This window comes from Methylomicrobium lacus LW14 (assembly GCF_000527095.1).
GTDB lineage: Bacteria > Pseudomonadota > Gammaproteobacteria > Methylococcales > Methylomonadaceae > Methylomicrobium > Methylomicrobium lacus.
Genome location: NZ_AZUN01000001.1, coordinates 172,398 through 230,068, shown reverse-complemented (window position 1 = coordinate 230,068; position 57,671 = coordinate 172,398). Strand labels below are relative to the sequence as shown.

The 57,671-nt window shown below is 52.5% G+C and carries 42 protein-coding genes (2 of these 42 cut by a window edge); 15 read left to right on the top strand and 27 right to left on the bottom strand.

What is annotated here, in order from left to right; genetic code table 11:
* The 26 genes from wecB to METLA_RS0100890 form a co-directional block, all read right to left on the bottom strand.
* Nucleotides 1-898: the 5' portion of a non-hydrolyzing UDP-N-acetylglucosamine 2-epimerase gene (wecB, locus tag METLA_RS0101020; RefSeq protein WP_029646302.1), read on the bottom strand. 218 nt of this gene lie to the left of the window's left edge; only the first 898 of its 1,116 coding nucleotides appear in the window; its start codon is at nucleotides 896-898; its stop codon lies off the left edge, out of view.
* Between the two features lie 29 nt (nucleotides 899-927).
* Complete coding sequence (locus tag METLA_RS0101015) at nucleotides 928-1,983, bottom strand: DUF354 domain-containing protein (protein WP_024296775.1); 1,056 nt, start codon at nucleotides 1,981-1,983, stop codon at nucleotides 928-930.
* A 130-nt stretch (nucleotides 1,984-2,113) separates the two neighbouring features.
* Entirely contained in the window at nucleotides 2,114-3,169 is a 1,056-nt protein-coding gene (locus METLA_RS0101010; protein WP_024296774.1) for a glycosyltransferase family 2 protein, read from the bottom strand.
* 40 nt (nucleotides 3,170-3,209) lie between these two features.
* On the bottom strand, nucleotides 3,210-4,481 hold the full coding sequence (locus tag METLA_RS20410) for a Coenzyme F420 hydrogenase/dehydrogenase, beta subunit C-terminal domain (RefSeq protein ID WP_084480031.1): 1,272 nt from the start codon (nucleotides 4,479-4,481) through the stop codon (nucleotides 3,210-3,212).
* A gap of 5 nt (nucleotides 4,482-4,486) precedes the next feature.
* Nucleotides 4,487-5,773 (bottom strand): polysaccharide pyruvyl transferase family protein, encoded by a 1,287-nt coding sequence (locus METLA_RS0101000; RefSeq protein WP_024296772.1) that lies wholly within the window; start codon nucleotides 5,771-5,773, stop codon nucleotides 4,487-4,489.
* Nucleotides 5,774-5,923: 150 nt separating this feature from the next.
* On the bottom strand, nucleotides 5,924-6,679 hold the full coding sequence (locus METLA_RS0100995; RefSeq protein WP_024296771.1) for a CpsD/CapB family tyrosine-protein kinase: 756 nt from the start codon (nucleotides 6,677-6,679) through the stop codon (nucleotides 5,924-5,926).
* Nucleotides 6,680-6,746: 67 nt separating this feature from the next.
* Nucleotides 6,747-8,303 (bottom strand): GumC family protein, encoded by a 1,557-nt coding sequence (locus METLA_RS0100990; RefSeq protein ID WP_245598710.1) that lies wholly within the window; start codon nucleotides 8,301-8,303, stop codon nucleotides 6,747-6,749.
* A 167-nt stretch (nucleotides 8,304-8,470) separates the two neighbouring features.
* A complete protein-coding gene (locus METLA_RS0100985) occupies nucleotides 8,471-9,670 on the bottom strand; it encodes a DegT/DnrJ/EryC1/StrS family aminotransferase (protein ID WP_024296769.1) in 1,200 nt (399 codons plus the stop codon).
* Entirely contained in the window at nucleotides 9,667-10,644 is a 978-nt protein-coding gene (locus METLA_RS0100980) for an NAD-dependent epimerase/dehydratase family protein (protein WP_029646297.1), read from the bottom strand. Before METLA_RS0100980 ends, METLA_RS0100985 begins: the two co-directional genes overlap by 4 nt.
* 224 nt (nucleotides 10,645-10,868) lie before the next feature.
* Nucleotides 10,869-11,507 carry an LbetaH domain-containing protein gene (locus tag METLA_RS0100975; protein ID WP_024296767.1) on the bottom strand — a complete coding sequence of 213 codons (639 nt, stop codon included), beginning with the start codon at nucleotides 11,505-11,507 and terminating at the stop codon, nucleotides 10,869-10,871.
* 18 nt (nucleotides 11,508-11,525) lie between these two features.
* The gene (locus tag METLA_RS0100970) at nucleotides 11,526-12,644 is read right to left on the bottom strand and encodes a DegT/DnrJ/EryC1/StrS family aminotransferase (protein WP_024296766.1); all 1,119 of its coding nucleotides are present in this window, start codon (nucleotides 12,642-12,644) and stop codon (nucleotides 11,526-11,528) included.
* Complete coding sequence (locus METLA_RS0100965; protein ID WP_024296765.1) at nucleotides 12,641-13,684, bottom strand: Gfo/Idh/MocA family protein; 1,044 nt, start codon at nucleotides 13,682-13,684, stop codon at nucleotides 12,641-12,643. Before METLA_RS0100965 ends, METLA_RS0100970 begins: the two co-directional genes overlap by 4 nt.
* Nucleotides 13,685-13,842: 158 nt before the next feature.
* Nucleotides 13,843-14,349 carry an acyltransferase gene (locus METLA_RS0100960; protein ID WP_024296764.1) on the bottom strand — a complete coding sequence of 169 codons (507 nt, stop codon included), beginning with the start codon at nucleotides 14,347-14,349 and terminating at the stop codon, nucleotides 13,843-13,845.
* Nucleotides 14,350-14,442: 93 nt separating this feature from the next.
* Nucleotides 14,443-24,351, bottom strand: a complete 9,909-nt coding sequence (locus tag METLA_RS23395; protein ID WP_036281326.1) for a N,N-dimethylformamidase beta subunit family domain-containing protein — start codon at nucleotides 24,349-24,351, stop codon at nucleotides 14,443-14,445.
* A 342-nt stretch (nucleotides 24,352-24,693) separates the two neighbouring features.
* A complete protein-coding gene (locus METLA_RS0100945; protein ID WP_024296763.1) occupies nucleotides 24,694-25,824 on the bottom strand; it encodes an exopolysaccharide biosynthesis polyprenyl glycosylphosphotransferase in 1,131 nt (376 codons plus the stop codon).
* A 616-nt stretch (nucleotides 25,825-26,440) separates the two neighbouring features.
* On the bottom strand, nucleotides 26,441-27,358 hold the full coding sequence (locus METLA_RS0100940; protein WP_024296762.1) for a glycosyltransferase family 2 protein: 918 nt from the start codon (nucleotides 27,356-27,358) through the stop codon (nucleotides 26,441-26,443).
* Nucleotides 27,351-28,553 carry a glycosyltransferase family 4 protein gene (locus tag METLA_RS0100935; RefSeq protein ID WP_024296761.1) on the bottom strand — a complete coding sequence of 401 codons (1,203 nt, stop codon included), beginning with the start codon at nucleotides 28,551-28,553 and terminating at the stop codon, nucleotides 27,351-27,353. Before METLA_RS0100935 ends, METLA_RS0100940 begins: the two co-directional genes overlap by 8 nt.
* Nucleotides 28,554-28,589: 36 nt before the next feature.
* Entirely contained in the window at nucleotides 28,590-29,444 is an 855-nt protein-coding gene (locus tag METLA_RS0100930; protein ID WP_024296760.1) for a glycosyltransferase family 2 protein, read from the bottom strand.
* 2 nt (nucleotides 29,445-29,446) lie between these two features.
* Nucleotides 29,447-30,232 carry a glycosyltransferase family 2 protein gene (locus METLA_RS0100925; RefSeq protein ID WP_024296759.1) on the bottom strand — a complete coding sequence of 262 codons (786 nt, stop codon included), beginning with the start codon at nucleotides 30,230-30,232 and terminating at the stop codon, nucleotides 29,447-29,449.
* A 42-nt stretch (nucleotides 30,233-30,274) separates the two neighbouring features.
* Nucleotides 30,275-31,219: a class I SAM-dependent methyltransferase gene (locus tag METLA_RS0100920; RefSeq protein ID WP_024296758.1), complete on the bottom strand. Its 945-nt coding sequence runs from the start codon at nucleotides 31,217-31,219 to the stop codon at nucleotides 30,275-30,277.
* A 75-nt stretch (nucleotides 31,220-31,294) separates the two neighbouring features.
* The gene (locus tag METLA_RS0100915) at nucleotides 31,295-32,626 is read right to left on the bottom strand and encodes a lipopolysaccharide biosynthesis protein (protein ID WP_029646292.1); all 1,332 of its coding nucleotides are present in this window, start codon (nucleotides 32,624-32,626) and stop codon (nucleotides 31,295-31,297) included.
* Between the two features lie 14 nt (nucleotides 32,627-32,640).
* Nucleotides 32,641-33,891 carry an O-antigen ligase family protein gene (locus METLA_RS0100910; RefSeq protein ID WP_024296756.1) on the bottom strand — a complete coding sequence of 417 codons (1,251 nt, stop codon included), beginning with the start codon at nucleotides 33,889-33,891 and terminating at the stop codon, nucleotides 32,641-32,643.
* A 3-nt stretch (nucleotides 33,892-33,894) separates the two neighbouring features.
* On the bottom strand, nucleotides 33,895-36,273 hold the full coding sequence (locus tag METLA_RS0100905; RefSeq protein ID WP_024296755.1) for a polysaccharide biosynthesis tyrosine autokinase: 2,379 nt from the start codon (nucleotides 36,271-36,273) through the stop codon (nucleotides 33,895-33,897).
* A gap of 47 nt (nucleotides 36,274-36,320) precedes the next feature.
* Nucleotides 36,321-37,424, bottom strand: coding sequence for a polysaccharide biosynthesis/export family protein (locus METLA_RS0100900; protein WP_024296754.1), 1,104 nt, complete (start codon nucleotides 37,422-37,424; stop codon nucleotides 36,321-36,323).
* Between the two features lie 13 nt (nucleotides 37,425-37,437).
* Entirely contained in the window at nucleotides 37,438-38,859 is a 1,422-nt protein-coding gene (locus METLA_RS0100895) for an undecaprenyl-phosphate glucose phosphotransferase (RefSeq protein ID WP_024296753.1), read from the bottom strand.
* A 259-nt stretch (nucleotides 38,860-39,118) separates the two neighbouring features.
* Nucleotides 39,119-42,769, bottom strand: a complete 3,651-nt coding sequence (locus METLA_RS0100890; RefSeq protein WP_024296752.1) for a hypothetical protein — start codon at nucleotides 42,767-42,769, stop codon at nucleotides 39,119-39,121.
* Nucleotides 42,770-43,129: 360 nt separating this feature from the next.
* On the opposite strand from METLA_RS0100890, the gene METLA_RS0100885 reads away from it, so the two are divergent.
* The 8 genes from METLA_RS0100885 (at nucleotide 43,130) to METLA_RS0100850 (ending at nucleotide 50,056) form a co-directional block, all read left to right on the top strand.
* On the top strand, nucleotides 43,130-44,557 hold the full coding sequence (locus METLA_RS0100885; protein ID WP_245598709.1) for a sensor histidine kinase: 1,428 nt from the start codon (nucleotides 43,130-43,132) through the stop codon (nucleotides 44,555-44,557).
* A 22-nt stretch (nucleotides 44,558-44,579) separates the two neighbouring features.
* A complete protein-coding gene (locus METLA_RS0100880; protein WP_029646289.1) occupies nucleotides 44,580-45,167 on the top strand; it encodes a hypothetical protein in 588 nt (195 codons plus the stop codon).
* A gap of 5 nt (nucleotides 45,168-45,172) precedes the next feature.
* Nucleotides 45,173-46,786 (top strand): sensor histidine kinase, encoded by a 1,614-nt coding sequence (locus METLA_RS0100875; protein ID WP_024296749.1) that lies wholly within the window; start codon nucleotides 45,173-45,175, stop codon nucleotides 46,784-46,786.
* A gap of 24 nt (nucleotides 46,787-46,810) precedes the next feature.
* The gene (locus tag METLA_RS0100870) at nucleotides 46,811-47,491 is read left to right on the top strand and encodes a response regulator transcription factor (RefSeq protein ID WP_024296748.1); all 681 of its coding nucleotides are present in this window, start codon (nucleotides 46,811-46,813) and stop codon (nucleotides 47,489-47,491) included.
* An 89-nt stretch (nucleotides 47,492-47,580) separates the two neighbouring features.
* On the top strand, nucleotides 47,581-47,799 hold the full coding sequence (locus METLA_RS0100865) for a hypothetical protein (RefSeq protein ID WP_024296747.1): 219 nt from the start codon (nucleotides 47,581-47,583) through the stop codon (nucleotides 47,797-47,799).
* A gap of 120 nt (nucleotides 47,800-47,919) precedes the next feature.
* Entirely contained in the window at nucleotides 47,920-48,582 is a 663-nt protein-coding gene (locus tag METLA_RS0100860) for an ABC transporter ATP-binding protein (RefSeq protein WP_024296746.1), read from the top strand.
* Nucleotides 48,569-49,360: an ABC transporter permease gene (locus METLA_RS0100855; protein ID WP_024296745.1), complete on the top strand. Its 792-nt coding sequence runs from the start codon at nucleotides 48,569-48,571 to the stop codon at nucleotides 49,358-49,360. The genes METLA_RS0100860 and METLA_RS0100855 overlap by 14 nt, the downstream gene beginning before the upstream one ends.
* A gap of 165 nt (nucleotides 49,361-49,525) precedes the next feature.
* Complete coding sequence (locus METLA_RS0100850; protein WP_024296744.1) at nucleotides 49,526-50,056, top strand: SRPBCC family protein; 531 nt, start codon at nucleotides 49,526-49,528, stop codon at nucleotides 50,054-50,056.
* A gap of 64 nt (nucleotides 50,057-50,120) precedes the next feature.
* Here METLA_RS0100850 and METLA_RS0100845 read toward each other — a convergent pair whose 3' ends face one another.
* Complete coding sequence (locus METLA_RS0100845) at nucleotides 50,121-50,774, bottom strand: response regulator (RefSeq protein ID WP_024296743.1); 654 nt, start codon at nucleotides 50,772-50,774, stop codon at nucleotides 50,121-50,123.
* Nucleotides 50,775-51,080: 306 nt separating this feature from the next.
* Here METLA_RS0100845 and METLA_RS0100840 point away from each other — a divergent pair, with 306 nt between their 5' ends.
* The 7 genes from METLA_RS0100840 to METLA_RS0100810 all read left to right on the top strand — a co-directional run.
* Entirely contained in the window at nucleotides 51,081-52,892 is a 1,812-nt protein-coding gene (locus METLA_RS0100840; RefSeq protein ID WP_024296742.1) for a methanol/ethanol family PQQ-dependent dehydrogenase, read from the top strand.
* A gap of 124 nt (nucleotides 52,893-53,016) precedes the next feature.
* Entirely contained in the window at nucleotides 53,017-53,859 is an 843-nt protein-coding gene (moxJ, locus tag METLA_RS0100835) for a methanol oxidation system protein MoxJ (protein ID WP_024296741.1), read from the top strand.
* 21 nt (nucleotides 53,860-53,880) lie between these two features.
* A complete protein-coding gene (moxG, locus tag METLA_RS0100830; protein WP_024296740.1) occupies nucleotides 53,881-54,357 on the top strand; it encodes a cytochrome c(L), periplasmic in 477 nt (158 codons plus the stop codon).
* Nucleotides 54,358-54,370: 13 nt separating this feature from the next.
* Nucleotides 54,371-54,652, top strand: coding sequence for a methanol dehydrogenase [cytochrome c] subunit (locus tag METLA_RS0100825; RefSeq protein ID WP_024296739.1), 282 nt, complete (start codon nucleotides 54,371-54,373; stop codon nucleotides 54,650-54,652).
* A gap of 275 nt (nucleotides 54,653-54,927) precedes the next feature.
* The gene (locus METLA_RS0100820; protein WP_024296738.1) at nucleotides 54,928-55,947 is read left to right on the top strand and encodes an AAA family ATPase; all 1,020 of its coding nucleotides are present in this window, start codon (nucleotides 54,928-54,930) and stop codon (nucleotides 55,945-55,947) included.
* 129 nt (nucleotides 55,948-56,076) lie between these two features.
* Nucleotides 56,077-56,916 (top strand): DUF58 domain-containing protein, encoded by an 840-nt coding sequence (locus METLA_RS0100815; protein WP_024296737.1) that lies wholly within the window; start codon nucleotides 56,077-56,079, stop codon nucleotides 56,914-56,916.
* On the top strand, nucleotides 56,913-57,671 hold the 5' portion of the coding sequence (locus METLA_RS0100810; protein ID WP_024296736.1) for a hypothetical protein. The gene runs 120 nt beyond the window's last position; 759 of the gene's 879 nt are visible here — the first part of the coding sequence; the start codon lies at nucleotides 56,913-56,915; the stop codon falls past the right edge of the window. The genes METLA_RS0100815 and METLA_RS0100810 overlap by 4 nt, the downstream gene beginning before the upstream one ends.

Here is a 57,671-nt window from a genome sequence, read left to right as displayed (position 1 = left end):
CTTCTTGCAGACCACCTGAATCGGTAAGAATGAACCGCGCCATCTCTGTAAGACATAAGGAATCATGATAGCCAATTGGCTCTAAAATACGTAGTCCTTTGTTATTATCAAGCGAAATACCGTATTGCCCACACATCTTTCGAGTGCGGGGGTGCATTGGAAACACTACGGGTATATCGTCGGCGATACGCTTCAATTCATACATAATGGTTGTTAACCCCACCTTCTCATCTACATTGGATGGACGATGAAGTGTTACATATACAAAGCTCTTCTTTTTCAACTGAAGTTTCTTAAGCACTTGGCTGGCCCGAGCCTTCTCGAGATTTAACGTCAAGGCATCAATCATGACATTGCCAACCAAATCAATTTTCCAATCAGGGATTCCTTCCCGTTTCAAATTCTCATCACCATCAACCGATGGAGTGAGTAAGAGATCCGCCAAAGCGTCAGTCACAATCCGATTTACTTCCTCCGGCATGCTGCGATCAAAACTGCGCAAGCCAGCCTCAACGTGAGCCACCTTAATTCCCAGTTTTGCACAAACTAAGGTACACGCCATAGTCGAGTTTACATCCCCTACCACCACTACCCAATCCGGCTTTTCCTGCAAGCAAATTGGCTCAAATTGCGTCATTACATTGGCAGTCTGTTCCGCATGAGATCCGGAACCGACACCCAGATTGATGTCCGGAGCGGAAATACCAAGTTCGTCAAAAAAGATGTGTGACATTTTTTCATCGTAGTGCTGGCCGGTATGGATCAATCGATACTCCAACTGCGTTCCGTAGTTAGCCACATCTGCAGAATGCCTACGTATTTGCTGAATGATAGGAGCCACTTTCATAAAGTTCGGCCGAGCGCCCGCAATGATTAGAAGTTTAATTTTTTTGTTCATAGCCCATTTTGGTTTTAATATTAGGGATATCAAGCCCTAGCGGAATGCTCTTTCATCAAGATAGTGTCAATATGATCTAAGATTGTGCCGAGGGCTTTTCCAGAAGTTAAACTGTCCTGAATAGTCCCTTTACTGCGGCGCTGAAGCTGAATTTTTTTGTTAACATCCTCAATATTTTCGATCAGTAGAAGCCTTCCTTCATTTTGCAGTTGGCGATCTACCGCACCACTTTTACCACGAAAGATACTGTAAACAGGAACTCCCAACGCAGCTGCCTCGCGATTCATTGTCCCCCCTCCGCTTACCACCAGATCGGAATGCCAAAGCAGATTAAGACCGTTAACTGCCTGCTTAGGTATAATCACATTAGAGCCTTTAAACCACTGAGGCCAGTCCTGTCTTATTTGCGTTTCCTGAAACTTATTTCTTGGCAATAGAACTGCCTTGATGCCCGGTGTAGAGCAAACTCTCTTCATGAACTCAACGAAAAGCATATCGCTCTCTGGATTGTGGTAGTGCGCTTCGTTTGCTGGAGGGCGAATTGTTACAAGGATGTCATCCTCGTTAAGATTTAGTTGAGTAACGATACTTGAATCAGGTTTGAATTCGGCTGCATAAACATCCTCCTTGATTCCCTCGTAGGCAAGAATTTTCTCTTTCGTTTTACACTGTAGTTGCTCATCGGATAAAGCGGCAGGAATTATTTCCCAACGTGGCCGTAATAACCACGGAGTTTGCGAGTGCTCATAGTCCATAATCATCACGGTCGGGATACGGAGCAAATTACACAATAAAATTTGCGATCGTGATCCGTGAGAGAGTCCCAAAACTGGTTTTTCACGAATAACAAATGGCAACAATTGTAAACTACGCCAGCAAAGACCCAACACTTTAAGAAGAGGATTCTTGCCGTAATGTTTACCTACCTTTTTATATGCTAAACCGTAAAGATTCGCTAATTCGCAAACCTGGAAAGCATCCCGAGCGGTCATAACAATAGTATGCCCCCTATTTTCCAACTCCCGTATTATAGGTTTGAAGAAAGGCACATGAGGTGTATTATCGAGATCAATCCAAATTTTCACTTTAATCCCTCCGTACTATGTTATCTATATTGAACATGCACTGCGCCTCAATATTAAAAGCTAAATTTAACCGTCGGTGGGATAAGATGAGTTTGCCGATCAATGTTTTGGTTTCTACAGATTCCAGAAATCACTTCTCATGACCGACGCTCAACTCGGCAACAGTCTGCCCCGGCTGGCTATATTGTTGAACCCACTTTTCCAGTCCAAGTCCCCAACGAAATATGGCAATCCATTTATTGAAGGCCACGCTCCATTTACTTGTTCTGCTCTTAATCAGTGCAACTGGAAAGCAAAGCGCCAACAGCATTAACCGGACAATAGCTGAGCCGCAGAGTGCCAGTCGATAACCGAGACTGTAAAAATTGCCACGGGTTTTCCTCAACAACCGACTAACTGACTCGGAGATCATGATGTCAGAAAAGATGCTTCGTTCAAGCTGCGTACTTCCACCTCCGTGGTGAACAATCTCAACTTCAGGGGCATAATAATTTATGAAGCCAGCTTTGCAGGTCTTGTAGCACAAATCTATGTCTTCCGCATACATGAAATAGTCGGCACTAAAACCATCCACCCGCTCGAAGGTATCGCGCTGAATTATCATGCATGCTCCGGAAACCGCCTCTACGGGTACCGGCGAGGTTACGTCTTCGAACATCGCAGCCGACATCCATAATTTGACTTTCGGGAACCATCGCTGCAAGATCTCAGAATCAAAAATCTGGTTTAAGATCGTAGGAAACGGCATCACACAACTCGTTTGCAACGAACCATCGCTGTTGAGCAAACGGCAACCTAATACTCCGGCATGAGGAAGCTCCAAAAGTCGAGTGCATAAGCGTTCGATGGCACAATCGCTCACCTCGGTATCGGGATTCAGGAACAGCATAACGTTTCCTCGTGCATATTCCGAACCAAGATTATTGGCTCGTGCGAACCCTACGTTTTGCTCACTCTGGATAAAACGAACTTCAGGATAAAAATGCTGCAACATAAGTCCACAACCATCAAAGGACCCTGAATCTACCACGATGATTTCATATTCTATGCCGAATGTATTCTTCAAAATCGACGCGATACACTTTTGAAGATAAATCTTAGAATTCCAGTTGACTATAATTATAGAAATTATAACTGATCTCATTAGATCTCCATTAATGACAATTATAAAAAAATCCATTTTCATGATGAAAAACTAGACGCAATAATAATTCAATATTTAATTATCATTTTACCCTATCAACTGTGCTAGGTCTAAAATACTTGCGCATAATAATTCGCTTCGCTGTTCCAAGGAATGAACGTAACTTTAAGGAACTAGGTAGTCTTAGCCAATTCCGAAATAAATAAAATCCTTGCAACCGTGGTGCAGGGATCCCAAAAGCTTTCATGGTAATAACCCGCCCCCATATTGCTCCTCTCTTTCGAAACAGTTCCTTTTGCGAGAGCTCCAACATTTCAGGCTTAACTTCCTTAAGCTTCACATAGCCAGCCTGTAAGGCCCCCTTTAAAATTTGTCTCCCTCTCTCAGTTCTTATTAACACCAGTGAACTCCCCACCTCACCGTCTTTAACCTTCCTATACCAGGGGTCACCACATGAAATGTCAGCAAACTCACTCGTACTATCGGGGCAAATATGGCACCGTAAAGGTCGATAGGCTTGAAGAAAACCCCAAGCTTCTTCATAAGTGGCCAGTTCACGCCAATTAGAATCGTTTTTCAAACGCACAGAAAAACTACCAGGCCAGCCACGGCCACGATATCTAATATCATTGACGTCTTCATAACTGATTCCATATTTTTCCAGCAAATCTAAGGTTCCTTGAGTACTAGGCGTTCCAGCGCAAAAAATCCCTATAGCAATACCAACATTATTGCTTAACTTAGGGCGGATAGATTGGATTTTCCGCAAACCTTCAATGTCACAAGGCTTTCCAATAAAAACACAAGGTCCTTCTGCATCTTCGATGGTTTGTAAATTATCGCATGGCGAAGCAGGGGAATAACGTGATCCAGTCATGGCGAGCAATTCAGCTTTAGTGCGACTAAAAGTACTTTTATTTTGGTACCGATGTTCGTCATCACTCCCAATGTGAGCTACTCCCTCCATCCCTTCTTTCTCTATACAATATAACGCTAAAGCACTCGCAAGCCCCCCAGATGAACCATCAAACCGAATAGCCTTATCAGTAGCATGACCTTCCCATATTTCCAATACTGGACCCCAACCTTCTGACAGCATGTGTATTAAACCTTCAGTTGTTTTTATCAGAGGATCATGGGACATCCCAACACCAGGGCAAACAGAGACGCAGTCTGAACAGCCGCTGCAGCCTCCTGGCACAACTACCGGCCTTATTCCTTGATCTATAAAATCAACGAGATTTATTTTTTTTTCTGGACATACATATTCACAAGCACCACAGCCAAGACAAAGACGCCACCTTACAACATCCGAAACATCAGTAAATTTAGTATTGGCTAGTTTATATTTCATTAAAGCTACTCGTATTCACTAAATATTGACAGTATTTTTTCTTTTACTTCTGGCATAATTTTTTTTAAATGATTCTTGATTTCATCTCTTGTTGTAAAAGCCTTATTAATTATTTGTAACGTTTCTTCGATTTTTAGTTTCCTAGGATCTGCGATAAGGTATTCAACGCCCATGCTTTCAAATACACCAAAAAATTTCTGACTATAGCTAATTCCAATTGCAGGTATTGATTGTGAAAGGGAACCGATGCAAGCATGCATGCGGGAACCAATAAATAAATCGCAAGTCCCTATGATATATTTGATTTCGTTTTGGTCATAAAATCCACTCAAACAGAAAAGCCTATCAGGATACTTGTCTTTTAGAGTTTCGTATATTGTACAAACAGCATAGCTATCGCTTTCTTCTTGGTTACCAAAAACGTGAGGAACAAGAAGGACATTTGCTTGATTCTCATCAATTAGCAACTTGATTATTCTGTCTATCAATGTTTGATAATCAACCTTTAGGTTAAACATATTTTTTTTGTTGTATCCGCCTAGCAATAGAAGACCGCTTACATTTAACCCAACTAATGGTCTATCTGCGAGGGAAATATCTTTATCATACCCCCCCATATAGTTAATATAAAGAGGTCTGTGAGGCTCAACTACAAAGCCCATGTCATAACAGAAACGAACTTTCGAGTCATTATCTTTAATATTTAGCAATGCTCTTGTTTCAAAGACACCATCTATATCTCGAGAGTAAATAGCATCAGCGCTATGCATAATAATTTTTGCTATTAGCTTTGATAGCCCGCCTTTGAATGGACCTATAGTCTGTGGCAACATAATCAGATGCTTTCCCAAGGTTATTAATAAAATCTGAGGTAAAGCCACATAAAAAAAACGACCTAATCCATAGATATCACTAAAACTGTCGCCCCCAGATGCTGCGACGGCAATATCAGCCTCGCTGATGGTCTTTAACCAGTAGTTTTTTTTAATTAATCTATTACCTAATTTTCGACCTAAACTCTTGCTTAGCAAAGAGATAAAAAGCAAATAAACAATATTATTTGGAAGATAAATTTTCCAAGAAAACCTGAGATTTACTAAAGGCACAGAAATATTCTTTCCTGAGAGAACAATTTTACTCCTAATTGATTCGCGCCCATAATCTAAGAAAAAGATATCAGCATCTGGATATTTTTTTGTCAAAATTGTCAGAGCCCCGATCGCCAATGCCCCAACCCCCATATTATCAGTATTAAATGTTGCACCTAGCAAAAGGATTTTTTTCTCTTTCATCTATAGTCTCGTAATTTTAGATAACCTATTATAATAATTTATCATTATTTATAAGAAATAGATATTATCCGAATTAACTCTGCGCCACCAATTCAAGTTCAGCTTTAAATCTTATTTACCCAGAGGCTAATAAGCATATAATTCTAAGCTTTAACCGGTTTCATATGTATATCCGTATTGATGTGTTAAAAGGGGCCTTCTTGATTTATTCAGCACCAAACCCAGCAAGTTTGTCTCCTCTAAAATGTACATAGACTGTTGAAGCTCATCGGAAGTATTTTTTCCATCCTCTATAACAAGTAGAGCTGCATCGACATATGGCATCAACAACATCGCATTATCGGCCGCAAAAAGAGGAGGAAGATCGAAAATAATGATCCCGGACTTGTAGCGCGATTTGATCTCATTTATCAGATCGAGCATTTTTCGGGACGAAACTAATTCCGAAGGGTTTTTGTTGAAATTTCTACCAGGTAAAACAAGTAAGCGCTCAATGCCCGAGCTGATACATGCATCATATAATGATAGTTCTCTCGTCAAACAATCGATAAGCCCAAAATCATATTGGAGCCCCAAGGTTTGACCCACACTTGGGCGTCTAAGATCAGCATCAACGATAAGAACATTCTGATCTTCCTCCATTGCTATCGCAATTGCGAGATTTACGGATATAAATGTTTTTCCTGCGTCGGGCGTCGCGCTTGTGATGGCAAAGCTGTTCCAGTTATTATGCCGAAGCTGCTTGAGAACATTCGTCCGAAGTACACGAAATATATCCGCCCGTGGATCGTTTTCGAGTCCCATAATAACCCGGTTATTACGCAGCACATTCGGATCAATAATGCCCGTTTGAGTTTTGATGTATTTAATCGAGCCAAAGCGCTGTTTCTGAGTGCTATTAATCATTGATCACTCTCCAGGAGGTAGACAAAGGCATGTTTATCACCATATTTCATTTTTTCGTGAGTTTTATTCATGCTTGCTTTAATCCAAGGAAGGTGAAGCTCATTAAAATGACGGCCAACATAAAAAAAGCAAAGGCTGTACAGACAATTACTTTCTTCATTTGGCGTTGCTTTACAAGCTGTTCCTCCAATTCGGAAGGAGACTCAATGTAGGGGACAACCACTAGCGGCATAAGACCCGTGGCTTCGCGAACTGCCTGGTATCCTCTAATTCCTGGCTCAAGGAATTCGACAAGGAATGCAACTCCAAGACCTGCGATGATTCCCATAAAAAAACCGCCAATGGCTACTTTTCTTCTGATCGCTTTTTCTGGGTTTCTAGGAATGATAGGTTGCTCTATGAGGGTAAGGGTTTGCCCCTGCTGCTGTTCTTCCAATGTTTGAGCCAGCTTGGCATCCTGCCATTTCTCTTTGAGCTGAGTGTATTTCTTAATGATATTATCCCGCTCCCTTATCATATCGGTATACACCATCTCAATTTGTGGAGCCTGCATGAGTATATTATGTAAATTTTCAATCTTCGCTTGCAAATAGTCCTTCTTTTGAATTAATGACACGAGCTCCGATTGACTGCTTTTATATTGTGCCTCTACATTAAGGTAAGCCGGATTCGTGGAATGTATGCTCTCTACTTGCTGTTGTAATTGTGCTGGTGTGCTTTTCAATTGTTGTTCCAGCCTATTGATTTGATTTTTACGCATGACTATGTCTGGATGGTTGCTGGAATAGGTTTTTTCCAACAATTTAAGTTCGCTCCTGGCTTTTGCCAACTTTTTATGGATATCCCCCTCGACTGGTTGTTCTTCAAAAGTAGGATCCAAAGCCTTTAGCTCACGTTTTAGGCGAATCAGTGACGGATGAGAAGGAGAATAAATACCGGAATAATGAAGATATTTTGCTCGCAAGTCTTCTTTATTTTGTGGTGTGTTATCATCAAATGAGGTGGGTAGTTCTTTTTGAGCTATAGCCAACTCTGCAGATAAAAAAGCGATTCTTTCTTTAGTAGTGCGTATTTGACTATCGGTGTCCCTCAGTTCGTTCTCTGCTCGGTCTATCGCTGCCTGATTGCCTTCCACCTGCTCCGGCAAACTGAAATTATGCTGCTCCTTGTATTTTGCGATTTTGCTGTCTATTTCCTGAAGCTCTCGGTTGAGCTTGTCCGATTCCTCCGTAAGAAAAGCGGTGACTTTTATCGCACGTTTAGCCCGGCCCTTATCATTATGCTCAATGAATAGAGAGGCAAGCTTACTTGCTATCTCTTGAGCCTTAGTTGGTTCGCTATCACTAAATGAAAGATCAAATGCAATCGCGGCCATTCCGGAATGAGCCGGGGGTGCTATTGAAGAGGTGGTCAGCTCAACTTCAGTGCTGTCCCTGAACAACTCCGCTAATTCATGCTTTGTATAGCCATCTTTGATGTCCTTATAAAGTTCATTCGATTCAATAATAGGAAGCACATTATCGGTCGTAAGAACTCTTTGATATATCGATTCAATTTGCTCCTCTCCATATTGAGAATCCGAAGAATCAATATAATTTGCTGGAATAGGCGCTTCGAGCAACATCGTCGCCGTTGAACGATATAATTTGGGTAGATTATACGCAACGATTACAGCGACTAACGTGACCAGTAACCAGGTCACTATAATGTAGTACCTACGCCGTTTTAGAAGGTCAAAATAATCGGCTAGTGTTTTAGTGTTTTGTTCCATAGCCCCACCCAATGGGAATCTTATTCATTTAACATAACAACGCGCAAGGCTTCATGAAGCGCTTCTACTACCTGATCTTGCTGCTCAAAACTCATTTGCGGAAACAATGGGAGGATAAGAGTTTGGTCCTGTGATTCTTCGCTGTGCCTAAGGCATTTACAAATTTCCGCAGTACATGAGCAGCCCTTTATTCTACCGGTGCAGGACCATGTATCCCTAGGATAAGCTTCCTCCCGATGTGAGCACATTATCCCCCGGCGGGTCGCCACACCTTCATCCAGCATCGACTGCATAACCTGCCGCTGGTCTGATCCTTTAGGTAGACGAACGCTAAAGCTTTGCCAGGTGCTGCGCGCCCAGTCCGGTTCCGCCGGTAAACCTAGGCCTGGCATTTCTGAGAGAAGTGTCTTATAGCGGGCCGCCAAATCTCTCCGTTTCTTGACAATATCTGGAAGCCGTTTGAGCTGTTCCCTACCCACGGCAGCCTGGATATCTGTCATGCGAAAATTGAACCCCACGATCGGATAGGATTCGAAGATTACTTGGCTTGCTCCATGGCGCACAGTATCAGGGACACTCATGCCATGTTGCCGCAATAGCCTGAATTTAGCATCCCATTCCGCGTTTGCAGTTGTGATCATTCCGCCATCGCCGGTACTAATCACCTTGCGCGGATGAAACGAAAAGCACGCCACATCGGCTTGCGGTTTGCCGATTTTCTCCCATTGCCCGTGCCAAAGAATTTCGCTGCCGATGGCGCAAGCGGCATCCTCAACGACAGGAAGTGAATGGCGGCGTGCTATTTCCAGGATCGCCGCAAGATCACAAGGCATTCCGATCTGATGCACACATAAAATGGCGCGGGTACGATCAGTCACGGCGCTTTCGATCAGCTTGGGATCGATATTGAGCGTATCGGAATCGATATCAACAAACACCGGCTTAGCGCCACAATAGCGGATCGAGTTGGCGGTGGCGATATAGGAATGGCTGACTGTGATGACTTCGTCTCCAGGCTGTACGCCGACCGCAAGCAGCGCCAAATGCAAGGCAGTGGTGCAACTGGATACCGCGCAGGCGTACGGAGCACCTACATACTCCGCAAACTCCTTTTCGAACGCCGCAACTTCCGGCCCCTGGCTGGTCCAGCCGCTTAAAATAACGCGCCGCGCCGCTTCCGCCTCATTTTCGCCCAGCATCGGTTTGGTAATAGGAATCATGCTTCCACCTCCACTTTTTTATTCATTTGCCACCACTCAACCAGCTGCGAAAGTCCTTCTTCCAGACCAATCTGCGCTTTAAAACCCAGCATTCTCTCGGCCTTGGAGGTGTCGGCAAGGCGACGCGACACCGGATTCACCGTACGCTCCGGGCCGTATTCCGGCTGCAAATCGGAGCCCATTACCTTTAGCAACGCCGCAGCCAACTCGTTGAGACTGGTCTCAGAACCGCTGGCGACATTAAAAACCTCATCGCTCAGGTCCGATTGCAGGGCCAAGATATTGGATCGAGCGACGTCTTCAATATAGACAAAATCCATAGTTTGGGTTCCATCTCCGAGGATCAGTGGCGGCCGACCGGCAGCGATGCGTTCCATCCAGCGGATCAATACCTCGGTATATTTGCCATAAATATCCATGCGGGGGCCATAAACGTTAAAATATCGCAGCATCGCATAAGGCAGCCCGTACATTTCATTGAACGAACGCAACAACCCTTCCAGCATAACTTTGCTGGCGCCATACCACGTGCGGTTGTTGTAAGGATGATGATCTTCACGGGTAGGAAAATGATCGGCCAGTCCATAGATCGACGCCGAGGATGCCGCGATTACTTTTTTTACTTTGGCTGCCTGTGCAGCCTCTACTACATTAAAACTACCGTCACACATGACCTCCATCGCCTCTCGCGGCTGGCCAGCACAGGCAGTGATGCGAAGGGCTGCCATATGAATCACCGCATCCATACCCTGCACCGCGTCATGAACGGCCTCCTTATTCCTAATATCGTCGCGTACCAGTCTCACACGTGGATCTTTCAAAGCTTCTTCAACATTGGCCAATGTACCTCGGCTTAAATTATCGAAAATGACGATGCTTGCAGGTGAATAATTCCGCAATAACAAATCAACGGTTGTGGAACCGATCAGACCGCAGCCGCCTGTGACCAATATATTCAAATCCTTAATGTCCATTAATACATTTACCTTTTGCTATTGTCGTCATTATTTAAAAAAACACCGAAGCTTACACGTTAAGCAGCACTACTAAGAAGACCATGTTGCGTGATTCATGCAATTCGAATGTACGTGAATGCGATCTAAACTCACGTTCGTTAGAATAACTTAACTCCCTTTTTCTAATCAGAGTGGAAGATAGATCTACCAGATTATTTAAGTATATTATAAGACTCTTTCGCTTAGTCTTTTGTTCCTATCTCTCGGGCTGGATTACCTACAACCCTCGTGCAGGCTGCAACGCTGTTAATGACGTTGCTGCCAAGTCCCACTAAGGCGCCGCTTCCGACGCGTATACCATTCATAAGGCTTGTGCCGCTGCCTATGTAACAGTTCTCTTCGACGACAGTATTGCCTGCAATAGTCACGTTGGAGCCAATGAGACTCCAATCACCTATCATCACATCATGATGGACCACTGTATTTGGAAGAATACAGATGTGCGATCCGATGAGTGCGTTACTTGTAACGATGACTCCTGCCATGATTAATACATTAGAGCCAATTGAGGCCAGGGGCGATACTCTAGCTGCCGGATGGACCACCCTGGCAAACCGTTCCTCAGCAATACCTAAACCTTGAATGATATCCTTTCGAGATCGATAGGAACTAGGACTGCCTGGAACAGCTAAAACGCACGCATCGGGAAATTGTGTGAATGCCCCCCTATCGAAAACGGGATATCCGTTTGGATCGATCCCTCTCTTCTGGGGGGTGTCATCCACAAAACCAATAAACCGGTAAGCGCTGCCAATACAATCCAATGCCTCGATACCGTTGCCGTTGTAAGGAAAGATTAACAGTGGCTGCGCTTCTTGCATGTCATTAACCCTATTCTGTTAGGCGCACTCAACTGCCAACTTATTCGCGAGCATCGCGACAGCCTCGCTAACTTCTTTACATTGATCTAGAGTTAATTCTGCGAACATAGGGAGTGAAAGCACTTCGTCGGCCGCTTGCTCTGAATGAGGAAAATCTCCTCTTTTATAGTCAAGATCGGCATAAGCAGGCAGAAGATGTACAGGAATCGGATAATGAATTCCAGTCTGGATGCCTTTGGCCTGAAGGGCTTGTTGCCATTCACTTCGCTGCCGGGTACGAATGGCATAGATGTGATAGACATGCCGGGCATAGGCCATTGCCTCCGGGGTTGATACTCCGCTGCCTGACAACAGTTCATTATAATGGGCCGCGGCCGTTCGCCGCGCTTCTGTCCAAGCTTCTAGATGACGCAGTTTGACTCTGAGAATGGCTCCCTGTATGCCCTCCAAGCGATAGTTGTAACCCTTGAGTACATGATGGTATTTCTGTTCTGCGCCCCAATCACGCAGCATACGGATAGTACGGGTATATTCGGAATTGTTGGTAACTACCATACCACCTTCGCCATATGCCCCTAGATTCTTACCCGGGTAAAAACTAAAGCACCCCATATCACCTAAACTACCTACACGCCGCCCCTTGTACTCGCCGCCGTGAGCTTGAGCTGCGTCCTCAATCACGACCAAACCTCGACGTTTGGCGATTTCCAAGATAGGGTCCATGTCTGCCGACTGCCCATAAAGATGCACGGGAATGATCGCTTTGGTTTTTTCGGTGATAGCGGCTTCAATCGCTTTCACATCAATCGTGAAGGTGCGCGGATCAATATCGACAAACACGGGCTTAGCACCGGTATAGTAAATCGCCGCTACGGTCGCAACAAAAGTAAATGGAACAGTGATCACCTCATCCTTGGGGCCGATTCCGGCCGCGAGCAAGGCTAGATGCAAAGCGCTGGTTCCTGTGTTCACGCCAATTCCGAATTGGGCCTGACAATAGCTGGCGAATTCCTCCTCAAACGCGACCACTTCACTTCCCAAAGTAAACTGGCAAGTTTCCAACACGCTCTGGATGGCCGAGTTGACTTCATCCTTAATCCCCATATATTGGGCTTTGAGATCGACAAACGGGATCATGCTACTCTCCTGCCTTGATACATAAATTTTCCGTTGACTTCGACGGATCGGCCACGCTCCTTCATCGAGCGGGTCGACGCTTCGATTAATTCGACTACCCTAAGACCTAGAGAACCGTCGGTCAGGGGGGATTTGCCGTTTTCGATACAATCGACGAAGTGCTCCCCTTCAACGCGCAAGGCCTCTGTAGCGTCTAGCCGCGGCGCCCACATGTCACCGGTACGGTAACCTACTCGCATCTGATAAATCTGCTGCGGATCATCGGTAAAGCTGATACCTTTGTCATAAACCTTGATCTTTTCACTCGGCTCCAAATCATCGTACGCAATCATCTTCTTACTGCCGCCAACGAGAATTTGCCGCATCTTCACCGGCGCCAGCCAGTTCACATTGATATGAGCAACCATTCCTGAATTGTAGAACAACGTAAGGTACGACAGGTTTTCCGGGGTGCCAGGAAAATGGTTGGTGCCCACGGCGGAAACCGCTAACGGCTGCTCTCCCAATAAATAGTCTAGAATGGAAAAATCGTGCACGGCCAAGTCGGAGATGACACTAACATCGCGCTGGAACAAACCGAGATTGACCCGTGTTGAGTCATAGTAAAATATGTTCCCAAAATCATCTCCGCTTATGATTTCCGCCATTTTGCGTACGGCTCCCGTATAAATGAACGTATGATCGACGATCAATACACGCCCTTGTTTTTCAGCTTCGTCAATCAACTGACGCCCCTGTTGGGATGTTTCCGTCATAGGCTTTTCGACCCACAAATGTTTGCCAGCCTTGAGACTTGCCAATCCTAACTCGAAATGTGTGCTGACCGGAGTCGCCACGGCAATTGCATCGATGTCTGGATCCTCAATCAGGTCCCTGAAGCGAGTTGTCGTTTTTACTCCCGGATAACGTTTCTGAACGATATCAAGCTTCTTTTGATCCAGATCCGCCACGCCAGCCACTGAAAGCCCCGGTGTTTCGGCAAAATTTCTTACCAGATTGGGCCCCCAATAACCGTATCCAATAACGCCTATTCTAATCATGACCGTGCTCCTTTATTTTAGATGGAAAAAGTTCCATTGTTTCGAATATTTATAAAAACACGCTAATTTCCATAAGACCGTAAATCACCGTGTGTGAGGACAATCTCTAATGACCTTCGCAAAAAAATAAAATTTGGTCAGCTGCCACACTAAAAGGTCTAACCAAAATTTGTCACAGACTCGCATTCCTTTCCCCTCGTGCGCGCATCTCCAACGATTCGCGCAGGGACGCCGGCAACGATGGCATAATCTGGTACATCACGGGTAACTACGGCTCCGGCTCCGATCAAGGCCCCTTCTCCGATAGTGATGCCGCAGAGGATGGTCGCATTGCTGCCGATAGAGGCGCCAGCCTTAACTCGGGTTTTAATGACTCGCCAATCCTCCTCTGTTTGCAGACCGCCGTCCGGATTAACCGCCCTTGGATAAATGTCATTGGTGAACATAACGCCATGGCCTATAAAAACACCATCCTCGATATCCACGCCTTCACAGATAAAAGTGTGGCTGGATATTTTGCAGCGAGCCCCCACCGAAGCGCCTTTTTGTATCTCGACGAACGTACCAATTCTGGAGCCCTCGCCAATCGTGCAACCGTAGAGATTCACGAGCTGAGGATGGTATATGGCGACCCCTTCACCTAACACTACATTCTCTTTAATCATTTTTATTCCTCTAAGTTGGCATGAATTGTTGCGATTTATTATCAAAATCACTTGTTGCCATAACTCCAATGAAAAATCACCCGCAATCCAAGCTCATTGGTATGACACCCGTACTGCAACCCAATCTAACGAGAAATCACGGGCATTGGCTCCCGTAGACGAGGCTACGTCGATAATACGTATGCGGAAGCTGGTATTCGACAAATCACTTATATTCCAGGCTGTACGCCCCCAGAGATCCGCAGCACCGCCCAGAACATAGGTCGCCTCTATCGTGGTCAGGGTCGCTGTGCGTTTGGCCGCCGTCCACGTAGTGCCGCCATCCCAAGAAAGCTGCACGCACATATTTGGAGTATTGGCGATACTGTCGACCTTGGCATCCAGACGTACTTCAATGCCCTTGATGGCTGCGTCGACCGGCAAGTTGATACCGTAGGTGAAATAGTCGTGTTTATCCTTGCCGGTAGCGGTACACGAGTTGCCCGTGCCGGTACCGCTGTTCGTATCCACCGCGAAGCCGCCACCGAGGAGAAGCGGATCACCGTCTGCAAAGGCGTTGGTTGGATTTGTCTGGAACCCATTGTTGTCTCCAGCACTACTGATCACCGGCGCGTTGGCGGTCGGACTCAAGAAGCCGGTGCTGGTAACAGCATTCGCGATGGTAATGCTAAGGGCTTTATTCGCGGTTTGAGGAGTAGGAGTGGTGGAATCGCTCGCCTGAACCGTAAAGTTGAAAGTGCCCGTAACTGTGGGCGTTCCGCTAATTACGCCAGTAGAAGTATTCAAGGTCAGGCCAGTTGGCAGCGAACCACCAGCGGTGATGGACCAGGTGTACGGCAGCGCGCCGCCGCTCGCCGTCAATGTCGTTGTATAAGCCGTGTTCACTATACCGCCAGGCAATGAAGCGGTCGTGATGCCGAAGGGAGCAGCTTGTACGGTTAGCGTAGAGTTTGCAGGAGAGACGCCGTTTAGCGTCGCCGTTATGGTGCTGGTACCAGTACCCACCCCCGTCGCCAGCCCAGCGGCGTTGATGGTCGCCACTAACGGTGACGCAGAGGTCCATGCCACTAGGCTGGTAAGGTTCTGCGTTGAACTATCCGAGTAGGTTCCCGTGGCCGTGAACTGCTGGGTCGCACCGACATTAATAGCCGAATTCGTGGGTGTCACTGCGATGGAGGTCAGCGTCGGCGGGGGCGCCGGGGTGCCCAGTACAACCTCGACGGCGGTGAGATTCCACCGATCTGCAGTCGGCGCGGTATCGCTGATCTGAACCGACGTTCCGGCCGTCGCAACCGCATTGCTCAACCGCTGCACCCAGAAGGTGTCGCCAGCCCCCGTATCCACCCATTCGTGGACCATCTGCTGTAGGGGACCCACGGTACGGGCTATTGCGCCGTCCCAGTCGTTACCCACCCCAAATACCCAGGCATTCGCCGTTGTAGTCGTGAGCGCAACGCTCGGTGCTCCAGAGGCGGCATTAGCTCCGTTATTGGCCCCGACGCCGCTTGCCCCCGCCAAGGCCACGACTGTGAACGACTGGTCAAAGTTTGCTTGCGCCTGCACTGATTGCACAGTGACATTCGTCAAGGCGGAAGAGGCAAATGTGCTCCACACCTCCGAAGTACCCGCTCGGGTGTTTGTCCGCCGCACCAACGTCCAGGCCAGACCGGCCCCGCTGACCGTCGCCGTCTGCAGACCTGACGATGGTCCGTCCGACGCCACGAATGCCAGCAGCAGTCTGTTGGCTCCCGCGGTGCTGAATGCAGGTGTCGTGACGGTGCCACGGCCATCCCGGTTTGCTATCGTGTCTATGGCGATACTTGCTGAGGCGGCGGGTTGCACGACGATGCTTAAGGCCTGGCTCGCGGTTTGGTGAGTAGGAATGGTGGCATCGTTCACCTGAACCGTGAAGTTAAAAGTACCCGTAGCGGTGGGTGTTCCGCCGATTACTCCAGTGGAAGTATTCAAGGTCAGGCCAGTTGGTAGCAAACCAGATGTGATGGACCACGTGTATGGCAGCGTACCGCCGCTCGCCGCCAAACTCTGCGAGTACGCCTGCCCCTCCGTTACGCTTGGCAGCGAAGCCGTGGTGATAGCGAGCGGAGCCGCTTGAACAGCCAGGACGGTGCTCCCGGTAATGCCGCTGAAGGTAGCCGAAATGGTACTAGTACCAGCGCTGACTCCGGTCGCAAAGCCTGTGGTTGACCCGATCGTGGCTATGGCCGTATTTGAGGAGCTCCACGTCACTTGACTGGTGAGATTCACAGCCCCCCCGCCCGAATAATTGCCCGTGGCTGTGAACTGCTGGGTGGCACCGGAGGCGATCGTCGGATTCGCTGGGGTTACCGTGATGGTCTGCAGCGTGCCGCCTTGCACGGTCAGCACGGTGCTATTGGTGACGCTGCCGAGCGTAGCCGAGATCGTACTGGTGCCGGTGCTCACACCCGTCGCGAATCCCGAGGCGTTGATGGTCGCCACCGCTAGGGCCGCCGAGGCCCAGTTCACTTGGCCGGTGATATTCTGGGTAGTCCCGTTCACGTAGGTACCGGTAGCCGTAAACTGCTGCGTCGCACCTCCCGCAATCAACGGGCTCGCCGGAGATACTGCGATCGATTGCAGCGGCGAGCCAATAGTGACGCTGACGCCAACACCGGCCGCTTCCAGGTTACCGCTGTCGTCTACCGCGCGGCTCTTGAGAGTCACTGTGCCCGCTCCGCTCGGCGTCCAGTTGTAGCTCCAACTGCTGCGGCCCGTGGCCGGATGCCAGGTCGTTCCACCGTCAACCGAAACTTCGACCCCTCCGACTACGCCGCCGGTGTCAGTCGCCGAGCCGCTGATCGTGACCGTACTGCCCGGAGTGACATTGGCGCCCGCCACCGGCGCGGTGATCGCCGAACTCGGAGGAGTGGTATCGGTCGAGGCTGCTGCCCTCACGAGACCCGACTGCAGCGAACCGGGCTGGACGCCCATGTCCGCGAACAGATTCACCGTCGCCTGCTGCATTCGCACATCGGTCACCGAACCCAGATCGCTGCGGTCGTGGTTGGCATCAAGCCCCCAAGACCACTGGTAACTGCCGGTCGAAAACACGAGCGCGCCATTGGAATGTCGGTATAGCGTCAGCCGGTTCGTAGGAGCAGTACCAATGGGTGGCGCGCCGAAAGTACTTCCAAAGCCGCTGTCGACCGCGTAAAGGGTAGACGTCGAGATCGGACTACTGGATACCCCGAACAGACCTGCGGGGCGGAAGCCGTTGTCGTCATCGACATCGACCTCGAAACCCAGAGTCCCAGCTGCCAGTGCAGCAATCTGGCCAACGCCCTGCGTCGCAATGTCGGTGTTGCGCCAGAGACGCATCTTCCCATCCTCGGCCGGAACCTTGATGGTATCTACGAAGGGGCCATTAATTCGAAAGAAGGTACCACTGAGGGCATTCTCTGGACGGCCGCCGTCCGCGGGCGGAGTGCCTCGCGGGTCGCGCCAGGTTCCGGTCCATATATCGGTCGGGTCGGGATTATTGGGATAGTTGTGTGTCTCTTTGTAGCAAACCAGTGTACGGTATGCCGCTCCCGACGCATCAATGCTATTTTCCCAGCGCGTTTTCCAAAAAATCGCGTTGCCGCTGAAGAGGGCCAAATTGACGCCAGCGTTTCGGGCTGCCTCGACATTGGCCCGCTGAGCGCCAGACCAATACTCATCATGCCCGTTGGTCAGGAAGATCTTGTGTTTTGTGATCAGTGCGCCGTTCCGATCCGCATCCACACCAGTGAAATACGAGACATCATAACCGTTGGCCTCTAACCATCTGACCATCGGATACTCACCGCTGAACAGCCAAGTTTCGGTCTCCGAAACCCGCGTATTGAAAGGCCGATTGTAGCTTACCTTGTAGGCACGGCCGTCCGCACTTCCGCCAGTGCCCGGCCCTACACCTGTGTACAAGCTGGTGGCACTACTAGTGGGGAGGTTGCCAGGATGGCTGTTGTAGGCCTGCCAAGTGGTATCCGCGGTCTGGAACAATATTTTGGAGGTACTCGCATCATCCCGAACGATAAAGACGATATGGCTCGCACCACCGGTGTCGCTGCGCACGGCTCGGGCGAAATAAATCCCAGAAATGGCATTGGCAGGCACCGTCCAGGATGCCGACACTGACCAGTTGCCACAATCGATGATACCAGTCGCATTAGTCAGACAGGCCGGCTGACTTTGCGGCAAGGTTGTCGAAGGATTGACTGTCGCAACCTTCCGAGCACCGTTTCCGCCGTAATAACCCATGCGGTAGATGTCGAGTCTATAGTTGGTGGCGGGCGTATTGATCTTGAAGTTAACAGTTCCGCCTTTGTTGACGCTGATGTCGGTGGCGAAGCCCTGGATCGAGGCGTCGCCGGCACCGCTGACGTCCCACTCGGTCTTAGGATTGCCGCTCAAACAGTTCTCGGCCACGATAGCATTCGGCGGCGAGGCGCAGCCGCCGGTGCCTGCGGTAATGTTAATACTCAACGCCTTAGTCACCGTTACCGCCGGATTGGCTGAATCGCGCACCTGGACCGTGAAGGTCGTGGTGCCAGTCGCAGTAGGCGTGCCGCTGATCGCCCCGGTGCTGCTCAGGGTCAGGCCGGCGGGCAAAGTGCTGCCGGTCGCAAGAGACCATGTGTACGGTAAAGTCCCGCCGCTGGCCGCCAGCGCCGCCCCGTACGCCGACGAGATCGTGCCATCCGGAAGCGAGACCGTGGTGATACTGAGTGGTGCGGCTTGTACGGTTAGCACGGTGCTTCCGGATATGCCGCTTAGGGTGGCCGAAATGGAACTGGTACCGGCGCTGACACCCGTCGCCAGTCCTGCCGCATTGATGGTCGCCAATGTTGGGGTCGCCGAGACCCAGGTCACCTGGCTGGTCAGATTCTGCGTGGAATTATCCGAATAGGTTCCCGTAGCCGTGAACTGCTGGGCCGCACCGACATTAATGGACGGATTCGCCGGCGTCACCGCGATCGACGTCAGCGTCGCCGCCGGGCCAGGGTTGAAGACCACATCCACCCAATAGTTGGAGGTGTTAAAGGTATTGATTGGAAACGCGCTGGTCGCACCGTAAGCGTAAACTCCATTGCCACCGGATACTCCATTGGCTAGCGCATGTAGCGGTGTATTATCGACCCCCGTACTCGCAAAGTAGTTAACGTCGGCGCTGTAATGTCCGTTATCGGCATGGTAAGATGCGATGTATACCGTATTGGCTGTGATCGCCACCGGACTCGAGAAGTTCACCTGTTGCCAGCCGGAGCCGCTCTCGCCAATGAATGTCGCCGTTGCCAGCAGTGTGCCGGTGCTGCACGTAGCATTGTTGCATCTCCAGAGATTCCCTACATGCGTGCCTGTGTTGGCGCTCGCCTTGTAGAAGCGAATCCCGCTAATGGTGCCTGCTACATCTGATCTAAACTTTACGCCCAACTCCACTGGACTGTCCGCCCCACCGTCAACCAAGCCTGGAACCGTCGTGTTGGGCCAAATGGTAAGAGGTGGTGGTGGGTCGATGGTAATGCTCAACGGTTTAGTATCCGTCGCTGCGGGATTGGCCGAATCGCGGACCTGGATGGTGAAGGCGGCCGTTCCGGTGGAAGTTGGCGTTCCGGCGATAGTGCCGGTGCTGGCGTTCAAGCTCAAGCCCAGCGGCAGAGATCCACTGATAATCGACCAGGTATGCGGCAGCGTTCCACCTGTCGCCGCCAACGCCGCTGTGTAAGGGATTCCCAGCGCCCCATTAGTCAGCGAAGCAGTAGTAATTGAAAGCGGAATGACTTGGTAAGTCGCGTTGTAGGCGCCAGCCGCTGCAGTGAAAAAAGCATATTCCACGCCCTTGATGACGGCTTTTGTGAAATTAACATTAGTACCATTGAGCGTCAGACCAACCAAGTTGCCGGTGGCGGAAGAATGCGTAGGCAGCATGGCCTGTAGCCCATTGGCGCCCGTTCCGGGCGTAATCGTAAAACTCAGACTGCTGCCGTCCCATGCCAGTGATCCGAACGATGAACTGTTGCGGCCATCCAGCCAAGTCAACATCTGTTTACTCGTCACTATGGGAACACCCTTAGACTTAGCAGAGTTGATGATACTATTAATGTCTGTTACCTGTTCTGACCCATTGAAATCGGTATGGTAATTAATGGTAAAGGACCCGTAATACCCTTCGGCGCCCACTGCGCGATCTAGCAGCGAATCAATGGTGAAAGGGTATGTCTGACCCGACTCATTGGTCATCTGGCTGGTTGCGTTATAGACATCGATGAGTGACCCATCGAGGTCTGCAAACCTCATAGGCATGCCGGACCCAGTGAAAAAACCCGGACGATTTTGAACCCACTCGGGAGGCCAGAAATAATAATCGGTATCCAAGCGAATCCCATGAGCGAACTCCACTTTAGCGCCGGTAACCCAGTCGCTCCAGGCTATACAATGGTGGCGCTCGGTAATAGGTGCAGGAAGCCCCGGGAAATTCGCCTGGAATAAAGCGATCTGACTATCGTAATCAGATTTAAGCGTCTCGGCGGTAAAATTATCACAGCCGGTAGTAATATGCAGTCCGACCTCAAAACCTTGCGCATCGAAGCTAACAGCTGTTGAAGGCGCGAGGGGTGTTGAGGGATACATGTAAGATGTGCCTCTTACACATTCCCAATTCTCTACAGAACATCCTTGTGGACTGGCGGCTATAAATGAATTAAAGCGCGCTTCTGTACCATTGTTTGCATGATCGTCGCCAGTCATGATTAATGCAGCCTTGAAGCCACGCGGAAAATACCAGAAATGGGGCAGAGGCTTTTTGTCCCGATTCATTTCAAGAATCAGATTGACGAGTAATCGTTGCTGTTCATCCCCTTGCGGAATGGATATTTTCGTGAAATCAATCCAATCAGGCCCCGGTCCCAGCTTCGGGTCAGGGCTAGCAGGACCATCACCATAAAATTTGTCGTCCGAACGAATGAGCGGTACCATGTTTGGGATAGTAATGTCTCGATCTTGAGCCGCCCAGTCGGGATTACCCTGGTGCGTATAACTAATCGATTTCGCCAGATCGTAGGTGAACGCTGCCGCCTTCCCGGCTCCTACCGTTTTCAAAGTGACTGCCGGGTTTGTAGTGGCCGTTGAAGCTGTTTCGTACAACATAGCGATGCTGGTAGCGCCGCTTAATGTGTAACGATCGGCCGTACCGTGGAACTGTATGGTTTGACCAACTATTCCGCTACCAGGAGATACAGAGGTATCAACCAATAGATAGCCGTTATCTAGGGTAGCACTGGCATCGGTTAACCCAAGGAGGCTGGCTAACTTTTTATTGGGGCGCATTGCAATCAGATTGCCGCCGTTTGTAACCCACGCACTCAACATATCTGCCTGAGGTTGGGTCAACGGCATCTGCGCTAAAATAACTATATCATATGCGGCAAGTGTTGCAGCACTAACAGTTGAGATATTGGCTAACGCAAATTCATTCAAGCCCTCGGTACGCAATATCTCGTCATAGTAATTTCCAAAGTCAGGTGCAGAGGGTGTTCCTGATATCCCCGATGTAATGACCAGAATCGGTCCACCTGGAGGTGAAGGTAAAGCGGCGTTGGCGGGAGGAATGACCCAATCTAAAAGTTGGTTGAAGACCGAACCGATTATCCCCTTGCCTTGATTTGCCTTATCTAAATTTGGCTTCTCAATGAATGAAGACGACATCAAACTCCCTATTGTCGATGCAACAGCCAAAGAAATAGATTCTGAATAGCTCGCTTGCGGAGCAACTGCGGGCGTCACTGGCACAGCTATCGTATTAATTATCGTACCGGCATCCGTATTGACCTCAGATACTTCACTGTTTTCATTCGCCGTATGCAAATTACCAGCCGGATCAAAAACTAAGACGTTAATAACAGCCGGCTGCCCATCCAATTGTTTTATTAATTGTCCGGTTTTCGGATCCCACACCAACATCAGCTTGTCTTCGCCAGCACTGATTAGTTTTTTTCCATTCGGAGCGAACGCGACAGACCTTACACCGCCCTGATGTCCAGCAAGCGTTTTGAACTGCTCGCCACTTTTTGAATTCCACAAAATAACTGTACTATCGGCGCTTGCACTGGCTAACTGCGCTCCATCAGGACTGAAAGCAACGGCATTTACTTGATCCGAGTGTCCGAGTAATGTTTTAAGAAGTTTACCAGTTTTAACATCCCACAACAGGGTACGCCCTTCAGCTCCAGCGCTGGCCAACACCTGCCCGTCGGGACTGAATGCCAAGTCATTAACAAAATTGATGTGACCCGAAAAAATATTGCTTAATTTATGTGCTACGGCGTCATAAAGAAAAACTCTCGTATCTTCGCCAGAGGTTGCGATAAATTGCCCATCTGGACTCACGGCTACTGCACGAGTCGGGTGTTCAGGTCCGTAAAATGTTTTGAGATTTTTACCAGTATCGTCCCAGGTTTTTATTTCCGTATCTACACCTGTGCTTACCCATTCTTTTGTTTTCCCCCGAAAAGCCAATCCCGTAATAGCTCTTCCGTGATGACTCGTTACTTTCCAGCGCTGGCTTCCGCTTTTGTTAAAAGTCCGAATCGTGCCATCCTCAGCCGCCACCCCCATTTCCATGCCATCTTGACTCAAAGCAAGCTCTTTGATCCCCTTCCAATTTTGTACCCTCTGTTTCTTGCTCGTTCCAGCATTATCTTTGCCAGCAACTTGACTGCTTCCGTCAGGTTGCGCTGCAACAGCTGTGTTTGGAACATTCACTTGTGAAGAAGAAGCAGCGTTCGGGGTAATTAGCGCTTGTGAGTCACTCATGGGTGCACTGAGCGCTGTTGGGATTTGAAATACTTGCTGCACCACACCCGTCAACAAATCCCAAACGAATAATCCGCCATCATTTCCAATGGCCGCCAAAGAAGGTTGTTTTGAATTGAAGGCGGCTTTGATGATTTCGCCGGTCGGCCCGACGAGAAGCTTTTTCAGCTCACCCGTAGGAGCATCTAACAGACTGATAAGGGAGTCTGTGCCAATACTTGTCAGGAGCTCACCGTCAGGGCTATAAAATAAATGACTAACCGGTGCACCACTCTCTGCTGGATGTTCATAGACCATCTCGCCAGTCACTGGATTCCATAACATAACTTTAGGATCGTTTCCGCCGCTGCCAGTAGCCAGAGTCTTGCTATCCGGACTAAATGCTATCTCGGTGATTTCCGCCTTAGTATCTAGAATTCGTTTTACTGCGCCAGAATTTAGATCCAGCAACGTAATCAGGCCATCCTGGCCAACACTCGCCAAGACATTGCTATCTGGACTGAATTCAAATTCAGTTACAAATGTATCGGCTGGAACATCTGCATACAACTCTCCGCTTACTGCGTCCCACAGCTTGATATGTGAATTCTGTCCATTATATGCACTGGCTAAAAATTTTCCGTCGGGACTGAATGTTAATTGATCGACAGTTACATCTTGCTCGGCCTTAATCGACTTTGAAAGACCCGTCTTCAAATTCCATAGCAAAATTTCGTTTTCCAGAGTCACACCTGCAAGACGCTCGCCGTCAGAACTCAATGCAACCTGCACAATAGCGGAATTTGGATTGACGAGTGGAATAGAAAGTTGCTCTTGACCTGACCCGATATCCCATAACTTGATCGAATCTTTACCGACACCGGCCAATATTTTCCCATCGGACCGAAAAGCAATTCCGGTAACCAAGTTTGCAGACTGATTCTGAAGATTTATAGGGGCTAAACCGGAGGTTACATTCCATAATGTAATGAGTCCGTCGGCGTCTACATTGGCCAAAATATCGCCGTCCGGACTAAACGCGACGAGGTTACGTTCATTACGGGAGAAATCCATAATGGATGGCTCAGCACTTGCCGCTCTTACGGGCCTCGCAATGTCCATAGACAGCGTGAAAGCAACCCAAACAAAAATAGTAAGGATTATGCCTGTTAAGTAGTGATTTTTTTTGTTCATATTTTTTCACCTTCTTCACCTAATTCGAGGCTGGTTACTCAAAATTCAGTGATTTTCGGAGAAGCTATGCTTCAAATTCAGAAACTGCACATTCCTAGGCAAGATTAAGAGTTGTGCACATTAAAACCATGGAGAATCCATTCTGCACGAAGACAAATATACGAATAATGTCGTTTCAGGGTTTCAATTTATTGTTAGTCGACTTTGTTTGTATTAACGATTGAAACTTGATTTCTCATCAAAAACATTATCTGACTTGTTCAAATTTCTCAACCTTGATTCGATAACCGAGAAATGAAATATTAAAATAGACATAGCCGTATAACTAAATTTTATTAGCCCTTACACGGCCCCTCGACATTTTAAAACCACATTGACCGTTTTCAACAAAATCTTTAGATCCATTAAAAGTGACCAGCTCTGAATATACCGAATATCGAGCCTCACAGAGTCATCCCAACCTGTCTTACTTCTACCTTCCACCTGCCAAAGCCCGGTTATCCCGGGTTTCATTTCTAATATCCGCCTTAGATGCCATGCTTGGTATTTCTCAGCTTCATAAGCTAGAGGAGGACGTGGTCCAACCAGACTCATATCACCCTTTAACACATTAAAAAACTGTGGCAGCTCATCAATGCTTGTTTTTCTAATGAAACGCCCAACTTTGGTTATCCTCGGATCATCTTTGAGCTTATAGAAGGGATCTTCCGCATCTCCCTGGTTGATTTTAGCGTGGTCACCTTTGATAAGATCTCGGACATATTCACGATGAATCTGATCATCCATGTTCACATGCATGGAACGAAATTTGTAGAACGTAAAGGGAATCCCTTGTTTGCCCAATCGGATTTGCTTGAAAATGACGGGGCCAGGAGAGGTCACTTTGATAGCCAATGCCGTAATTAACATTACAGGCATTAAAATAACAATACCGAAAATAGATCCTACAATATCAACGCCTCTTTTCAATAGAAGTTTAAACCATGAAGCATCTATTGAAGACTCCAGAGCGAAAGGAAAAACATCGGGCCGAATACTCCCAGTTTTTGCAAGGCTTTCAAATATAGCATCAGGATAAATCGAGGTGGTAGCGGAGAACTGTGGTGTCTCATCTCCATTAATTAATTTTGCACAAATTTCTTTGGCCCCTTCCTCATTTGTATCGGGTAGAAGGATGCCTATGGTTTTATGATTAACAAATCCACTAATATCGGTAGCCCGTATCTTTTTGCGAACAACGGTCAAAATATCAAGCATATTTATCAATTCACCGTCCCTTTCTTTATCAAGTGTTAATAAAACGATTGATAAAGTGGTTTTAGATCGTTGCGCACGGAGCTTCTCAAGACGCAACTGCTCGATAAAAAAAGAGTCATAAAAAATTTCATCGCAATTCACCCCATAATGACTTAAGCTGTTAGGCATGTAAGGCGGCGCTGCTGACTCTATTTGAAAATGTTCACTTTTTTTCATTTTCATTCCAACGGCATTAAGCTTAAGATTATGTTAAACCCACCCCTCAACAATGTCTATAGGTAAAAATACCTATGACTCCTTGCCCGGAAAACATTCAAACTCATGGAAATGCAGAATTAGTTAGCCCTCTAGCAAAATCCCCCATTTTCGGCAGGTCGATTCCGATGAAGCAATCCGGACGAAACCACGACTCTAAAGTCACGGCACACTGCAAGAACCCCATCAGATGACGCAAGCACTGTAAGAATCGGGCCGCAAGAGGCTTGCTGCTGTTTTTAGAGACGATCGTGGAAACATTGATTGCCGCCCAGCCGCCAACCAAGAATCGTGAACGAAAGCGGAACAACAAGATAATGACAAACAAGAAAGATATGCGGCTTTCCAATAACAACGGATATCCGAGTAGGTCGATTAAATATATCGCGTCAAGAGAGGAACTAAGTCATGAGTGAAAAAAGCCGACATTCCGATGCCAGCTTCAAATGAAAAGTCGTCAAACTGACAGACTGAGTATCAGCCAGGTTTGCCAAGATATGAATTCGGGCGAAATGGCGGTGCGCCGCCAAGCTGAAACGGGCGGCGCCGGGGCTACTGTATCACGCCCCGCCTCCCCTTAGGTTCGGAGCCAATAGGCTTTATGAAGGCTAAAGCTATAACGCATAGCCTTTGGCAGACTCGAATGCAGCACACCCAACTTGAACCCGCTCCATTTCAATCCTGTCCGCAGCACCGCAGAAGGAATCAGCCAAGGCGCGTGTTTTGTCAGATAGCGAATTTCCGAAATCACAAAGCGTAAGCCCTCGCCGGAGGCACCGCCAAAGGTCTGTTGCAGCCAGCTGGTGTGCGCGTGAAACACACCGATATCGAAGTAACGCTTAAATTCATCGATAAAACCATAGTCGTGCGAGTGGAACACTTGGGTCTCTGCGCAATAGCCGATTTTCCAGCCGTTCATCACCATCTTGCCGGCGACATAGGTGTCTTCATTCATAATCGTATCCACCGGAAAACCGCCGACCTGCATCAGCGCACTGCGCCGATAGGCAGAGAAGGAATTGGAAATGAAGACGGTTTTAATCCCAAAACGTTTGCGATCTTCCAGACTGCGCACCTGGCTTTCGGCCGGATAATTGAAATGACGGGCATGCGCGCCGATCGGTCCTGCGTTCCGGTGCGGTAATTGGCGACCATAGACAGCGCCGACTTTCTCATCCTCAAACGTGGCGACCAGCTTGGCTATCGCATCGGGGTTGGCCAATAAGGCATCCTGGGTCAAAAAGACGATAATATCCGCGGCCGCCAAGGTAATCACGCCGAACTGGCGTGTGCCGCCGTGGTTAAACTCCGACTTCGAAATGACATGCACGTCAAAGCCCTGAGCACGCGCCATCGCGGCGGTGTCGTCACTGGATGACGAGTCGATTACCAACAGGTAATCCGGTTTCCGGGTCTGCAGCTCAAAGGCCTTCAGCCAGGCATCCCAAAGCATGCCCGCATTGAGAGTGGGAACGATAAGACCGACTTTATTCATAAGATGAACCTTCTGCCAGTTGTTGCGGCAGATCAGCCGGATCAGTTTTCGTCAACACCTGCCAGACCTTATCGCCAAGTTTAACGGGATCCAGTTGCTGCTCGACATACTGCCGAGCATTTGCCGACATCCGTTGCCATTCCGAACGGTCCAGTGCCTGCGCTTTCCACAGCGCTCCGCACACCGATGCCACGTTGCGCTCGAAAACGAAGCCGCCCCCCAGCGCTTGCAGATGATCCCAGGCCAGGCCTTTCGCGACCAGAACCGGTCGCCCCATGGCCATCGCTTCGGCCACCACGTTGCCGAAGTTTTCGCGCATGCCGCCGGCCTCTTCCAGACCAGAAGGCAGCACCAGGAAATGACTGGACGCCAACAGTTCCATCACTTCATCGCGTTGCAGATAACCCCGATAGCTAATAGCGCCCTGCGCCTGTTCGACCAACGCCTGAAACTCTTCGAAATAGTCACCGTCGACGCTGCGTCCGGCAATGACCAGGCGATCATTGGGCCGGCGAATTTTCAGCCATGCCTTGATAAACGCATTGATGCCCTTTTCCTGCTGAACGTGCCCCAGAAAGCAAAGCTGCATGCCTTCGCCGGCAGGATAGCCGGCGACTGGAAACTCGCGGCTGTCGATGCCGTTCGGCACCAACAGGATACGGGCATCCTGGCCGAGCACGTTGCATACGCCTTCGGCCTCGGTGTCGCTGGTGCAATGCACCGCAATCGCCCGGCGCAATGTCGGAAAAGTCAGCCAGCGATAATACAGCCACTTGTGCGGTTTCCTGCGGCGTATCAGATCGACATGCTCGGGCATCAGCCCGCCATGGACGGCCACCATAAACGGTCGGCGCAGCAAACAGCAAAAAATGGCAGCCAGCGTCGACGGCCAGGTCGCGATGCCGTGGATATAAACCACCGGAGAGCGCAGGCACAGACTAAACAGCTTCGGAATGGCGCCCAAGCCGAAGCCCCAGCGTCTGAAGCCGTAGCAAGAATAGAGCTGAACATCGACCTGCCCGCCAAGTTTCACCTGCTCGGCTCGTAACGGGCCGTCGATCGACTCGCCCGAGGAGACCAGCGTCATTTTATGGCCCCGCTCCGCCCAGGCCTTGGTCAACACACTGGCGGTGACGGATACCCCGCCGTAGCCTTTAGCGGGAGGGATATGCGTGGTAACAATGCCTACTTCCATAGTCTTTTTCCTGAATCAAATTCTGTGATCAAAAAATCAGCTTTCATACGCCAGAAAGCCGCGCCATATACCGACAAGGTTGTAAAAAGAATAAGCCAGCTTTTTCGGGTTCAATAACACCAAAGCCAGCAGCATTTTCAGGAGGGGGGCGACAAACATCTTGCGCGCGATGTAATACAGCATGAATACATCCCGCTGATTGGTGAATTTTCTGATGTAAGCCCCGACGCCGGTCGAATACATCAGCATTCTTCCGGTTCCCAGCTTGTAGTGATCCTTGTCCGGGTGATAAATTTTGATGCCCGGCGTATAAAAGGCGGTACAGCCGGCCCGAAGCAGGCGGTACAAGAGTTCAAAACCCTCGCCGCCGGAATATTTGGAGCCAATCCCGAAGTCACAATCCAGATGGAATTGCTGCCGATCCAAGCGGGTCAGATCGAAAAACTGCGTGAACTCGACGCCCATCATCTCAAAGCGCGAAAAATAGCGGGCTTTAGGGCTGTTCACGCCGATACTAAAGCGGCTCGATGAAAAATCATACGACCCCGCCACCAGGATCGAGAGGTTTTTGCGCCTCGTAAACTCGGCGACGACCTTCTCCAGCACATCCTTATCATAGGCACAATCGTCATCCGGAAACGCCACGATTCTGCCTTGCGCCAGGCCGATGCCATAGTCTCTGGCCCGGGCGTTGCCGGTAAAATCCACTTTCACATGCTTCACATCAAGATAGCTAAGGAACGGCTCGACTATCGCATCGATTTTCCCGTCCTTGTTCTGATCGATGATGATCAACTCAAAGTTTTTATAGGTCTGGCACAGCAAGGATTTCAAAAAATCCGCGACTTCCACGTCTCTTCCGAGCGTCGCCAGTACGAGAGAAACTTTCATCTTCATCCCCTTGTTTGCACACCGGCCTTGGCTTGCATATAGATGGTTGCCTCATACCAGGTAAACATCAGCGCAAACTCCAGCCCCGCCGCTCCGTCCATAAAACCACCGCGAAAAACATAGTGGTATAAAAACCGGGCTATGATCCTGAACCAGGACCGCCCCAATAAAACGCTCAAGCGTCCGCGTGTGGTCATCAGCGCATCTTGGGTGGGCTTAAGCTGCACTTCCTGCGCGGCTTTGCCGACATGTTTATGCATCCATTCGATGATCTCGCCATGATAAAAATAGTGATCATAAGGGATATCCGAATAGCCGATCCGGCACGAATTAACGACCGCTTCGCCGTGCCCGGTATGGTTCTGTACAAAGCGCGTGGTTTCCCGGCGCACCAGTCTTGGATGATAAATCGGATAGCCTGGCGCATGACTGAGGCGTTTGCCGCGAAGATACAAGATCGATGGCACCATCAGCACATCCACCGCATCGGAGCCCGCCATTTCGGATTCAAACCAGTCGTAAAACGCCTGCGGATAGATTTCATCGGCATCGACGAACAATAGCCACGGCGTACCGATATCGCATCGATTGATCGCAAAATTGCGCTGCTCGGCAAAGCCTGGCCATGGATTGCTATAAATGCGGCAACCCCGCTGAGTCGCGATCTCCAGCGTATCATCGGTACTGCCAGAATCCACGATCACGACCGGATAGCGCTCGGGAATCGCGGCCAGACATCCCGGCAGGTTGGCTTGCTCGTTTTGGGTCAAAATAACAACAGTTAGCATGTGACTTGCTTAAAATTTCTGCTATGAAGATAACGCTGGTTTTTAATTCTTGACCGCATAAAGATTGATGTAGATGCCCAGACCGAAGCAATGCATCAAAGCGGCGAACGGAAACTGCAAATACTTGACCAAGGCGTTGGCCAAGGCGGCGGGCTTGCCTTTGAGCCCCAGTCTTCGAGATAACGCATTGAAGGGTATCCGGGTAACCTGCTCGACCTTGACGACGGTGAAGCCATTGCGCTCCACTAAGGCGGTTAAGCCCTTCTCGGTAAAATAATTGACATGCTCCGGCACCCATAAACAGGCGTTATCCTTGGTGCCCAAGAGCTTCACTAAAAAGGAGGCATAATTCGGAACCGCGCAGGCCAAAACGCCACCCGGCGACAGCAATCCGGACACCTTCTTTATCGCTTGATCCGGTTCAAGCAGATGTTCCAATACCTGCGACATCATCACGATGCCAAACGGCTCCGGGGCTTCGTAATTCTCGAACATCACGGCAAGCGGCTCATCGCCGTTCAAGCCTTTGAACACCGCATTTTCGTATTTGCCCGGATTGATGCTGACCGTCCGATAGCCCACTTTCCTGAGCGCCTGCGTGTAAAAACCAAAACCTGAACCGATATCCAGGGCCAGAGGGTTCACCGATCGGTTGAACTGATCGGCTTTACGGGCCATACGCTCGGCGTCCACCGTACAATTCGGAAACTCGGCCTCTCTCGCCAAGATCTCTTCCAGCGTGATCGGTCGAGTCAGCGCTTGACCCGAATACTGATAGATGGCCTGCAACCATTCGCTATGCGGCGGCCGGTTTAAAAACCCGGTGCCACAATTTTCGCAGCGGTAGATATGAAACTCACTGTGATAAGAGCTTTCGGTATATTGGAAGTTTTTCTGACGCCAATAACGTATTTTCTCAGCCCCGCAAGCCACACATTCGTGCAAAACTTCGCCATAGATTTCTGAAACGGCGGGTGCATAAGTCATAGTATTTCTCCCCGGATAAGCACTTAACTAAGAAGTGAGTAGTAATAAATCAATTGATCAATGCTGACATAACGGTCAGGCCGTAACCCTGATGCCTGCGGCTTCGTCTTCGGCAAGTCCCGATGCCTCCTTTTTCTCGGAGCCGATATTTCGCCAGGGTCTCGCCAGCATGGCCAAAACCAGCGCCTCAACCCCGAAATAGATCGGATTCGCCATCGCGGCCCCGGCCAGACCGAAGTCTTTCACCATCAGCGGAATGCTGATCGCGGCGGTCAGCGCTCCGCAGACCCGTCCGAACAATAATAGGCGTGTGCGTTTCTTCGCCAGCAGCGGTTGCGCCACTACGGTGCCCAAAGCATGCAGCGCGCATCCGATCGCTATCGCCGGCATCAGTTCGACCGCCGAATGGTAGGATTTTGCGAGCACCCAAGCGGCCACCCAGTCTTTCATGACAAGCAGCAGCCCCACCCCGATAAGCCCCAAGGCGACCACACAGGCTATCCATGCCCATAGGATAGTAAAACCTTCCTTGAACTGGTTTTGTGAGCAATGCTGAAAATAAACCGGCTGAAAGATACGCAGCAAAAGCATCGCGCTACGGTTAAACGCCTCGTTGACCAACGTATAAGTCGCCGCATATAACCCCACCTCCGCCGCGGTCAACATATAGCCGATCACATAGCGATCGGCCAAGCCGTTCACCCAAAACAACAATTCCATCGGAATCAAGGGCAAGGCATAAGCCCATACATCAGGTCTAAAACTGCTGCGTGATCTGCCGGAGCGCTGGTTTTTATCGGCTTTCGACGGCCAAGTCATCGACGAGATCCAGCTTGCCACAATGTAGCCCAGCAGCACCCATTCCACCTTGGCGCCGCCCCACCCTACCAGCAGGATCGCAAGCAATGGGCGCAGGATGCTGTCGCAGGTCTGGCGCAGGCTCGCCCCTCGTTGTTTACGCTCGCCGATCAGCAACTGGATACCCAATTCGCGCCGCACGGTAACCGCCAGCAGAATGCCTGCCAGCATGAACAGCCCCATATCGGTGTGAGTCAGATAACTGTATACCGCGCTTCCTATCATCAGCAGCACTATCGACAGAGCCGTCGAGCGCGTCGCCAGGCTTGTCACTCCTTTATACAATGCCGCACGCTCTCCAGGATTTTGGCATTCCGGCAACATTCTCATGCCGGCGCAAATGAAAGGATAAGAAAAAACGGCAACACCCAGTGCGACAAAACCGTTCAACAACGCGACTTGCCCGTAGACAGCCGGGGTGACCTGTTCGGTCAGAATTCTGGTCCCCGCCAACAAGGCCAAGGCCGAGGCCAATTGTCCGAACAACGCCCAAAATGCATCGCCGAACAATCGCCTTTGTTTCAATCCACCGAACCGAGAAGTTTTCATTTGAAGACCCGTTGTCAGGATGGACGTTGGTAATAAGGAATAGAGGTGATCGGGCCGGCCGTTGCCGAAACGGGAGCGGAATTGGAACCCGTGCCCAACACCAGGCCTAACAGAAACATTAATATCGCATTTTGCGGAAAATATTCCCACATATTGAAGGTCAGCCCGGCGACGAAGATGAACATCACCACCAATCCTTTCTTCGGGTGGACGGACATCCGTGTGGTTGCCCATAAAAAACAAAGATACGCCAACAAACCAATCAGGCCGTAACCGTTCAGCAGAAATAAATACAGGCTGTCGGAATCGAACTGGCCTGGAAAATGTTCCGCACCGAACAAGATATTGATGGTATTGGAACTGAGCCCCAAGCCCCAGCCGAACAGCAAATCCATCGGATCATGGATGGAGCTCGCAAACACCCGCTGCCACAAATCTATCCGGCCATCTTCGGTCGGATTGGCATCGTCACGGCCGCTGAGCAAGGGGCTGGAAGCCAAGAGCAGCGCCCCCACGGCAAGTATCGGCGCCGGCATTATCAAAGCCCAGCGATCGCGCGGCCGCAGCAGCGCATAAACCTGAAAAAACACCACCAGCAAGGAACTGATGAAGGCCGTGCGCGAACCGCTCAGCAAGGCCAAAAATACGCTCAAGGCCACCCAGTTGCGCATGCCCGGAACCAGAGCGAACAAAAGGGCGCAAGTGGCCATGGTCGCGCCGAACAGGTTGGGGCTCACAAAGGTGCCGAACGGACGGCCGCCGCCCAAAAATGACACCCCGAACAAAGGCGGCGCCCACAACGCCTGAGCGATCGCCAAAACCGCCTGAAGCGCGATGTAATAGCGCAAATACTGCGCAAACTTATAGATGACATAACTGCCCTCCCCCAAACGGCTGACCACGAAGCCGATTAAGGCCAAAGGCAGGTATTCGAAAACGCGCAGGCCCGCCATCGGCACGACCAAGGGCAAGTCCAGATACAAGGCATAGCCCACTTCAAAAAGGACATAAGTCGCGACCACGCTCAAAAATGCCAGCACCGAACTGATCATCGCCCCGCGCCGCAAGCGGGGTTCAAAAAACGCATAGGCGACCAGCACCACCAGCATCAGCTCGCGAAGGACACGTAAACCGAAATCCTGCTCGCCATAGACTTCCTTGACCCCTGCCCAGGCCGACTCGACCTGAGGCAACGATGCGACCGTCGAGGCGCTGACCAGCGCGATCAGTAAAACCGGCAAATCCTTTTCGAAGCGTAGCTGCATCGCTTAAACCTGCATCTTGTTATCGTCTATGTCGTCGATGAATGCTTCGACAGACAGATAGTCGCGCTCACGCTGCTGGCGCTTAGCGAACAAGCCGCCCAGCGCGTCATAGCCTGCCTTCAATACCGACTCGCTTTTGGGTTCCAGATCGCTACTCTGGTAGGCATAGCCGTAATAAGGATAATAAGAAGAGCCTTCTTTCATGTCGTTGATGATGAAGCCGTTCGGTTTCACGCCGACCTGTTGGAAGCGCCGGAAACTGACTTCCAGCTCATGCGCGGTGTAACGGCCTTCCTTGACTACCAGGAAGGTAGCATCGGCTTGCTTGCCGAGGATCGCAGCGTCGGTGGCCCCCAAAATCGGCGGCGAATCGATCACGATATGGTTGTAAAAATCCTTCAATTGTTCCAGGGTTTCGGCCAGCTCGCCGAGCACCAGCAATTCCGCAGGATTCAGCACCATGCTGCCCTTCGGTATCAAATCGATCCCGACCTCGGGCAGACTGACGATCACCTCGCCGAGCGTGGCCGTGCCGGCCAACAGATCAGACAGACCCGGCTGTTTGTCGATCGAAAAGGTTTCATGCAGACGGCCGTTGCGCATATCGGCATCGATGACCAAGACCCGCTTCTTGATGCTGGCCAGCAATGCCGACAAATTGGTACTGACAAACGATTTGCCCATGCCAGGCGCCGGGCTGCTGATCATGATCACTTTGCTGACGTTGCTCGCCATCGTCGCTTCCAGCGTGGTACGCAAGCTACGCAGCGACTCTACGGATATATCCAAGGGGTCCTGGCTGACCAGGATGCCGGGTTGGCGCTCCTTGCCCGGGCCAAGCAAACGCCCCAATTTGTGCTGCTTCTTGCTGTGCGGGATGGCGGCATAAAGCGGCAATCCCACCTGATATTCGAGCATGGCCGGATAATTGTCGTGGCGCTGCAAGGAGTGTCTGAGGAACACCAAAGCCGAACCCGCGCTCAAGCCGAGCAAGCTCGCGATCGCTAACAACAGGCTGGGTTTTGGCCAATACGGCTTTTCCGGAGTGACCGCAAAATCGACGATGCGGGAGTTACCCAGCGATCCGGCCGCGGCAATGCGCTGTTCCTGGGCGCTGTTCAGCAGCGAGGTGTAAAGCTCGGTATTGACCTGTACATCGCGCGACAGACTCACCACGCTCTGTTGCGTGCGCGGCAGATCCTTGATCCGCTTGTTCAAAGCCGCCAGCTTGCCATTGACGTGCTTGATTTGCGAGTTGGTCGCGATCATGTCCGGATGGGCCGACTCCAGGCGCTGGCTTTGCTCGTCGTACTTCTGTTTGAGTTGGATGCCTAAGGTCTCCATTTCCGCGGCCTGCTTCAACAATATCTCGGCCTCGGCGGAAATGTCGACCGCGCCATGCTTTTGCCGGTAAGCGCTTAAGCCTTGCTCCGCTTTTTCCAGGCGTTCTTTGACGATCGGCAGCTGGCTTTCCAGGAAGGCCAGTTTTTGCCCGGCTTCCGCGGACTCCCAGTTGACCGTCGCATTCACATAAATAGTCGCGATGTCGTTGACCGATTTAGCCAGTTGCTCCGGATCGCGGCCTTTCAGCTCGACGCTGAGAATATCCGTGTCCTTCGAAACCTCTTTGACCGAAAACGCCTTCTGCAAGGTTTCGATGGCAGCCAACGAGGTATTTCGCTTCAATTCGAAATGCGTGCCGGGACGCGCTTCAAGCTCGGTCAGCTTAACGGTCACGGGCTCACTCTCGCCGATGTCGGCGCTGAGGGATTGGCCTATCGATCCTTCGGCCAGCAGCTGATCCTTCGGCCCCTGCAGGCGGAAACGGCCTTCTTCCAAAGCGATCAAGGTAAACTCTTTGTCCAGATAACGATCAGGCACCGTGAAGGTGGCGACCTTCAGCTTTTCGCCGCCCCAGGCCCAGCTCCCAAATCCCCACCAAGCCCCCGCGATGCCGTCGTGGGCGTCATGTTTACGGGCCAGCGTTTCACCGATGAGCGGAAAATACTGCGGCGAAGTTTCCACCGTCAGGTTCAGGTTTTCCACCACTTTGCCCAGCACCGAACGGGAGCGCAAGATTTCGACTTCGCGCTGCGCCCTGGGGTTTTCGGCTTCGGACGGTGACTTGTTCGCTTCGCTGCGCAGGTTAGCCGCAAGCAGCGCCTTGTTCTTGTCGATCCTGAGCAGCGCATCCGCCTTGTATGTACGCGGCGCCAGCACCAGATAGACTGACGTCACCAGCAGTACGGACACTAAAGCCAACAGGATGGTCTTTCTGCCTTCGATCAGCAGGTCGACATAATCTCGAATACTGACGCCATGCTCCTCGATCCGGGACGGACTCAAGGGCGGTAACAATGTGGCTTCGTTCTGTGAATACATTTCCATATCCCAATTAGGTGAAAAGAAATTCTCTTTCTCTGATGCCATTACATTCCCATGAAGGCGGCGCGCGACATCACCGAAGTGAAAGATGACGGCAGGATCTGGTTAAGTACACGCGACCATTGGGTGACGCCCGCAGTGCCCACGAAAACGGTGTCGTGCGCTTGCAAGGGAAACTGGTCCGCAAGGATCAAAGCATCCGGCGACTCCGCATCCAATTGGAAAATCTCCGGCTTCATCTCGCCCGGCCGGATCACATAAATTTCTCCCGGACGTGAAGAATTGAAGTCAAGTCCGTACGCTTCCGCCAGCGCCTGCGAGAGCGTCATTCTTTGGCCATTACCGATTTGCAGGGCCTGCTGCTTATTGACTTCGCCCATCATGAACACCTTATTGTCCCGGCGGTCGGGGATATTCAATACGTCGCCGTCCTTGAGCAGCAGGTTTTGGTCGGCTCCGCCCTTTTCGTATAACTTCAACACATCGATCTTATAAAGCTTGCCATCGCGGGCCAACGTGACGTTGGTCGTATCGGCTTCCTCGTTCACGCCGCCGGCGCGGCTGATGGCTTCCGCAATGGTCAATGGCGTCTCATTCATGGACAGGACTCCCGGATGCTCGACTTGGCCGACGACGGCCGCCCGATGACTCTGGAATGACAGTACCCGAACATCGACTTTGACGTCCTTGAAGTATTTGGAAAGCCCTTCGGTCAACAACTGCCGCGCCTCGGCGGCGGTTTTCCCTCCGACCGGAACGTCGCCCACATAGGGGTAATAAAGCGTACCGTCATCCTGAACCGTTTTGCCCGCCAACTCGGGGTCGATTTTCTCGCTGCCCGGGTCGTTCAGCTCCGGATGTTCCCACACCGTGATTTGCAACCTGTCATGCGGGCCGATCTTATAGGCGGTGGTGGGAACATTATCCGTTGGGAGAGTGTTGATCCCCTGTTGTTTAGAATGTTCCCGCTCGATAATCAGATCGGCGGTAATCGGGATGATCTTCGCTTTTTCCTTGACTAACTTGCCGTCCTTCATCGTGGGAACCTCGATATGCGACAAGGGGCTGTTGGTTTCCATCTCCATGCCGGGCGTCAAGGAGCACGCCTGCAGCAGCAAGACCGGTATCAGGGAAATTGATCTATACATGGCAAAGGTTTCCTTAGTAAGCATTTTTATTGATAAAACCGGTTAGAACGGTGCGCAGTGCAATTTCCAGATCGAACCAGACGGACCAATGCTGGATGTAATACAAATCGTGTTCGATACGCCGGTTCAGGTCGGTGTCTCCGCGCCAGCCGTTCACCTGCGCCCAGCCGGTGATGCCGGCCTTGACCATGTGCTTTTTCATATAATTCGGCACCTGATCCTTGAAGACTTCGACGAAATCCGGGCGTTCGGGACGCGGTCCTACCAGAGACATATCGCCCGTCAGCACATTGATCAGCTGCGGCAACTCGTCCAGGCTGGTTTTGCGCAGGAAACCGCCAAACCGGGTCGCCCGGTTCTCGCCAGGCTTTGCCCAAACCGCGCCGGTCTTGGCTTCAGCGTCCACCGGCATCGAGCGGAACTTCAACATCGTGAACTTGCGGTTGTTCCAGCCCACCCTGACCTGTTTATAAAACACAGGGCCCGGCGAACTGAGCTTCACGCCGATCGCGATGAATAACAACAATGGACTGATCAGCAGCAACAGGATGAAGGCCAGCAATCTGTCCTCTATCTCCTTGATATAGCGGTTGATGCCATGCAGAGGCGAAACCGAGACGTCCAGCGTCGGTATGCCGGCGACCGTGTTCAGGCTGAGGAACTTGCTTTGCTTGAAGGCGAAACAGTCGATCACCAGCCGGATACTGACCGGCAAATGCCGCAGTTCATGCTGAACGCGTTCGGCCAGCGCTTCGCCGGGGAACGCAACCCAGACTTCGTCGATCGCTTCCTTGCTGACGATATTCGCCAGGTCTTCCACTTTCCCAAGGTGCGGCAGTGAAAAATTGCCATCCTTGATCGGGCCTTCAGCCTGATCATCGACATAACCGATAACCTGTAAACCGGCCCAGGATGAATGGCTCAACTGACGGCCGACCGCAATCGCCATCTGGTTCAACCCGACCATGACGATGCGGCCCTGCGACCAGCCGTGAGCTCGCATCCATTGCAGCACCTGGGAAAGCAGACCGCGTGCAGCCAGGACGGCGACCAATCCCAGCACCCACCAAGTGGCGATCCAGCGATAACTGGAACCGAACCAGAACTGCAGACGCACCAGGGCGACGATCGAAATCACCAACCCGATGGCGGATACCCAAGCCCGGATGATGCGCGGGATTTCTCCCCGCATCGCATCATTGCGCCAAGGCCGGTAGACCTGGCCGATTTCGAAGAAGATGATGGCCGCCAACACGCCCAGCGCGATCACGATCCGATAGTCCTGATCGATGACGAACTCTCTCAGCCAAAAATAATGAGAAACCCAAGCGGCGCCAATTAACATGGCGATGTCGATGAACCGCAGCAATAGGATCACCGTGTGTCCATATTGCTTGAAGAGTCCGTTGAAGATGTTGCCTAAACCGAGCGGCATATTCGCTACTCCCCTATCCTGTCTGTGTTCAATGAAGTAATTCCCAAAGCCATCGCGACCTGCATTACGCACGAGTCACTAAGTTGGCATTAAGAATACAGAGACAACATGAGGGGAAACCGAAAGGTTTGATTAAGATTTGATGAGGATTTAGTTAATTTTAAATGAGGGTTTGTGCCGAACTCTCCTGTTCGATGTGGATATTTCGGCCAGCGCGCGCCGTGAGACCGCAGACAAGTTTACAATTTCACTTACCTACCTATCCACCTGTCAACCGCTGATAATCGGCTCGTTCCAACACATAAATCGGGCTGGCAGAGATGGGGATGTTCGCGTTACCCGAGGCGTCAACCGGCAGTTCCTGGGCATGCCCTACCACATCCACCAACACCCAACGTTTACCGGGGTCAAGCCGCAGCGGCCAATGGCCTCTCACCTCATCGGTACGCCAAATCATCAAGGTGTCGCCGAAGTAAGCCGCCTGGACAGCATTGTCCTTGGTATCGACGGCTCGATACGGCAAGCCGTCGATCAGGGCGCCCGCCGTATAGAGGGCTGCCTCGCCGGGTTTGTGACCCATCGAATAATCCCAGATCCGGCCATAAGCCAGGTCGTATTCGTGACCTATGCAGAACGCCAATCCCAAATAGTCGCTGCGGCTATTGACCCAGGCGATCATTTTCGCGGCCTGCTCGGCCTGCCAGCGGCGTCCGGTCAGGCCGTGCATGGCCTTGGCGCCGGTCTCGCCGAGCCAGAAAGGTAAACTGTTTTTCTTGCCCAGGCCCGCGTAAGCGGCCAGCACGCCGCGTTCGTCCTCGCTGTCGCCATTGCCGATCGGGCCGCCGAAACGCGGCGCTTTTTGCGGATAGGCATGCACATCCCAGGCGTCCTGATACCGTTCCAAACCCAGTTGCAATACCTGTTTGAACCAATCCTCCTCGCCCGGCCGCACCAGGCTGCCGCCGACATAATGGGCATCGCTGCGCGCTTTGTGCGCCTGTTCGAACTCCCACTTGGCCCTTTCCACCCAGTGCGAAGGTTCGCGCAGCTTTTGCCATTCTGGCTCGCGGCGGATGTCGATTTCGTTGGTCGCCTTGAAGAAGCGGGTAAATTCTGCGGCGGTGTTGATGAATTTTTGTCCGTCTGCAGGATTGTCGTTCAGCCAGGAACTATCGCCCGAAGAGTCCGCAAACAAGACCAGACCGTGCTGCTTCGCCCTCTCCCACTGTGCCCGATACTGCGGATCGAACCCCGGATAGCTGCCGTAGCTTTTGTAAATCCCCATCCGCTCCAGCCAGGTAAAATAGCCGCCTGCCTGCTGAAAGCTCTTGTCGCCGTCGGCCAGAGCGTAATAGTCGTTATTCCAGAGTTTTTTCTTGCCCAAACGGCGCTTTTGCTCGGCAGCTCCCCGCACAACCGAAAAGCCGTCCGCAGGATAATTCATGATCAATCGACCTTCCGGCGTATAGAAAGACGGATAGACGGCGTAATAACCGGCCTCGTTGATCTTGCCGAAATCGACTTCGACCTGTCCTGGGAACAGGCCGCTGACTTCCTTGACCGCCACCTCGTTACCGCCGTAATCGACCAGACGCAAGCGCAATTTGGCCTGAAAACGCGGCAGCGGCGCCGGCAAGCTCGTTTCCTCCAGAACCGGATGCCAGCGCATGTCCACCTTCAGCTTGATAGGATCGCCCGGATGCGGCAGATTGGCCGGCGCATCCACGAAGATCAGCGGCCGCAACCTTGCGGCGATGCGGTTAAGCGCCGGATCGGCCGAGGGATCGGTCAGTTGCGTCTTGAGTGAATCCAGAGGTCGGCCTGAGGCATCGGTAAACTGAGAGGTGAAATAAAACCTTTGCCCCTGATCATGCTGCATGACCAGCTTTACCAGCAGGCTATGCCAGCCCGGAGACAGATTCAGCATGGCGACTCGCGGCGCTTCGGGTCGATCCGACATTGCCGTGGCGACCAGGCCTTCGGTGGTCAACCCGTGCAGCAAGGTTTTTATTTTTTCCATTGAAGATGAAGATCCGATGGGCGGGTGCGGATCATCGCTCAATTCGAAAGGCTGGCCATCCAGCCAAGCCGTGGTTCTGATACCGGATTGTTTAAGATGCAGCAGCGCCTGCGTGGCCTGATCGGCATGCAGGTAAATCTGGGCATAGCCGCTGCCGCGTGACCAGCCGTAGGCGTGGTCGGTGCTGGCCTCGATGTCGGCGCTGCCATCGGCTTGCGTAGGCGCCGCATGCCAAGTCAGCATCTTGCCGCCCATCATTTGCAGGCTCAGGTAGGGTTGCCCCGGATTCGGCCTCAGCACGGTCTCGCTATCCAGCCCGACGATTGAAACGCCTGCCAGGCCGTCCTGCAATCCCCCCACCAGCCAGGCTTCGGGCGCACCGGCCTTCAGCGGTTTTGGCTCATCGGAGGTGACCGCAGGCGGCGCCGGCATCGTGCCGGCTTTTTCGGGATCGGCAAGAAACTTGACCACCTCCGCTTCGCTGCCGGGCCCCGCCAACACGCCGAGCACGCCGTAATGATCGTCGGTCATCACCGCGGCAGGCAAGCCCGGCAAATTCAGGCTGCGGGCCAGCCCATCGGCGTCCTGCCCTACCCGGTACGCTACCGACAGCTTTTGATAGCCGGCGCGCGCGGCATCTGAGGCCAGACCCCGAAACAGGATGTCATCCTTTTCACCCTTGCCATCGAGCAGATACAGGCGCCGCTTGGCATCCGGCAATGGCTGGGTCAATGCCAGAAAGCGATTTCTGGCCTGGGCTTGTTCGGCGCTCATCCAGTCGCCGAGCGGCGCCTCCAGCTTCAGCAAAAAAGCGTCAAAGACCTTGGCCCCATCCGCCTTGCCGGTATTATGGATTTCCAGCCAGTGATCGCCCGGCAATACGGTGACCGTAACAGGGGCTTCCAGCCATTGATATTCCCAAGGCGTGGTATTGGTCAGCACGAAATCGCCGCGTGTCGCCAGTTGCTCGGGCTGCGCCCCGGCCTTGACGGTGAAGTTTTGCGCCACCTGAGATACCTCGCCGCCGCTTTTGTAGCGGGCAAACATACGGTACTGTCCCGGCGCAATCTCAGGCTTCAGTGCGAAACGAAAATCGGCATCCCAACTGCCGAAGCCCTGGTGAAAAACCTGGACCTCGTCCTTTTCGGTCAATATCGATGCGGCACCGGAACCGGCCGTACCCTCGCCAAGCTGGACTTGCAGCGTATTATTTTTTTCGGCGGCGGCAAAGGCGGGGGCCTTGCCTAAATCCAGCAACACCACCGGTTTATCTGCCGTACCGCTTGCCGGCAGCGCCGACAAGGGCGAAGCCAGCACAAAGGCGTCGAAAACCTTGGCATCATGCCCTGCCCCGCTATCCCTGACCTCGATGACCGCGTCATCGGCCTTCAGAGCGACCGGCGTTTCCGCGGCTATCCAGGCGTAATCCCAACCCTTCGGTTTCATCGACAGAGAGCCGCGCAGCTCCAGCCTGGATGCATCGGGCCCGGCCCAGACTTCGAAAGTCTGCACGCAGACCGCAGGATCGCCGCCCTGCCGCCAGCGCGCCCAGAAAGTGTACGAATCGGCCGGAAAGCCGGAGCCGAGTTTGAAGCGAAAGCCGACTTTCCAGCTGCCGAAACCCGGATGCAAAGAACTGATTTCATCCTTGTCGGTCTGAATCGAAGTGTCGCCTTCGTGACCAGAGATTTCGCCGGTAACCACTCTCGCGGTCTTATCGTCAACACGGCTCGATGCCGGCTCACTGCCGAGCTCAAGCAGCAGAACGGGCCTCTCGGCGCTGCCTTGTACCGGCAATCCCGGGATGACGCCGGCATGGCCAAGAGACGAGCCGGCCAGCGCCAGCAGCACCGCCTTTACCATCATAAAAAATAAGGTTAATGGCTTCATAAGCTTAGGAAAAGTTGGATATGGAACAAACTGATACGCGCTCAAGTGGGCGAGCGATGCGATGCAAAATGTGTATAATAGGGGCTATTCGGTCGGATTAGCCAGTCAATGTGCCGGATGCACACTCGGATTTTTCGATGCCGAAAGCGCATTTTCATCCAGCGCACCATCCCAAATAGTGATTGTTGGAGAAGGACTTTTGACGATCAAACACGTCAAATTATGAAAGAGTTTATTACCCACTTTGTTTTGGATATTTTCAAAAAACCGGATGTATCGAGATTTGCCTCGGCACTATCGGAAAAACTGAATGCCATTTTAAGCCAAATTAAATTCAAAAAAAGCCTATCATTAAAATCCTTGATCGTTTTAGGCTTCGTGATTGCGGTGATTCCGCTGTTTTTAGCCGTGCTGTACGCGGCTTTCGGCATGCGCGAAACCTCGGCCTTGGGCAGGACCATCAATTCGCAGGTCTTCGAACAGACCAAAACCATACGCCAGGTACTGCAAAAGACCGCCGATATTGAACGCAAGGCCCGGCTGTTCATCCTGCTGTCGGACCCCGCCCTGCGCCAGCCGTATGAACGGGAATCGTATGAAACGGCGCGGGCATCTTTCAAACAAGCCTTGAACGAGCTGCTCAAACTCAATGTGGCGAACAAGATCGCGCTGCTGGTCAACGAATTATCGGAAAAAGAAAACCTGATCTATCAACAGGTCATCAGCTCGACGGCTGACGATAATCCCGGCTTGCCGGTCGATGAGGCATTCCAGGGGCTGCGCGAAGCCTCCAATACCCTGTCGCGCGAATTCGAGAATCACGTCGATCATGAATTCAATGAATTGCGCCTGCAATCGGAATCCCTCGAACAAGGGCTGTTGATCAAGGCCGCGGTCCTGCTGTTCATCTCATTCATCTTCATCGTGACCCTGCTGGTCATCCTGTCGCGTTCGCTGCGCCAACTGGATGTATCGATCCGCCGGCTGGGTTCGGGAGAACTCAAACAACCGATCACCGTGACGGGCCCTGCGGACCTGCGCTACCTGGGCGACCGTCTGGAATGGCTGCGCACGCATTTGATCGAACTGGAAGTTTCGAAACAACAGTTTATGCACAACGTGGCCCGCGAAATCGAGCAGCCGTTAGCCAGCATCCGCGAAGGCACGGAACGGCTCGTCAACGAGGCGGATAAGGCCTCCGACAGCGCGGAACAGACCCTTGCCCTGAGTCTGAGCGCCGATGTCGAAAAACTGAAAACGGTATCCGAGGAATTGGTGCGTTACAGTCAAATCAACGTAAAGCCGGAACTGAAACGTAAGCAAACGGTGAATATGAAGGACCTGCTTGAAGCGGTCATCAAGGATTTTGAAACGCCGCTTCAGGCCAAATCGATTACCCTGAAAAAGCTGGTCAGGCCCATCGAAATTTCCGGCATCAAAGAACAGCTCCGAAACATTATCGAAGAGCTGCTGTCGAACGCCGTGAAATATTCGCCCGTGGGAGGCGAAATACGCATCATGCTGCGCGATTCCGGCACCCAGATGGAATTGGAAGTCGAAGACGAGGGCCCGGGTATCGAGCCCGACGAACGTGCGCATGTATTCGAGCCTTTTTTCCGCGGCAAGGCCGCCGAAGGCGACGATGCTGCCGAGGGTCCCGGCCTGGGGCTGGCCATCGTCAAGGAATATGTCGCCAACCACCAGGGCAAGGTCGATGTGATCGACGCAAGACAAGATCAACAGGGCGCCCGCCTCCGCGTTCAAATACCGATTAGCGAAGACGCCTGAACCATACGCTACACCACTCTCTATGCTGCCATTACTTTCAATTCGCAACACAATCTTAGTACTCGGCCTTTTGCTGCTGACCGGCTGCGCCGAGTTCAATTCCGGCTGGAACACTTATACCCCCACCCATTACAACTATAACGACCCTTATTCACAGTCGGACTTTGACGAACTGCTCGGTTTCGGGGCGACCATGGCCAATATATCCCCCTCGTCACGCGCCGAGACCTGCCGGCTAATACTGAAGCGGCAGAAAGATGCCCGCTCCTCCAGGGAAGGAATTCAGCTACACCTGATGATAGGACGCCTGCTATCCGATGCCTGCGGCGACATCCCCAGAATTCTGAACGGGGTTGGCTCGATCTCCGGCCGCCTAAACGATGACCGGACGCGGAAACTGGTCGCCATTCACACGGAAGCCTTAAAACGTATGAGCAATCCGTCAAGAAGACTCGGCACCGTGGAGCGCAAACATAAAACGGTTCCCGACGAACTGGAACCGAAAGAGACAACGGGATCGAAGAAGGATGAAAACCGCCTGCTAAGAGAAAAACTGGAAGCCATACGGTCCATGGAAAAACAGATGGATCAGAGCGACGACGCCAATTAGAACGCATGTTTCGTTTCCGTTTGGCCATTGCGATCGCCGTTTCGTTCTGTTTCGTGTTGTTTTTAGGCATCGCGCTGTATTGGGGATCAAACCAGGTGGCCCGCTATTTTCAGCGCAGCCAAACGGCCTATGAAGCTTTCGATCATTATGAGCGCTTGTCCCAGGAAGCCTATCGCCATTTCAAACAGCGCATGGACAGGCTGATGACGACCGCCCCGACTGCCGAAGCCGGCGTGGAATCCTCCAAGCATCGTCTCTACGAAGCGATGCAGGCGCTTAGAAACACTGCGGTGAAGACGACAGACGTGGAGAGTCACTCTAACGATGGAACGCCGCAAGCCGCCGAACTGGAAAGAGTCGCCCATTTCACCGCCTTCCTGGATGCCAGCGAATACCGCTTCGACGAAGTCGAGCGCCTGCGCCAGCAGGGCCAGATCGAAAAGGCGGTGCAGGCACTGTCGAAATTCTCGGAAGAAGAAATCGACGGAAGATTCCAGCCGCTGATCGATGCGGCGATCAGCGCCGAACGCGAAAAAGCCGGCAAAGCCAAGCAAGAGCTGGAAGATTTGGTGACGCACTCGCGTTGGGTCGCCATCCTGGCGTCACTGCTTGCCGCGCTGTTCAGCCTCACCTCCGGCATATTACTGCTTCGCGGCGTCAGGAAACCCATCGAAGCCTTGATGAAGGGCACCGACGAAATCGCTTCCGGTAATTTGGATCATCGCATCGATCTCGATACCCGCGATGAATTCGCCTATCTCGCCAGCCACTTCAATCAAATGGCTGAGGAGTTGAAAGTTCAGCAAGATAAACTGCGCGAGGGACGCGCGGTGCTGGAAAAAAGAGTGGCTGAACGGACTTTCGAACTGAACCGCTTAAATGAAGAATTAAAAAGTATGGACATTGCACGGCGGGAGTTTTTAGCCGACATCAGCCACGAGCTGCGCACGCCGATCACCGTGATACGCGGTGAGGCCGAAGTGACCCTGCGCGGACAGGAACGCGAGGCCGAGGAATACAAAGACGCCTTGCAGCGCATCGTCGAGTTGTCCATGCAATTGGGAAAATACGTCAACGATCTGATGTTTCTGGCCCGTACCGAAACCGCCAACCTGCAATTTGAATGGGATAGCGTGGACCTGTCCGAACTCGTGACCAGCGTGGTCGAGGATTTTCAGGTGATGGCCGAGGAAAAGTCGATTTCTGTTGCCCTGGATGCATCTGCCGGCCCCGTGCGGGTGCGCGGCGACAAACAACGGCTTAGGCAGGTGCTGTTCATTTTGGGCGACAATGCCTGCCGCTACTCGAATCCCGGAGGGTGCATCACGGTCGCCTTGCGGGTGGACGGAAACGAAGCCAGTTTCAGCCTGACCGATCAGGGCATAGGCATACCGGCCGAGGATTTGGAGCGCATTTTCAAGCGCCACTTCCGCAGCCAGAATGCCCTCCATGCCCGCGAGGACGGCACGGGCCTCGGCTTGCCGATGGCCAAATCCATCCTGAAGGCGCACGGCGGCCGCATCAGCGTCACCAGCGCGGAAAACTCGGGATCGACATTCACGGTCACGCTGCCACTGCTTTCGGTCGAACCCTATCACAATGCAATCCATCAGAAATAACTTCATTTTATAGGTATCGGCACCATGCGAGTTCTGCTAGTGGAAGACGATGAGCGCATCGTCGATTTTATTCAGCGCGGGCTGAAAGCCGAAGGTTATGCCGTAGAGGTGGCACGGAATGGACCGGAAGCAATAGCGATGGGAATCGAGGGACAATTCCAGGCCATCATTCTGGATTTGGGCTTGCCCATCATGAATGGCAGGGAAATTTGCGAGCATTTACGCAACAATGGCGTCGACACCCCGATTCTGATGTTGACGGCCCGGGATACGGTGCAGGATAAGGTGGCCGGCCTGCGCTCCGGCGCCGATGACTACATGACCAAGCCTTTCGCATTCGAGGAACTTCTGGCCCGAATCGAAGCGCTGATGCGTCGCCGCGGCGGCGAACCCAAAACCGAAGTCAAGGAATTGCGCATAGCCGACCTGGTATTGAATGGGGAAACGCACGAAGTCAGGCGGGGCGACACCCCTATCGAGCTGACGCCGAAGGAATTTGCCTTGCTGGAATGCCTAATGCGCATGCAGGGCAAGGTGCTGAGCCGCACCCGAATCCTTGAACAAGTCTGGGGCTACAGCGCCGATCCTTTGACCAATGTGGTGGATGTCTATATTCGCCAGTTGCGGCGAAAAGTCGATGATGATTTTGAGCTAAAACTCTTGAAGACGGTGCGCGGATACGGCTACAAGCTGGATGCTTCCTAGACGGCTAGCAAGGCACTTTAACCTCGCGCGGCGCTCTAACTTTTTGCACCGCAAATTTTCGTCTACGAGATTCTTAACGAGGAGAAGCTATGAAAACGCAATTTGCATTACCCAACGAGGAGCCGACAGACTGCGACATCGAAATCACCACCGAACATTCGGCCAGCAGTCATGGACGCCCGGTTTTAGTGACCGAGAACGGCGACGCTATCGACCCCATGTCTTGGGCTTTTCATCGGATCGTATCCGCGACACCCGAAGAAATAGAGCAGCTAAGGGCATTGGGGCTGCATACCCATCATATCTAAGCCGAGATGTCGCCTCGCCTTGAATAGAAAGACGGGGCCAAGCCTTACCTAATCTTCTCTGGTTCCCGCGCACGGCGCGGGAATGCAGTCATGACGAATTCAATTTAGAATAATCACTTAATGTCCCCTATCATTCGAGTCGATCAGGTATCGGTCACCGTCCATGAAAAAACGATTCTATCAGACATCAGCTTTGCCCTCTTCCCTGGGGAAAAAGCGGTGTTTTACGGCAAATCCGGTTCCGGTAAAAGCAGTGTACTGAAAACCGTGTTGGGTCTCCTTCCTCTAACACGAGGCAGGGTTTACTTTCAGGAAAATCCGCTAACCCCTGCCTCTGTTCAGACGATTCGAAGCTGTACCGCCTACATCGGACAAGAACCGATTTTGGGGGCTGAAACCGTACGCGATGCACTGCTATTACCTTTTCAATTTAAATCTCATCGCGAGCATCGACCTACGGATAGGCAGCTCATTGAGGTATTGCAACGACTGCAACTGCCTGTGGACATTTTAGGCCAGAAAAGCAGCCGTATTTCCGGGGGCGAAAAACAGCGGATTGCGCTGGCTCGAGGCCTGCTATTGGGAAAAGAATTGTATCTGCTGGACGAGGTGACCAGCGCACTGGACGCGGAAAGCAAACAAGCGGTGTTCGATGTTTTCTCCGATCCTCATCTGACTGTGCTGTCTGTCGCTCACGACCCGGAGTGGCTGGAGCGCTGTGATATTGTTTTTGGACTGGAAGCGGGTCGATTGACTCAGGAAAAGCGACATGAAAACACTTGATATTGCGCTGCCGCAGATGGCGCTTCTCTATGGCCTCTGTTTGCTACCGGGGTTACTGCTCTGGCTGATGGGCCTGCGCTTGAGCCGGGATATCGGCATCGGCATTCTGCGCATGAGCATCCAGTTAGCGCTGGTTGGATTCTATCTGAAAATCCTATTCGATCTTAACGATCCTTGGCTCAATGGCTTATGGATACTCATGATGCTGTTAGTCGCCGATGTCAGTATTCTGCGCCGTGCAGGACTTAAAGTGCGTGATTTTGCGCTCGCCACCTTTTCGGCTATTGCCTCCAGCATCCTGTTCTCCACCGCTTTTCTGGTGGTCCTGGTCATCCAGCCGACACACTTTTACGATGCCCGTTATATCGTGCCTTTGGCGGGAATGATCCTCGGCAACTGTCTACAAGGCAACGTCATCGCGCTGGAACGCTTCTATTCGGCTCTACGCAAGAACGAGAACGAATACACGACCTTTCTGATGCTGGGGGCGACACGCTGGGAAGCCGTGCAACCTTACTTTCGCGATGCCGTCAAAGCCGCGATCAATCCGACCATCGCCGGCATGGCGACCATGGGCCTGGTATCGCTGCCCGGTATGATGACGGGGCAAATTCTGGGCGGAAGCGAACCTTGGCTAGCGGTGAAATACCAAATCGCCATCATGATCTGTATTTTCACCAGTACCACCCTCGCCAGTATCATTAACTTAAAACTCAGCCTGAATATTGCATTCAACGCGTTTGACGTGTTGAAGAATGAATTGATTGAAAAGCCTTGATTTTACCCGCCGCCCTGAAAGGCAAGCAGCACAGTAAATCATCCCGATCAACTCGCTTCGCCTGGCCGGTAAAAACAGGAATAATCCCCTTTCAAATCAGGAAAAATCCCCTCAATTTTTTCAACAAAGCTTTTGATAATGATCCATTTAACCACGGACATTATCATGAAGCGCTTTTTTATCATTCTGCCGAGTATTTTGCTGTTTTCATTTGCCGCGATAGCGCACGGCCCCACCCCGCAGAAGGGGCTGGAAAGCATTACCATCAACGCACCCGTCGATAAGGTCTGGGACGCGGTCAAGCAATTCGATGCCATCGCCGACTGGCATCCGGATGTGAAGGAAAGCTCCGGCGACGGCAAGCACGAGTCTGGCGGAATCCGCACCCTGACCCTGCACAACGGCGGCCAGTTGGTCGAGGAGCTGGATTTCTACAGCGACAAGGACCATGAATACAGCTACCGGCTCAAGAAAGAAAACGTCGAGGCGTTTCCGACCAGTTCCTACTCGATGGAAATCCAGGTCAAGCCGGGCGAGGCCGAAGGCACCACGGTGGTGACCCTGAAGAGCCGCTTTTACCGCGGCGATACCGGCAACACGCCGCCGGAAAACCTGAGCGACGCGGCCGCCGTCAAAGCGGTCATCGCATTTTTGAAGAACGGCCTGGACGGCTTAAAGGCCAAAGTCGAAAAATAAAGCGTCGGCTGATTCCCGCCGGGTTGTCATTAGCCGGCGGGAACCGTCTTTGCCGAAACAAGCCTCAATCAAGTACATTGATCAAGCCATGCCGTCCCGCCAGCATGGCCAGTTCCGCCGCGGTTTTCACCTCCATCTTTTCCTTGATCGCGGTGCCGTGGTTGCACACCGTTTTGTAACTCAGACACAGTTTCTCGGCGGCCTCTTTCGCGGTATAGCCGTTCGCCAGTAAACAGAAAACATCGAATTCGCGCGGCGACAGCCGTTTGAGCTTTGCCGATTCATCCTGTCCGGCCGCCATCGACATGGCCAGTTGCTGCGCCAGTTCGGGATCGATGTAAATGCCGCCCTGCGCGATCGCGCCGACGGCCGCGATCAGGATGTCGGGCGTACTGTTTTTGGTAATGTAGCCCTTGGCGCCGGCCTTGAGCGCGCGCGAGACATAGACCAGCTCGTCGTGAATGCTGAATACCAGGATCTTGCAGCGCGGATCTCGGCTGATCAGGCGCCGTATCGTTTCGAGCCCGCTCATGCCCGGCATCGACAAATCCATCACCACGATGTCCGGTTGATGCCGGCTGTAGAGCTGGCAGGCCATTTCGCCGCGATCCGCTTCATGAATCGCGCCTATCCGCTCGGATAAGGCCAGAAAGGTTTTATAGCCGGTGCGCACGACCGCATGATCGTCGACCAGCAAGACATTGATTTTGTCCATCACATACTCCCTCATTCGATCCTTCTATGTTGCCCGAATTCAGGGCAGACGCCTCGGGAATTCTTCCCGACCCGCGTTAAAAAAGCAATTTCAGGAATTTTTCTCGGTTTTTTGAGGATTTTTGCCTAATCGAATTGCAGGTTTATTCCGTAACCTATACCCAGACCGCTCGGATACCATGTTGCCAGCTCGGACCCGCGCCTTGGTGCAACCGTTTTGATCAAGAAAGCTGTGTGTCTAATTTTACCGATGCGCCCGGTCCAGGCTTCTCAAATTCAGGTACATAAATATAACCCTTGGAGGGGAACTATGCGGATTTCCAAACTCACCCGCACCGTCGCGTCAGTCCTTTGCGGCGGCGCGTTTCTGGCGGCCGCGCTGCCGGCAGAGGCCAATAAAGAACTGGACAGGCTGTCGAAAGAAGACAGCAACTGGGTCATGCAGACAAAGGATTACGGCTCGACCCATTTCAGCAAGATGACCCAGATCAATACGCGCAACGTCCATCATTTGAAACCGGTGTGGTCGTTTTCGACCGGCGTATTGAACGGCCATGAAGGCGGACCGCTGGTCGTCGACGGCATCATGTATGTGCATACGCCCTATCCGAACAATGTCTATGCGATCGATTTGAACAATCCCGACAAGATATTGTGGCAATACAAGCCGAAGCAAAATCCTGCCGCGCGCGCGGTCGCCTGCTGCGACGTGGTGAATAGGGGCGTGGCCTATGCGCCGGCGGGCCCGGACTATCCGGCGACTATCTTCCTGAACCAGCTGGACGGCAATGTCGTCGCGCTGCACGCGAAAACCGGCGAGATGCTCTGGAAGATGGAAAACTCCGACATCGCAATGGGTTCGACGTTGACCGTCGCGCCGTTCGTCGCCAAAGATAAGGTGATCGTCGGCACTTCCGGCGCCGAATTGGGCGTCCGGGGCTACGCCACCGCCTATAACATCAAGGACGGCAAACAGGCCTGGCGCGTCTATGCGACAGGGCCTGACGAAGACATCAAGCTGGCGAAGGATTTCAACAGCGCCAATCCACACTACGGCCAGTTCGGCCTGGGCCTGAAAACCTGGGAAGGCGACGCCTGGAAGATCGGCGGCGGCACCAACTGGGGCTGGTATGCGTTCGACCCTGACCTTGACATGCTCTACTACGGATCGGGCAACCCCGCGCCGTGGAACGAAACCATGCGTCCTGGCGACAACAAATGGACGATGACGATCTGGGGCCGCGACATCGACACCGGCGAGGCCAAGTTCGGCTATCAGAAGACGCCGCATGACGAATGGGATTACGCGGGCGTCAACTACATGGGCCTGTCAGAGCAGATGGTCGACGGCAAAATGACCAAATTGCTGACCCACCCGGATCGTAACGGCCTGGTCTATACCCTGAACCGTGAAAACGGCGACCTGGTCAACGCCTTCAAGATCGACGACACCGTCAACTGGGTCAAACATGTCGACCTGAAAACCGGCCTGCCGGTCCGCGACCCGGAATACTCAACCCACATGGATCATCAAGCCAAGGGCATCTGCCCGTCGGCGATGGGCTACCACAACCAGGGCATCGAATCCTACGATCCGGAAAAGAACCTGTTCTTCATGGGCACCAACCATATCTGCATGGACTGGGAACCGTTCATGCTGCCTTACCGCGCAGGCCAGTTCTTCGTCGGCGCGACCTTGAACATGTATCCGGGTCCGAAAGGCACCCTGGGCCAGGTCAAGGCGATGAACTCGGTAACCGGCAAATTCGAATGGGAAGTGCAGGAAAAATTCGCGGTCTGGGGCGGCACGACGGCGACCGCGGGCGACCTGGTGTTCTATGGCACGCTGGACGGCTACATCAAGGCGCTGGATTCGCGCAACGGCAAGGAATTGTGGAAATTCAAACTGCCGTCCGGCGTCATCGGCCACCCGATCACCTACGGACATGACGGCAAGCAGTATGTCGCGATTTACTACGGCGTCGGCGGCTGGCCGGGCGTCGGCCTGGTGTTCGACCTGCAGGATCCAACTGCCGGTCTGGGCGCGGTCGGCGCCTTCAAGGAACTCGCGCACTATACCCAGCAAGGCGGCGGCGTGATGGTATTCGCATTGGGCGAATAACAGGCGCAAAGGAGCAAAGACCTTTTCGGCGGCGATCGGGATGAGTATTGCAGCGAGTCTCCCACATGACTGATTCCGTCCTCGCGCCGGGAAGGTTTTTACAAAAATCATGAGAATCACAGCAATGCATAGCAAAACATTTTTCCAGACAGGATTGGCGCTGGCAGCGCTTTTAGCCGCCTTCGAAGCGTCGGCAACCACCCCGGAACCGTTGAAGGTTTGCGCGGCGGAAAACGAAATGCCTTATTCGAATAAGGCCGGCGAAGGCTTTGAAAACAAGCTGGCCGCCCTGCTCGGCAAGGCATTGGAGCGCAAAGTCGAGATGGTGTACTGGACCGATCCGCGCTACTACGTGCGGGACTACCTCGACAAGGGCTTGTGCGACGTCGCGCTGGGCGTCGACGCGGGCGATCCCAGAGTCTTGACGACCAAATCCTATTATCGTTCCGGCTATGTGTTCATCACGCGGGAACAGGATGAAATGGAGATCGAAAACTGGAACAGCGATGCGCTGCGCAAGGCCAAGAAGATCGCCTTCGTGCCGGGAACGCCGGCGGAAGTGATGCTGCGCGCGATAGGCCGCTACAACGACCTGTTCAATTATTCGCAGGAACTGGTCGGCTATAAATCCAAGCGCAATCAGTACGTGAAATACGACCACGCCAAGCTGGTCTCGGAAGTCGCATCCGGCAACGCCGAGATCGCGGTGTTGTGGGGGCCGGCGGCCGCGCGTTATGTGAAAGCCTCGTCCACGCCGCTGACCATGACCGTGATTCCCGACGACAACCGGCGCGCGGACGGCCAGAAGGTCGGCCATCATTACAGCACCTCGATCGGCGTGCGCAAGGACAAGCCGGCCTTGCTCGCGGAATTGAACAAGGCGCTGGAGGAAGTCGAGGACGACATCGAGGATCTGCTGGAAAAGGAAGGCATGCCATTGCTGGACGAACCGGAAGCTGCCGGTTAAACAAAAACAAATAGGACCACTATGAAAACGACACACATCTTTACCGCGGCGTCGCTGAGCCTTGCCCTGCTGAGCACGGCGGCGATCGCGGAAATCACCTTCCATAACGCGATTACCGGCGAAACGCTGGATATGAGCGTCGCCAAAAAAGGCGGCAATACCGAAGCCTTCAAGCAATTCAAGGAAACCGGAAAAAATCCTTACAACGGCGACGCGGAAGCGGTCAAGAAGGGCCATGACCTGTACATGACCGCCTGCTCGGGTTGCCACGGCCACGAAGCCGAAGGCAAACTGGGACCGGGCCTTGGCGACGACTACTGGACTTATCCTGCCAACGCAACCGACAAGGGCTTGTTCGAACTCCTGTTCGGCGGCGCCAACGGCATGATGGGACCGCAATACGTCAATTTGAACACCGACGAGATGCTGTTGATCATGTCCTGGATTCGCGACATTTATCAAGGCGATCCGAAAAAAGCCAAGTGGTTGAATAAATAACGAGGAGTAGACGATGAAGAAATTTTTGTTACTGAGCACCTCTGCAATGCTGGCGGCAATGAGCTTTACCGCCGCGGCTTATGACGGCACCAACTGCAAGGAGCCCGGCGTGTGCTGGGAGCCGAAGCCTGGCTATCCCGACAAGGTCGAAGGCAGCAAATACGACCCGAAACACGATGTCAACGAACTGAACAAACAGTCGCAGTCGATCGCCGAAATGGAAGCGCGTAACCAGAAGCGCTGGGAACATTTCAACAAGACCGGCAAGTTTGTTTACGACGTGGACGAAATCTGAGTCTTGTTCTCGATCCCACGCGCTGCGTGGGATCGAAAGAAGTGAAAATTTAACTGGCGATTTTTACCGGCATCGATATTTCCCCCTAAGGACGTCGTCCACCATGCTGCGGCGCCCTGCCCCATTGATATCGATGCCTGCTTTACCCGGAATCGGCGGCGAGTCTTGTGTGTTCACGGTGACCAGCCGCGGACCGCAAGGCCGATTCCAGCTCGTTTTTGACTAATCCCACTCATAACTCCGGCATGTGCTTGCCGGAGTTTTTTTGAAAAAACATGATGACAGATGCGGAATTAATCCAATGGCGCGCCAACGCGTTGCGGTTTGAACAACAGATCAACCAATGCGTGCTCGGCCTGCAAACAGCCGTCAGGCAGATCGTAATCGCGGTCTTCGCGCGCGGCCATGTGTTGCTGGAAGGCCAGGTCGGCGTCGGCAAGACGACCCTGCTGCGCGCGGTTGCGCAAGGCCTGGGCGGCAATTTTGAACGCATCGAGGGCACCATCGACCTGATGCCTGCCGATCTGATTTATTACACCTATCTCGACGAAAACGGCCGTCCGCGCGTCGATCCCGGCCCCCTACTCAAGCAAGGCGAAAGGCTCAGCACGTTTTTCTTCAACGAGATCAATCGCGCCCGCCCGCAGGTGCATTCTCTGTTGCTCAGGGCGATGGCCGAACGCAGCGTCAATGCGTTCAACCGCGATTATGCGATGCCGCACTTTCAGGTATTTGCCGACCGCAACCGCGTCGAAAAAGAAGAGACCTTCGAACTGCCCGCGGCCGCCAAAGACCGCTTCATGATGGAAATCCGCATCGACCGGCCCGATGACGATGCACTGCTCGATCAGCTGATGTTCGACCCGCGCTTTCACGACACCGACCGGCTGATCGCCGGCGTCGAGTCCGGCGGCATGGCCTATGAGCGTCTGAATGATCTTGCGGAAACGGTGCAAAACAAAATTCAAACCAGTCCGAAGCTGCGCCAGTACGCGCTGGACCTGTGGAAGGCCACGCAAAATCCCGGCCAGTACAGCATTCAATTGGCCGACGTGGACATGAATCAATTATTGCTGAGCGGCGCGAGTCCGCGCGGCATGAGCTATCTGATCCGGGCCGCGAAAATCCGCGCCTGGCTGGAAGGCCGCGACTATGTGTTGCCGGAGGACATCCAGGCGGTGTTTGCGGTCTGTACCCAGCACCGGCTGTTCATCAATCCGGTGTACGGCTACCGGAAAGAACAGTTGGTGCCGCAACTGGCCGCAGCGATCCTGCAGCAAGTCGCGGCGCCTTAACATTCTCCTACCCAAAGCTCCATGCATTACGATGAAAAAACTTCACGTGGATAAGCGTAGCGCATCCACCTTTTGGGGTCACGTTTGGTGGATGCGCTACGCTTATCCACCCTGCACTTGAACAGAAAAATGCTTGAAGCCGACCTCCTTCAATACCGTTTACCCTGGCTGTCCAGCGCGGTGTACCCCGGCGCGCATCTGGGGCGCATGACCGGCGCCGGCCTGCTGTTCAAACAGCATCAGCCGATGGCCGCCAGCAGCGACCCCAGGCGCATCGATCTTCGGGCCAGCGTGCTCGATCCTTTCGAGCATTATCGGGTGCGCGCCTACCAGCAACCGAGCCGTATCGACGTCTATCTGCTCGCCGATTTATCGGCATCGATGGGCCATGCCGGCAAACAGAAAATTCTGGGCACCCTGCTGCGCACGCTCGCGCGCTCGGCGTTCGGCTACGGCGACCGTTTCGGCTTCATCGGCGCGGGCGAACGGGCCGAACCGCGTTGGCTGTTGCCGGCGGGCATGCATTATGAACCGGTATCCCGTGTCGCCGGCCAACTCGAAAGCGCGCGTTTTTCCGGCACCGCGATCGGGCTCGGCAACGCCCCCGCCTATCTGCCGGCCGAAAGAGCCCTGCTGTTCCTATTGACCGACGGCCATTTTCCGCTCGCCCACCTGCAAGGCCTGCTGGCCTCCCTGCAAATGCATGATGTCGTCCCCCTGGTGCTGTGGGACGCGAGCGAATACCGCCGGCTGCCCGCCTGGGGTTTATTGCCCGTTCGCGACCTCGAAAGCGGAGTGTCCCGCACCCTGGTCATGCGCCCGGCGCTCAGGGAACGCATCGTGTACGCCTACGCGCAACGGCGGCAGGACCTGCTCGGGACCTTTCGCGCCTTCGGCAGCGAACCCTTGTTTATCGAACAGTGCGACATCCCCGCGATCAATCGCCATTTACACCAGAGAACGGCATGAAACGCCTATTGATCCTGACGCACCTATTACTGCTGGGCTGCTCCGGCGCGAACGACGATGCGGTCATCGACTTCGAAGTCGAAACGCCGAGACCGTTCGGCTATGTGATCGGCGACGAGATTCCGGAGCGGATCATCCTCGAAACCCGGCCGGGCGTGATCCTGAACACCGCCAGCCTGCCCGCCAAAGGTCCGGTCAATCGCTGGCTGAATCTGAATGCCATGCACATCCGGCAGAGTGGCCAGCGCTACGAAATCGACTTGCGCTACCAGGTGTTTTATGCGCCGCTGTCGGTCAGGACCCTGACCCTGCCCGGTTTCGACCTGCACTTCGGCAGCGGCGACAGCGCCTTCAGCAAGCCAGTCCCGCCCTGGCGCTTTACGATGTCGCCGCTGCGCGACCTGGCGGTCAAGGGCGCCGAAAGCGGGGCCACACTGCGCCCCGACAGTCCGCCGCCGCAACTGGACACGCGGCAGACTTTGACCCTGATCGTCGCGGGCTCGGGCGCTTCCTTGCTCGCCGCCGCCACGCTCGGCTTTTTGTACGGCTACTTCCCGGCCTTGCGGCGCCGCACCCTGTTCAAACAGGCGCTGAAACGTCTGGCCCGCCTCCCGGAAAAAGACATGGCGTCGGCCCTGCACACCGTGCATGATGCCCTGAACCGGCTGAACCGGAAGCCGCTGTATCAACATCAGCTGGCCGGATTTTACCAGGCCCATCCCGAGCATCGCCGCGTGGATAGTCAACTGAACTGG

Excerpts from the sequence above, each read along its gene's own strand:
- METLA_RS0100960 (WP_024296764.1), bottom strand. The coding sequence starts at position 14,349 with ATGATTAAAGAGAATGTAGTGTTAGGTGAAGGGGTCGCCATATACCAT.
- METLA_RS0100890 (WP_024296752.1), bottom strand. The coding sequence starts at position 42,769 with ATGAAGCCATTAACCTTATTTTTTATGATGGTAAAGGCGGTGCTGCTG.
- METLA_RS0100975 (WP_024296767.1), bottom strand. The coding sequence starts at position 11,507 with ATGCAAGAAGCGCAGCCACTGTTAATCTTTCCTTACAACGGCAACGGT.
- METLA_RS0100985 (WP_024296769.1), bottom strand. The coding sequence starts at position 9,670 with ATGATTCCTATTACCAAACCGATGCTGGGCGAAAATGAGGCGGAAGCG.
- METLA_RS0100935 (WP_024296761.1), bottom strand. The coding sequence starts at position 28,553 with ATGGAAGTAGGCATTGTTACCACGCATATCCCTCCCGCTAAAGGCTAC.
- METLA_RS0101010 (WP_024296774.1), bottom strand. The coding sequence starts at position 3,169 with ATGAAAATGGATTTTTTTATAATTGTCATTAATGGAGATCTAATGAGA.
- METLA_RS0100850 (WP_024296744.1), top strand. The coding sequence starts at position 49,526 with ATGAAGCGCTTTTTTATCATTCTGCCGAGTATTTTGCTGTTTTCATTT.
- METLA_RS0100880 (WP_029646289.1), top strand. The coding sequence starts at position 44,580 with ATGCTGCCATTACTTTCAATTCGCAACACAATCTTAGTACTCGGCCTT.
- METLA_RS0100925 (WP_024296759.1), bottom strand. The coding sequence starts at position 30,232 with ATGCTAACTGTTGTTATTTTGACCCAAAACGAGCAAGCCAACCTGCCG.
- METLA_RS23395 (WP_036281326.1), bottom strand. The coding sequence starts at position 24,351 with ATGAACAAAAAAAATCACTACTTAACAGGCATAATCCTTACTATTTTT.
- METLA_RS0100995 (WP_024296771.1), bottom strand. The coding sequence starts at position 6,679 with ATGATTAATAGCACTCAGAAACAGCGCTTTGGCTCGATTAAATACATC.
- METLA_RS0100990 (WP_245598710.1), bottom strand. The coding sequence starts at position 8,303 with ATGTTGCTCGAAGCGCCTATTCCAGCAAATTATATTGATTCTTCGGAT.
- METLA_RS0100970 (WP_024296766.1), bottom strand. The coding sequence starts at position 12,644 with ATGATCCCGTTTGTCGATCTCAAAGCCCAATATATGGGGATTAAGGAT.
- METLA_RS0100825 (WP_024296739.1), top strand. The coding sequence starts at position 54,371 with ATGAAGAAATTTTTGTTACTGAGCACCTCTGCAATGCTGGCGGCAATG.
- METLA_RS0100930 (WP_024296760.1), bottom strand. The coding sequence starts at position 29,444 with ATGAAAGTTTCTCTCGTACTGGCGACGCTCGGAAGAGACGTGGAAGTC.
- METLA_RS0100945 (WP_024296763.1), bottom strand. The coding sequence starts at position 25,824 with ATGAAAAAAAGTGAACATTTTCAAATAGAGTCAGCAGCGCCGCCTTAC.
- METLA_RS0100855 (WP_024296745.1), top strand. The coding sequence starts at position 48,569 with ATGAAAACACTTGATATTGCGCTGCCGCAGATGGCGCTTCTCTATGGC.
- moxJ (WP_024296741.1), top strand. The coding sequence starts at position 53,017 with ATGCATAGCAAAACATTTTTCCAGACAGGATTGGCGCTGGCAGCGCTT.
- METLA_RS0100865 (WP_024296747.1), top strand. The coding sequence starts at position 47,581 with ATGAAAACGCAATTTGCATTACCCAACGAGGAGCCGACAGACTGCGAC.
- METLA_RS0100900 (WP_024296754.1), bottom strand. The coding sequence starts at position 37,424 with ATGTATAGATCAATTTCCCTGATACCGGTCTTGCTGCTGCAGGCGTGC.
- METLA_RS0100910 (WP_024296756.1), bottom strand. The coding sequence starts at position 33,891 with ATGCAGCTACGCTTCGAAAAGGATTTGCCGGTTTTACTGATCGCGCTG.
- METLA_RS0101000 (WP_024296772.1), bottom strand. The coding sequence starts at position 5,773 with ATGAAAGAGAAAAAAATCCTTTTGCTAGGTGCAACATTTAATACTGAT.
- METLA_RS0100875 (WP_024296749.1), top strand. The coding sequence starts at position 45,173 with ATGTTTCGTTTCCGTTTGGCCATTGCGATCGCCGTTTCGTTCTGTTTC.
- METLA_RS0100820 (WP_024296738.1), top strand. The coding sequence starts at position 54,928 with ATGATGACAGATGCGGAATTAATCCAATGGCGCGCCAACGCGTTGCGG.
- METLA_RS0100815 (WP_024296737.1), top strand. The coding sequence starts at position 56,077 with ATGCTTGAAGCCGACCTCCTTCAATACCGTTTACCCTGGCTGTCCAGC.
- METLA_RS0100980 (WP_029646297.1), bottom strand. The coding sequence starts at position 10,644 with ATGGACATTAAGGATTTGAATATATTGGTCACAGGCGGCTGCGGTCTG.
- METLA_RS0100840 (WP_024296742.1), top strand. The coding sequence starts at position 51,081 with ATGCGGATTTCCAAACTCACCCGCACCGTCGCGTCAGTCCTTTGCGGC.
- METLA_RS0100920 (WP_024296758.1), bottom strand. The coding sequence starts at position 31,219 with ATGACTTATGCACCCGCCGTTTCAGAAATCTATGGCGAAGTTTTGCAC.
- METLA_RS0100860 (WP_024296746.1), top strand. The coding sequence starts at position 47,920 with ATGTCCCCTATCATTCGAGTCGATCAGGTATCGGTCACCGTCCATGAA.
- METLA_RS0100905 (WP_024296755.1), bottom strand. The coding sequence starts at position 36,273 with ATGTATTCACAGAACGAAGCCACATTGTTACCGCCCTTGAGTCCGTCC.
- METLA_RS0100870 (WP_024296748.1), top strand. The coding sequence starts at position 46,811 with ATGCGAGTTCTGCTAGTGGAAGACGATGAGCGCATCGTCGATTTTATT.
- METLA_RS0100895 (WP_024296753.1), bottom strand. The coding sequence starts at position 38,859 with ATGCCGCTCGGTTTAGGCAACATCTTCAACGGACTCTTCAAGCAATAT.
- METLA_RS20410 (WP_084480031.1), bottom strand. The coding sequence starts at position 4,481 with ATGAAATATAAACTAGCCAATACTAAATTTACTGATGTTTCGGATGTT.
- METLA_RS0100915 (WP_029646292.1), bottom strand. The coding sequence starts at position 32,626 with ATGAAAACTTCTCGGTTCGGTGGATTGAAACAAAGGCGATTGTTCGGC.
- moxG (WP_024296740.1), top strand. The coding sequence starts at position 53,881 with ATGAAAACGACACACATCTTTACCGCGGCGTCGCTGAGCCTTGCCCTG.
- METLA_RS0100940 (WP_024296762.1), bottom strand. The coding sequence starts at position 27,358 with ATGAATAAAGTCGGTCTTATCGTTCCCACTCTCAATGCGGGCATGCTT.
- METLA_RS0100965 (WP_024296765.1), bottom strand. The coding sequence starts at position 13,684 with ATGATTAGAATAGGCGTTATTGGATACGGTTATTGGGGGCCCAATCTG.